Origin of the sequence: Agromyces sp. NPDC058064, assembly GCF_042885275.1 — a bacterium.
GTDB lineage: Bacteria > Actinomycetota > Actinomycetes > Actinomycetales > Microbacteriaceae > Agromyces.
Map to the genome: position 1 here is coordinate 291,300 of NZ_JBHVSE010000002.1, position 57,671 is coordinate 348,970.

Genomic DNA, 57,671 nt, shown 5'->3' on the forward strand with positions numbered 1-57,671 from the left:
ATGACGAGACAGCGAAGCAACAGGCGGACGGCGATCGCCGGGCCGGCGATCATCATCGTGTTCGCCCTGCACACCGTGATGGGAGTGCTGGCCGCCTCGCCGGTGCTGGGCGAGGCGTTGGCCGATGGGTGGTACGGGGCGATGACGAGCGGCCTCGAGGTGGCGCTCTGGTTCCTGATGACCGGATTCCTCGGATTGGCGACGGGCCTGGCGATGACCGCCCTCGAGCGCACCGGGCGAATGCCCTGGTCGGTCAGCATCGCGTTGCTGGTCATCGCGCTGATCGGGGTGGCCGCAGCGCCGGTGTCGGGGTTCCTGCTCGTGCTCGTCGCGGCCGTCATCGCGGTCGTCCAGTCGGTGCGCCTGCGCCGTCGGCGGCCGTCGGACGAGCCGGAGACGGGCGAACCTCCGGTCGAGGCGGTGAACCCGTCGGAGTCGGAGGGCGCGGTGCTCGGGCACGCTTCACGGACGGGAGAGGGTCGGGTGTGATCGTGCCTCGCATCGCCGCCGGTTCAGCTGAAGGCGACGGCGAGGCAGGCCCCGACGAACAGGATCTGCTCGATCGTGCGTGGCAGAAGCGGTGAGGCGGTGTGGTCCGTGCGCGCGGCGTGCACGTTCGCGGGGAACACCGCCACGAGCAGCAGCGTGAGGCAGAGTGCGGCGAGGTCGTGCGTCGCCGGGATCAGCAGGCCGATCGCCCCCGCGGTCTCGAGCACGCCGGTCGCCGCGACGATGAGCCCGGGGTGCGGCAGCCGCGGCGGGACCATGGCGATCAGCTCGGCACGCACGGCGGGAACGAGCCGCCCCATCGCGCCCATGAGGAACATCAGGACGAGGCCGCCGGTGAGCCATGCCGGCCACGAGGCGAGGGCGGGGACGCCGAGCAGGCCGAGGAGCGCGGTCGCGGTGATGCCGACGGCGAAGGCGATCGGCACGGGGGAGAGGAACGTCGTCGCCCACGGGTTGCGCGACGTCGATGCGGGACGGCCGGTGCGGTCGGCTCGGCCGCCGTCGGTCAGGAGTGCGCTGCTCGGAGTGCTGCGGTTCATCGGAGGCTCCCGTCGGTTGATCTTGTCAGTGACAAGATAGGCCGGTCGAGTGAACTTGTCAATGACTAGATCGTCGTTCTAGTCTTGGCGCATGGCGTACCACCACGGACGGCTCCGCGAGACGCTGATCGACGAGGCGGCGGCGGCGATCGACGAGCACGGCATCGACGCGCTGAGCCTCCGCGAGCTCGCCCGGCGCGCCGGCGTCTCGCACGCCGCGCCCGCCCACCACTTCGGCGACCGCTCCGGCCTGCTCACGGCGATCGCCGCCGACGGCTTCGAACGTCTCGCCGACGCACTCGGCGCCGCCGGCGACGACTTCGTCGAGACCGGGGTCGCATACGTGCGCTTCGCGAACGCGGAGCCGGGCCGGTTCGCGGTGATGTTCCGCACCGAGCTCCTGCGCCGGGGCGACCCCGCGCTCGAGGCGGCGCGCGACCGGGCCGGCGCCATCCTCGCGTCGGGCGCGGTCGGCGCCCTCGGCGGCGACCGCGCCGACCGCCTCGCCGCCTGGTCGATCGTGCACGGCTTCGCCACCCTGTGGAACTCGGGGGCGATCGAGGCCGATCCCGGCGATCGACCCGACGCGCTCGCCCGCGCCGTCGCCGCGCGACTCGTGCGCGCCCCTCGTCCGCCGGGCTGAGTCCCGCCATCGGGGGCTCGGGCGCCCCGCGGCACGACCGGTAGGCTGGGACGGTGAGCCAAGAGATCGAGATCGGCCGCTCCAAGCGGGGCCGGCGCGTATACGCATTCGACGACATCGCGATCGTGCCGAGCCGGCGCACCCGCGACCCCGAAGACGTCTCGGTCGGCTGGGCGATCGACGCCTACCAGTTCGACATCCCCTTCATCGCCGCGCCGATGGACTCGGTCGTCTCGCCGCAGACGGCGATCATGATGGGCAAGCTCGGCGGTCTCGGCGTGCTCGACCTCGAGGGCCTCTGGACCAGGTACGACGACCCGGCGCCCGTCCTCGCCGAGATCCGCAGCCTCCCGGCCGAGCGTGCCACCGAGCGCATGCAGCAGCTCTACTCCGAGCCGATCAAGCCCGAGCTCGTCACGGCCCGTCTCGCCGAGATCCGCGCAGAAGGCGTCACGGTCGCCGCGGCCCTCTCTCCGCAGCGCACCCAGGAGCTCTACGAGACCGTCGTCGCCGCGGGCGTCGACCTCTTCGTGATCCGCGGCACGACGGTGTCGGCCGAGCACGTCTCGAAGAACCAGGAGCCGCTGAACCTCAAGAAGTTCATCTACGAGCTCGACGTGCCGGTGATCGTCGGCGGTGCGGCGACCTACACGGCCGCGCTCCACCTCATGCGCACCGGTGCGGCCGGCGTCCTCGTCGGCTTCGGCGGCGGCGCCGCCTCGACGACCCGTGCGACCCTCGGCATCCACGCGCCCATGGCGACCGCGGTCGCCGATGTGGCGGGCGCCCGCCGCGACTACCTCGACGAGTCGGGCGGCCGGTACGTGCACGTCATCGCCGACGGCGGCGTCGGCACCGGCGGCGACATCGTGAAGGCGATCGCCTGCGGCGCCGACGCGGTCATGCTCGGTGCGGCGCTCGCGCGCGCGACGGATGCCCCGGGCGGCGGCTACCACTGGGGCGCCGAGGCGCACCACCCCAAGCTCCCGCGCGGCCGCCGCGTGCACGTCGGCCAGGTCGCGCCCCTCGAAGAGGTGCTCTACGGGCCCGCCCCGGCCGCCGACGGCACGGCCAACCTCGTCGGCGCACTCCGCCGCTCGATGGCGACGACGGGCTACTCCGACCTGAAGGAGTTCCAGCGCGTCGAGGTCATCGTGGAGCCGTACCTGGGTTCGTAGCCACCCCCTACTCGATCACCGAGGTCTCGGGTAGCGTGGAAACGGATCACGCGGCCCAGCCACGAGGCCGCGGGGATGGGGTGGCACGATGGCGAGCAACAAGTCGGTGACGCGGTCGCAGAAGCTCGGCCCTGAAGAGCGGGCGGCGGCGATCGCCCGACTGAAGGAGAAGGAGCTCGACATCCTCGTCGTCGGCGGCGGCATCGTCGGCACGGGGGCCGCGCTCGACGCCGTCACCCGCGGACTCTCGACGGGGCTGCTCGAGGCGCGCGACTGGGCCTCGGGCACGTCGAGCCGTTCGTCGAAGCTCGTGCACGGCGGCATCCGCTATCTCGAGCAGCTCGACTTCCGTCTCGTCCGCGAGGCGCTCATCGAGCGCGGGCTCCTCCTGCAGCGCATCGCGCCGCACCTCGTGAAGCCCGTCCGCTTCCTGTACCCGCTGCAGAAGCGCGTCATCGAGCGCTGCTACGTCGGCGCGGGCATGCTGCTCTACGACATCTTCAGCTACACGGGCGGCCGCCCGCCCGGGGTGCCGCACCACCGCCATCTCTCGAAGCGACAGGTGCAGAAGGCGATCCCCTCGCTCTCCCCGAACGCGCTCGTCGGCGGGCTCACGTACTACGACGCCCAGGTCGACGACGCCCGCTACGTGGCCTCACTCGCGCGGACGGCGAGCTTCTACGGCGCGCACGTCGCGAGCCGGGTGAAGGTCGACGGCTTCATCAAGGTGGGGGAGCGGGTCGTCGGCGTGACGGCGCACGACCTCGAGACCGACGAGCACTTCGAGGTGCGCGCGAAGCAGGTCGTGAACGCCACGGGCGTCTGGACCGACGACACCCAGCGGATGGTCGGGGAGCGCGGCACCTTCAAGGTGCGGGCGTCGAAGGGCATCCACCTCGTGGTGCCGCGCGACCGCATCCAGTCGGCGATGGGCATGATCTTCCGCACCGAGAAGAGCGTGCTGTTCGTGATCCCGTGGGGTCGGCACTGGCTCATCGGCACGACCGACACCGACTGGAACCTCGACAAGGCGCATCCGGCCGCGACCGCGGCCGACATCGACTACCTGCTCGAGCACGTCAACCGGGTGCTCTCCATCCCGCTCACGCGCGAAGACGTCGAGGGCGTGTACGCGGGGCTGCGCCCGCTGCTCGCGGGCGAGAGCGACCAGACCTCGAAGCTCTCGCGCGAGCACCTCGTCGCGCACACCGTGCCGGGGCTCGTCGTCATCGCGGGCGGCAAGTGGACCACGTACCGGGTGATGGCGAAGGACGCGATCGACGCGGCCGTCGACGCCCTCGACGGGCGCGTTCCGCCGTCGACGACGCAGGACATCCCGCTGCTCGGCGCCGAGGGGTACCAGGCCGCGTGGAACAAGCGGGGCAAGATCGCCCGGGCCTTCGACGTGCACAAGGTGCGCATCGAGCACCTCCTGAACCGCTACGGCACCATGACCGACGAGCTGCTCGACCTCATCCGCAGCGACCCGCGCCTCGGCGAGCCGCTGCCGGGCGCCGACGACTACCTCGCGGCCGAGGTCGTGTACGCCGCCTCGCACGAGGGCGCGCTGCACCTCGACGACGTGCTCGCGCGGCGCACCCGCATCTCGATCGAGGCGTGGGACCGCGGGGTCTCGGCCGCGCCGGTCGCGGCGAAGCTCATGGGCGAGGTCCTCGGCTGGGACGAGGCCCGCGAGACGCTCGAGGTCGAGCGCTACCTCCAGCGCGTCGCCGCCGAGCGCGCCTCGCAGGAGCAGCCCGACGACGAGTCGGCCGACCGGGTGCGGCTCGAGGCGCCCGACATCGTGAAGGTGGACTGAGGGCGGGCGCTCGGCGCTCGCCGCTCGCGGCTCGCCGAACGTCGCGCTGAGGCGCTTCGGCTGCCGGCGCCCGCAGCGTCGGCACAGGTGCGGCCGGGTAGGCTTGACCACCGTGTCAGCCGAGTCCCGACGCGCCACCGTGCGCATGATGGTGCGCCCCCGCTGGGTGCTCGCACTCCTCCTCGCACTCGGCATCGCGGCGGCGTTCGCGGTGCTCGGCCAGTGGCAGCTCGAGCGTGCCGTCGAGCAGGCCGTCGTCGTCGAGCGCCCGACCGAGGAGGTGCGCCCGTTCGACGGCGTCGCCGAGCCCGACGCCCCGACCGAACAGGCGATGACGGGGCAGATGGTCGAGGTCACGGGGGCATTCGTGCCGGGTGACACGGTGCTGATCGCCGATCGCCGCAACGACGGCGCCTCGGGCCACTGGGTCGTCGCGCACCTCGAGGTCGTGGATGCCCCGGCGGGCGGGCTCCCCGTCGCGATCGGATGGGCCGCCGACGAGCAGGCCGCACGGGCCGCGGCCGACCGCTTCGACGCCTCGGTCGACCCCGACGAGCAGGTGAGCATCGTCGGCCGGTTCCTGCCGAGCGAGGCCCCGGTGATCCCCGGCGACGACGAGGATCCGTTCCTCATGCGCTCGCTCGCGGTCGCCCAGCTCGTGAACGTCTGGGACGACTACGACGACCGGCCCGTCTACTTCGGCTACGTGACCGCCTCGGAGCCCGCCGCCGGGCTCGAGGTGATCTACTCGCCGGTCCCCGAGCAGGGAGCCGAGCTCAACTGGCTGAACGTGTTCTACGCCGTCGAGTGGGTCGTGTTCGCGGGCTTCGCGATCTACCTCTGGTACCGGCTCGTGCGCGACGCCGTCGAACGCGAGCGCGAGGAGGCCGCCGAGGCCGCGGCCGCCGCGGGTCGCACCCCCGTCGACGCCGGCTGAGCTGTCGCGCCGCTGCTCGCCGGTCAGCCGCCGAACGCGGCCGCGAACTCGGGGGCCGGCTCGATCTCGGTGATCACGTCGACGAGCACGCCGCCCGGGTCGCGCACGATCACGTGACGCTGCCCGAAGGCCTCGCTGCGGAGCGGCTGCACGATCGGCACTCCCGCCGCGGCGAGCCGTGCGGCGACCGCGTCGACGTCGTCGACCTCGAGGTTCACGAGCATGCCGCGGGCGACCTCGCCGTACCCGGCGGGGATCGACTCGTGGCCGGCGTCGAGCAGCGCGAGCTCGTGGCCGCGGTCGGGGTGGCGGAGGCTCACGTACCAGTCCGACTCGAACGCGGTCGCGAAGCCGAAGTGCTCGCGGTAGAACGCGGCGCTCGCCGCGACGTCGTCGATGCAGAGGACGGGGTAGCAACCGCTGAGCATGGACTTCTCCCTTCACAGATACATACAGTGTGTATGTATCGTCGTCCAGCGTGACGGACGTACAGTGTGTATGTCAAGTGGGAGGGTCGGTATGGCGTCGAAGGCCGAGCAGCGCGAACGCACGCGCGCCGAGATCGTGCGACTCGCGACGGCGCGTTTCGCCGAGCACGGGTACGCCGGCGTGGCGCTCGAGGAGCTGATGTCCGAGGCCGGCCTCACGCGCGGTGCGCTCTACCACCACTTCGGCAGCAAGCAGGGGCTGTTCCTCGCCGTGGTCGAGCACGCGCAGCGCGGGGTCGCCCAAGCGGTCGAGCGCGCGTCGACGGGGCACGACGACGTGCTCGACGGCTTCCTCGCGGGGTGTCGCGCGTTCCTCGATGCCAGCCTCGCCCCCGAGGTGCGGCGCATCCTGCTCATCGAGGGGCCGGCCGTGCTCGGCTGGGGCGACTGGCGCGAGGGCGACCTCGAGACGAGCGTGCGGCTGCTCGACGAGGGCGTGGCCGAGCTCGCCGCCGCCGGGGTGATCGCGACGCGCTCGCTCGACACCGTCTCGACGATGCTGTCGGGGGCGCTCAACGAGGTCGCGATCGCGAACGCCGCCTCGCCCGACCCCGCCCGCGGCATCGACGACGCCGTCGCGACGCTGCGCCGGTTCCTGCTGGGTCTGCGCCCAGCCGCGGCCACGTAGACTGTACCCATGCCCCTCGAGCCGAAATCCGCCGATCTGCCGCGCATTCGCGGGGCGCTGAAGTTCTACAAGGTCGCTTCGGTGATCACCGGCGTCATGCTGCTGCTGCTCTGCGCCGAGATGCTGCTGAAGTACGTGTGGCACCTCGAGCTCTACGCCTTCGGCCCGAACGGCCTCCTGAGCTTCGAGCCCGTCATCGAGACGGCCGCGGGCCTCGAGTCGACCGGCTCCGGCGTCAACCTCTCCACCGGCATCCTCATCGCCCACGGCTGGTTCTACGTCGTGTACCTGTTCAGCGACTTCCGGCTCTGGAGCCTCATGCGCTGGCACTTCGGCCGGTTCATCCTGATCGCCCTCGGCGGCATCATCCCCTTCCTCTCGTTCTTCCTCGAGGTCCGCGTCGCCCGTGAGGTGACCGCCTACCTCGACCGCCGCGAGGCCGCGGAGGCGGCCGCAGCGAGCGCCGCCCCCGAGGCGTCCGAAACCACCCCCGACTCCGTGGAGGCCCAGCAGTGACCGAGCAGCAGACCGAGCACCGGCCGGTACTCGTCGTCGACTTCGGCGCGCAGTACGCGCAGCTGATCGCACGACGCGTGCGCGAAGCATCCGTCTATTCCGAGATCGTGCCGCACACGATCACCGCCGACGAGGTGCGCGCGAAGAACCCGATCGGCATCGTGCTCTCGGGCGGGCCGTCGTCGGTCTACGAGCAGGGCGCGCCCGCGCTCGACCCGGCCGTGCTCGAGCTCGGCGTGCCGACGCTCGGCATCTGCTACGGCTTCCAGGTGATGGCCCAGCACTTCGGCGGCGAGGTCGCGCACACCGGCCAGCGCGAGTACGGCGCGACCGCCGCGAACGTCGTGGATGCCTCGGGCAACGCGCTGCTCGTCGAGCAGCCCGCCGCGCAGACGGTGTGGATGAGCCACGGCGACTCGGTCTCGCGCGCGCCCGAGGGGTTCGAGGTGCTCGCCTCCACCGAGTCGACCCCGGTCGCCGCCTTCGCGAACGACGAGCGCAAGCTCTACGGCGTGCAGTGGCACCCCGAGGTGAAGCACTCGCGGTTCGGCCAGGGCATCATCGAGAACTTCCTGCACCGCGCGGCCGGCATCCCCGCCGACTGGAACCCGGGCAACGTCATCGCCGAGCAGGTCGCGCGCATCCGCGAGCAGGTCGGCTCGGCCCGCGTCATCTCCGCGCTCTCGGGCGGCGTCGACTCGGCCGTCTCGACGGCGCTCGTGCAGCAGGCGGTCGGCGACCAGCTCACCGCGGTCTTCGTCGACCACGGCCTCCTCCGCAAGGGCGAGCGCGAGCAGGTGCAGAACGACTACGTCGCCGCGACCGGCGTCCGCCTCGTCACGATCGACGCGGAGGACACCTTCCTCGACGCGCTCGCCGGGGTCACCGACCCCGAGGAGAAGCGCAAGATCATCGGCCGCGAGTTCATCCGCGCGTTCGAGGCCGCCGAGCGCGACCTCATCGCGGAGGCCGCCGCCGACGGGCAGCCGATCAAGTTCCTCGTACAGGGCACGCTGTATCCCGACGTCGTCGAGTCGGGCGGCGGTTCGGGCACGGCGAACATCAAGAGCCACCACAACGTCGGCGGACTCCCGGAGGACCTGCAGTTCGAGCTCGTCGAGCCGCTGCGGACCCTCTTCAAGGACGAGGTGCGCGCCATCGGCCGCGAGCTCGGCCTCCCCGAGGCGATCGTCGGCCGCCAGCCGTTCCCCGGCCCCGGCCTCGGCATCCGCATCGTCGGCGAGGTCACGCGCGACCGGCTCGAACTGCTGCGCGACGCCGACGCGATCGCCCGCGAAGAGCTCAGCGCCGCCGGCCTCGACCAGGAGATCTGGCAGTGCCCGGTCGTGCTGCTCGCCGACGTGCGGTCGGTGGGCGTGCAGGGCGACGGCCGCACCTACGGCCACCCGATCGTGCTGCGCCCCGTCTCCTCCGAGGACGCGATGACCGCCGACTGGACCCGCCTGCCGTACGACGTGCTCGCGAAGATCTCGAACCGCATCACGAACGAGGTGCGGGAGGTCAACCGCGTCGTGCTCGACGTCACGTCGAAGCCGCCGGGGACCATCGAGTGGGAGTGACCCGCTCCTGAGGTGCGCGAAGGGCGCCGGCCGTGTGGCCGGCGCCCTTCGGCGTACCGGGCCGCCCGCCGGCATCGCCCGTTCCCTGCTCGTGGCGCGACTGCCAGACTGGCCGCATGGGAGTCGTCGAGAACAGCAAGCTGACCGTCGTCGGCGCGGGGGCAGTGGGGTCGAGCCTCGCCTACGCCGCGCTCATCAGGGACTCCGCCGCCGAGGTCGCGCTCTACGACATCGCGGCCGAGAAGGTCGAGGCAGAGGTGCTCGACCTCGCCCACGGCACGCAGTTCACCCGCTCGCGCGTCACAGGCGGGGCCGACCCAGCCGTCGTCGAGGGCTCGCACGTCATCGTCGTCACGGCCGGCGCGAAGCAACTGCCGGGGCAGAGCCGCATGGACCTCGCGGCGACGAACGTCGGGATCCTCGAGCAACTGCTGCCCACGCTTCTCGAGCGCGCGCCGGGCGCCGTGATCATCCTCGTGACGAACCCGGTCGACGTGCTCACCGTCGCTGCCCAGCGCATCACCGGGCTGCCGCCCGAGCGCGTCTTCGGCTCGGGCACCGTGCTCGACACCTCGCGGCTGCGCTGGCTCCTCGCCGAGCGCGCCGGCGTCTCGACCTCGAGCGTGCACGCGAACATCGTGGGGGAGCACGGCGACACCGAGTTCCCGCTGTGGTCGGAGGCCCGGATCGGCCCGGTGCCGATTCTCGACTGGGCGGGCGGCGAGCGCTTCACCGCCGACGAGCTCGACGGGATCGCGCGTGACGTGCGCGATGCGGCGTACACCGTGATCCGGGGCAAGGGAGCGACCAACTACGCGATCGGGCTCTCGGGCGCACGCATCGTCGAAGCCGTGCTGCACGACCAGCATGCGGTGCTGCCGGTGAGCACGGTGCACGGCCCCGAGATCCCCGAGCTCGAGGGCATAGCGCTGTCGCTGCCGAGCGTCGTCGACGGGGAGGGTGCACGGCCGATCCACGGCACCCCGCTCTCGGACCGGGAGCGGGCGCAGCTCGCGGCGTCCGCCGATGCGATCAGGGCCGCGGCGGCCGCGTTCGGGTACTGAGGCGGGTCGGCGACGGTCGACCTTGAGGTACGCGCCGGACCAGTTGTCGGACGGGACGGGCGACACGCCCGCTGGTGACCCTCTTCGGGCGGCGTGTCGGTGTGGCGTTCCGACGACCGGTACGCGCCTGGCCGTCGGGGTGCCCGGAAATGACGAACGGCCGCCCGAGGGCGGCCGTTCGAATGGGTGCGAGGATCGCTAGTCGCGCGCGATCGCGAGCATCCGCAGGATCTCGAGGTAGAGCCAGATGACGGTGACCATGATGCCGAAGACGCCGGTCCACTCGTACTTCTTCGGGGCGCGGTTGCGCACGCCCTGCTGGATGAAGTCGAAGTCGAGCACGAGCGAGTAGGCCGCCATGATCACGACGAGGACGCCGAGGACGAGGCCGAACGGGATGCCGGTGCCGAAGAAGTCGACGCCGCGGAGACCCCACGGGTTGCCGTCGGCGCCGCCGAAGATCATGATGCCGAAGTTGACGAGCGAGAAGACGAGGTAGCCGACCATCGCGATGAGGAAGACCTTGGTGGCCTTCTTCGACGCGCGGATCTTGCCCGAGGCGAAGAGCGCGAGCGTGACGCCCACGACGACGAGCGTCGCGATGACCGCCTGGGCGACGATGCCGCCGCCGTACATCATCTCGTACCAGGCTGAGATGCCGCCGACGAAGACGCCCTGCACGCCCGCGTAGGCGAGGATCAGCGCAGGCGACGGCTCGCGCTTGAACGTGTTGACGAGGGCGAGCACGAAGCCGACGATGCCGGCGCCGATCCAGAGGAACGGCAGGCTCTCGACCGTCAGCCAGCCGAGCGCGGCGCCGACGAGCAGCAGTCCGAAGCCGGCGACGGACTTGCCGATCGTCGACTCGACCGACATTGTCTCGCCCGCGGGCGGCGTCGAGGGCTGGTTGTACATCTCCTGCAGTTGCTGGGCCGAGATGTCTTGCGCTGCGGCCACGGCTCCCTGCTGCGAGAAGGCGGAGTTCCGCGAGAATGCGGGATTGTCGAGAGCCATGGGTTCCTCTGCTTTCGGCTGTCGTCGGATGCGGGGGATCGGCGACCGGATGCGGGATCCGTGCCGTGAACAAACCTACCTGAATACCCCGTGACAACGCCGTGAGTTCTCGCGGAATTCCGCGGCGGCGACGGCGACGCTGGCTACGCTGGGCCCATGCAGCCCGACCTGGCCCCGCGCCCGCTCGTCATCGGCCATCGCGGCGCACCGGGCTACCGTCCCGAGCACACCCGCTCGGCGTACGAGCTCGCGTTCGCGCTCGGCGCCGACGCGGTCGAGCCCGACCTCGTCGCGACGCGCGACGGCGTGCTCGTGCTGCGCCACGAGAACGAGATCTCGGGCACCACGGATGTCGCGTCGCGACCCGAGTTCGCCGGCCGTCGCACGACCCGAGAGATCGACGGCAAGCCGCTCACCGGCTGGTTCACCGAGGACTTCACGTGGGCAGAGCTCTCGACCCTGCGCTCCCGCGAACGGCTGGGCGCGATCAGGCACGCGAGCGCGAGCTTCGACGGGCGCTATCCGATCATCCGCCTCCGCGAGCTGTTCGCACTCATCGACCGGGCGGCCGACGAGCAGCGGCGCATGCTGCGGATGGTCGCCGAGTTCAAGCACGCCGCCCACTTCGCCGCGCTCGGGCTGCCGCTCGACGAGCTGTTCGCCGCCGAGCTCGCCGCGGCCGGCTGGGGCACGGGCGACGAGCGCCTGGTCATGGAGGCGTTCGAGCCGACGCTGCTCGACCGGCTCGGGGAACGCGGCATCCGGGGTCGACGGGTGTTCCTCATCGAGAACTCGGGATCGCCATGGGACCTCGTGCTGGCGGAGGGGCGCCACGCGCCGCGCTACGACGACTTCGTGACCGAGCGCGGGCTGCGCGACCTCGCCGGCCGCTTCGACGGCGTGAGCGTCGGCACCCCTCGGCTCGTCGGCCCGCCCGAGCGCTCGCCGGATGCCACGGGGTCGCCGCTGCGCGGCGCCGCCCTCGTCGCCACGGCGCACGCCGCCGGCCTCGAGGTCTACACGTGGACCCTGCGGCCCGAGAACCGGTTCCTCACGGCGGGGCGCCGTCGCGGCACCTCCCGGGCCGGTTACGGCGACTGGGCCGCCGAGTTCGGAGAGGTGCTCGCGACCGGGGTGGACGGCGTCTTCGTCGACCACCCCGACCTCGGCGTCGAGGCGCGCGGCGACTGGCTGGCCGCACGCGCCTGAGCTCCGGCGGTCGTCGAGGGGCGGGTGTCGGGGGCCGCGCCTAGACTTGAAGGCGACATGACGCTGATCCTCGACCCCGACGACCCGGCCGGCTGGCGCGAGGCGCCCCCGGCACGCTCCGACGACCCCTCGGCGGCAGGTTCGCCCCTCACCGACGGCCTCAACCCGCAGCAGAAGGAGGCGGTCGAGTACCGCGGCCCCGCACTGCTCATCGTCGCGGGTGCGGGCTCGGGCAAGACGCGGGTGCTCACGCACCGCATCGCGCACCTCATCGAGACGCGCGAGGCCTGGCCGAGCCAGATCCTCGCGATCACCTTCACGAACAAGGCCGCCGCCGAGATGCGCGAGCGCGTGCAGGCGCTCCTCGGCGACAGCGCCTCCGGCATGTGGATCTCGACGTTCCACTCCGCGTGCGTGCGCATCCTGCGCCGAGAGGCCGAGTCGCTCGGCCTCTCCTCGACGTTCACGATCTACGACTCGGCCGACCAGCGCACGATCCTGAAGCGCATCATCAAGGGCCTCGACGCCGACACGATGGGCTTCACGCCCGCGAGCGCGCAGGCGAAGATCTCGAAGCTCAAGAACGAGCTCGCCGACGTCGAGACCTACGCGCGCAATGCGAACATGAACGACCCGCAGGAGGTCATGTTCCTCGAGATCTTCCGGCAGTACACGCGGCGCCTGCGCGAGGCATCCGCCCTCGACTTCGACGACCTGATCGCCGAGACGGTCTACCTGTTCCGCGCCTTCCCGAAGGTCGCGGCGCTCTACCAGCGTCGGTTCCGGCACATCCTCGTCGACGAGTACCAAGACACGAACCACGCGCAGTACTCGCTCATCCGCGAGCTGACCCGCCCCGTCGAGCCGCCGATCGTCCGCGAGCTCGACGAGCACGGCATCCTCGTGCGCGGCATGACCGATGCGACGGGGGCGATCCCCGGCGCCTCGCTGACGGTGGTCGGCGACTCCGACCAGTCGATCTACGCGTTCCGCGGCGCCGACATCCGCAACATCGTCGAGTTCGAGCGCGACTTCCCCGGCGCGCGCGTCGTGCTCCTCGAGCAGAACTACCGCTCGACGCAGAACATCCTCTCGGCGGCCAACGCGGTCATCTCGAACAACTTCGACCGCAAAGACAAGAAACTCTGGACGGCCGACGGAGACGGCGAGCAGATCGTCGGCTACACCGGGTACACGGCGCACGACGAGGCGCAGTTCATCGCCGACGAGATCGAGTCGCTGCACCGCTCCGGCGTCGCGTACCGCGACATCGCCGTGTTCTACCGCACCAACGCGCAGACGCGAGCGCTCGAAGAGATCTTCGTACGCTCGGCCCTGCCCTACCGGGTCGTCGGCGGCACGAAGTTCTACGAGCGGGCCGAGATCAAGGACGCGATGGCCTACCTCATCGCCGTCGCGAACCCCCTCGACGAGCTGGCGCTCCGCCGCATCCTGAACACGCCGAAGCGCGGCATCGGCCCGGCCACCGAGACGACGATCGCGCAGTTCGCCGAGCAGAACGAGCTCACCTTCCGGCAGGCGATGCGCTCGGCCGGCGGGCTCGGGCTCGGGCCGAAGGTCACCTCGGCGATCTCGGCGCTCGCCGACGTGCTCGACGAGGCCGCCGCGATGCTGGTGCCCTCGCAGGCCGGCATCGACGCGGGCACGAACGAGGGCGCGTCGAAGATCTCCGAGGTGCTCGTCTTCCTGATGGAGCGCTCCGGGCTGCTCGACGCGCTGCGCAACAGCCGCGACCCCCAAGACGAGACCCGCGCCGAGAACGTCGAGGAGCTCGTCGCGCAGACGCGCGACTTCGATCGCGAGAACCCCGGGGCGACGCTCGTCGACTTCCTCACCCAGGTCTCGCTCGTCGCGGCCGCCGACGAGATCGACGACGAGTCGGGCACCGTCTCGCTGATGACCCTGCACACGGCGAAGGGGCTCGAGTACCACGCGGTCTTCCTCACCGGCATCGAGGAGGGGCTGCTGCCGCACCAGATGTCGGCCTCCGAGCCCGGCGGGCCTGCCGAAGAGCGGCGCCTGTTCTACGTCGGCATCACCCGAGCGCGCAAGCGCCTCTACCTCTCGCTCGCGATGAGCCGCGCCCAGTTCGGCGAGGTCGCCGTGGCGATGCCGTCGCGGTACCTCCAAGAGATCCCCGAGGGGCTCATCGACTGGCGGCAGTCGCCCGGCATGGCCACGAGCCGCGGCGGCTCGCAGCCGCGTGCGCTCAACGCCCGCCGCGGCTTCGGGCAGGGCGGCGGGGGCGGCGGCGCCTGGGGCACGCGCGACCGCGACCTCGAGCGCTTCAGCGTCACCCGCGCCGAGAAGCCGAAGACCGAGTGGGCCAACAAGGTCACCGGCACGGTGCGCGACAACGGCGACCTCACCCTCGAGGCCGGCGACCGGATCCGCCACACCGACTTCGGCGAGGGCAAGGTCACGCAGGTCACCGGCGAGGGCACGAAGAGGATCGCGCACGTCGCGTTCGACCGAGCCGGGCAGAAGAAGCTCCTCATCAAGATCGCGCCCATCGAGAAGCTGTGAGCGCGTCCCCCGGCCGGTTCGTCCGCTGGGCGGGCTCGCTGCGTGCGCTCGACGTCGAGGTCGCCCTGCGGGCGGCGATCGCGGCGGCGGTGCCGCTTGCGATCCTCGTCGCCGTCGGCCGGGTCGACTGGGCCTCGTACGCCGCCTTCGGCGGCATGGTCGCCATCTTCGGGCGCAGCGAGCCCTACCGCACCCGGCTGCGCACCGTGAGCACGGCCGCGGCGGCCCAGCTGGCGGCGACCGGAGCCGGCATCCTGCTGTCGATCGCCGACGCGCCGGTCGTCGTCGAGGCCGGTGCGCTCGCGCTCGTCATCACCGCCGTGATCGTCGCCTTCAACCTGCTCGGCGTGACGCCGTCGACGCCGTTGTTCGCCGTGTTCGGGCTGCTCGTCTGCGCTGCGCAGCCCGTCGACGACGGCACCGGCTGGCAGCGCTGGGGCGTCGCCTGGGCGGCGGCCGCGTTCGCCTGGCTGCTCGCGATGTCGGGCTGGCTGCTGCGCCGGCTCGCGGGTCGCCGTGCCGACCGCGCATTCAAGCCGTTGCCGCGACGCACGCCGAGCCGGCGTCGCGGCCACACCGATCCTCGGCTCTGGCTGAACGTCGCGCAGAACGTGCTCGCGGCGCTCGTCGCCGGTGCTGCCGCGCTCGCCCTCGGCATCGGGCATCCGTACTGGGCGGTGGTCAGCGCGATCGCCGTCATCCCGCCGGCGCGCGCCGCGCACACCGTCTCGCGCGCGGTGCACCGGGTGCTGGGCACGATCGCCGGGGTGATCGTGACCGCGCTCGTGCTGTGGCCCGAGCCGTCGGTCTGGGTGCTCGTCGCCGTCGTCGCCGTCTGCCAGTTCGGCGCCGAACTGCTCGTCACGAAGCACTACGGCACGGCGCTCGTGTTCGTGACCCCCCTCGCGCTCACCGTCGCCCATCTCGCCTCGCCGGCGCCGGTCGCGGGGCTCATCGGCGACCGCGTGCTCGAGACCGTGCTCGGCGCGGCGGTGGGCGTCGTCATGGTGCTCGCCGCGCGGCGATTCGTCGAGGTCGTGCCCATGCCGCCCCCGACGACGGCGACCCCGAGCGTCGGCCCGCGCAGCGAGTGACGTGCTGACCGGGGCTAGACCACCCCGCCGAGCGCCGCACCGATCGCCCAGGTGACGACGAGCGCGAGCGCCCCGCCGACGACGACGCGAAGCACCGCCCGGCCACGGGGGGCGCCGCCGATCCACGCCGACAGCCACCCGGTGATCGCGAGTGCCAGCACGACGGCGACGAAGGTCGTCGCGATGCGCCACTCGGGCGGCGGCAGCAGGATCGCGAGCATCGGCAGCACGGCACCGATGAGGAACGACAGGGCGGATGCGCCGGCCGCATGCCACGGGTTCACGACGTCGTCCTCGGAGATGTGGAGCTCGGCCTCGAGGTGCGCCGCGAGCGCGTCGTGCGCCGTGAGCTCGCGCGCGACCCGCTCGGCGGTCTCCTCGCTCAGGCCCTTCGCACGGTAGATGCCGGCGAGCTCGGCGAGCTCCTGGTCGGGCATCTCGGCGAGCTCGCGCGTCTCCTTCGCGATGAGCGCGCGCTCGGTGTCGCGCTGCGTCGAGACCGAGACGTACTCGCCGAGTCCCATGGAGATGGCGCCGGCGACGACCGAGGCGACGCCCGCCACGAGGATCGCCCCGAGGTCGGTGGTCGCGGCGGCGACGCCGACGACGAGGGCGGCGACCGAGATGATGCCGTCGTTCGCACCGAGCACCCCGGCGCGCAGCCAGTTCAGCTTCTCGTGCACCCTGGCGTCGTGGGGGTCTGCGCCGTGCACCGGTTCGGTCGTGGCATCCGTCATGTCGGCAGTCTCGCAGCCGTGCCCGCGGCGCGCCAGCATGGCGAGGCTCGCCTCATCGGCGGCACGGGGCGGGGGCGTCCGGGCGGCCGGACACGGCGGCATCCGCCCGATTCTCGGCGCTGCTGCGCGGGGAGTAGCATGGAGGGTGGCCCACTTATCTTGACGTCGAGATGTTTTTCGTCGCCCTCCGGGCCGAAACCCACCAGCCCCTGTGCGCGACCGCGCGTGCGGACCGATTGGAAGTAGAGCGTGGATCTTTACGAGTACCAGGCCAGAGACCTGTTCGAGCAGTACGGGGTCCCGGTGCTCCCGGGCATCGTCGCCGACACCCCCGACGAGGTACGTGCCGCGGCCGAGAAGCTCGGCGGCGTCGTCGTGGTCAAGGCCCAGGTGAAGACGGGCGGCCGCGGCAAGGCCGGCGGCGTCAAGGTCGCGAAGACCCCCGACGAGGCGTACGAGGCCGCGAAGGCGATCCTCGGCCTCGACATCAAGGGCCACGTCGTCAAGCGCGTCATGGTCGCCGGCGGCGCCCGCATCGCGCAGGAGTTCTACTTCTCGGTGCTGCTCGACCGCGCCAACCGCTCGTACCTCTCGCTCACGAGCGTCGAGGGCGGCATGGAGATCGAGCAGCTCGCCGTCGAGAAGCCCGAGGCGCTCGCGCGCATCGAGGTCGACCCCATCGCGGGCGTCGACGCGGCGAAGGCCCGTGAGATCGCGGTCGCCGCGAACTTCCCGGCCGAGCTCGTCGACAAGGTCGCCGACGTCTTCGTGAAGCTCTACGAGGTCTACAAGGGCGAGGACGCGACGCTCGTCGAGGTCAACCCGCTCATCCTCGACGAGGACGGCAACGTCATCGCCCTCGATGGCAAGGTCACGCTCGACGAGAACGCCGAGTTCCGTCACCAGAACCACGCCCTCCTCGAGGACAAGGACGCGGCCGACCCGCTCGAGGCCGCCGCGAAGGCCCTCGACCTCAACTACGTCAAGCTCGACGGCGAGGTCGGCATCATCGGCAACGGCGCGGGCCTGGTCATGTCGACCCTCGACGTCGTCGCCTACGCGGGCGAGAACCACGGCGACGTGAAGCCCGCGAACTTCCTCGACATCGGCGGCGGCGCCTCGGCGGAGGTCATGGCCAACGGCCTCGGCATCATCCTCGGCGACCCGCAGGTCAAGAGCGTGTTCGTCAACGTCTTCGGCGGCATCACCGCGTGCGACCAGGTCGCGAAGGGCATCGTGGGCGCGCTCGCCGAGCTCGGCTCGGCCGCGAACAAGCCCCTCGTCGTGCGCCTCGACGGCAACAACGTCGTCGAGGGCCGTCGCATCCTCGAAGAGGCCGCGCACCCCCTGGTGACGCTCGCCGAGAACATGGACCAGGGCGCCGACAAGGCCGCCGAGCTGGCGAACGCCGCGAAGTAAGGGATTCAGAAATGACGATCTTCCTCAACAAGGACTCCAAGGTCATCGTCCAGGGCATCACCGGCGGCGAGGGCTCGAAGCACACCGCGCGCATGCTCGCGGCCGGCACCCAGGTGGTCGGCGGCGTGAACGCCCGCAAGGCCGGCACCACGGTGCTGCACACGGATGCCTCGGGCAACCCCGTCGAGCTCCCCGTCTTCGCGTCCGTGGCCGAGGCCATGGCGCAGACCGGCGCCGACGTCTCGATCGCGTTCGTGCCCCCGGCCTTCACGAAGGACGCCGTCGTCGAGGCCATCGACGCCGAGATCCCCCTCCTCGTCATCATCACCGAGGGCGTGCCCGTGCAGGACTCCGCCGAGTTCTGGGCCTACGCCAAGGAGAAGGGCGCGAAGACCCGCATCATCGGCCCGAACTGCCCCGGCATCATCAGCCCCGGTGAGTCGCTCGTCGGCATCACCCCGGCGAACATCACCGGCAAGGGCCCGATCGGCCTCGTCTCGAAGTCGGGCACGCTGACCTACCAGATGATGTACGAGCTGCGCGACCTCGGCTTCTCGACCGCCATCGGCATCGGCGGCGACCCGATCATCGGCACCACGCACATCGATGCGCTCGCCGCGTTCGAGGCCGACCCCGAGACCAAGGCGATCGTCATGATCGGCGAGATCGGCGGCGACGCCGAGGAGCGCGCGGCCGACTTCATCAAGGCGAACGTGACGAAGCCGGTCGTCGGCTACGTCGCGGGCTTCACCGCCCCCGAGGGCAAGACGATGGGCCACGCCGGCGCGATCGTGTCCGGCTCCGCCGGCACCGCCCAGGCGAAGAAGGAGGCCCTCGAGGCCGCCGGCGTCAAGGTCGGCAAGACGCCGTCCGAGACGGCGCAGCTCCTCCGCGAGGTGTACGCGGCGCTCGGCGCGTAAGCACGAGACCGCGGCCGGGGCATCCCGGTCGGAACGACAGAACCCCGCAGACCAGTGGTCTGCGGGGTTCTGCGTACGACGGGCTGAATCGGGGGGCGCCCGTCGCGTCGGGATCAATTCAGTTCAGTCCTCCACTCAGGGATCGACGACGACCGTGCACACGTAGGTGCCGGGTTCGAGGTCTTCGACGGTGAGGCTCGGGTCGTCGATCGAGCCGGTGATGCCGTCCACCGAGCCGAGCTCGTTGGGCGGGTCATCCGAGTCGACGCACTGGATGCTCGAGAACGTGCCTCCCTCCACGAGCGAGTCGACGCTCACGGTGATGTCGGTCAGCGGGATGTTCTCGAACTCGAGCGACGCGGCGGCTCCGACATCGGAGCAGTCGTCTTCGCTCGTCGCGACCGCGGCGAGCTGCGAGACGCTGCCGTCGACCTTCTCGCCGGCCGGCACCGTCTCAGTGACGGTGTACGTGCCCGCGAAGGTGCTCACGAGCAGGCCGGGAACGCAGACGGTGCCATCGAGCCCCGTCTCCACGACGATCGGATCGGCGAGCCCGCCGCCGGTGACGGTGAACGTGACCCCGGACTCGGGGTGCAGCTCGCCGAGGCCGGAGGCCGCGTGCTTGCGCATCTTCTCGATCAGGATCGCACCGGTGTTGCGTTCGTTGTGGAAGGTGCAGACCACGTCCTCTCCGGGATCGAGCTCGATCGCCGCCGGATCGGTGCCGTCATCGTCACCCGAACAGGTCGCGCTGACGAGGTGCCAGTTGGCCGGAACGGTCTCGGCCACGTCGTACGACCCGGGAACGAGGTTCGCGAACTCCTCAGAGTCCTTGCCTCCCGCACCGGCCGCGGTCGTAGTCAGCGTGAACGGCGAATCGAGGGTGGTCGAGGTGAACTCGAACGCTCCCATGCCGCTGTCGGTGATCTTCTCGACCGTGATCGATCCGCGTGCCTTGTTGTGGTACGTGCAATCGACCGTGTCTTCCGCGGTGTCGAGGTTGAAGGTGATCTCAGCCCCGTTGATCGAGACGTTCGCCCCCTCCGAACTCAAGTCGCAGTCGACGAAGTCGAGATCCCAGCCGTCGGGCAGGTCGGACTCCGTGACATGGCCGGTCACACCGATCGGCACGTCGGCGAACTCCTGCGATTCACCGTCGCTCAGCGTGAAGCTGGCCGATGACGGGTCGCTCGAGAAGTCTCCCGTGTACGTGAAGTCCACGGTCGAGGCAGGGTCGGTGACCTTGCTGATCTTGACGCCGCCGCAGGTCGGGAATCCGGTGCCGATCGGAGCGATGAAGTCCTTCATCGCGGCCGAGAACGAGTCGGAGGACCGGCTCTTCAGGTACGCGCTGCCGAACGTCTCGCACTCGTCGAGCGTGCTCGCGAGGGCGGTGTAGTCGACGGTCGCCTCACCGAACGTCCGGGCCGAGATGGCCCCGAGTCCGTCGGACGCGCCCGCCGCGATCGCGGTCGTGTTGATCGAGCCAGTGGCGAGCCCGAGCACGCTGAAGTTGACCTTCTTGTCCCAGCATGGAGTCGAGTTGCTCGCCTGGCACAGTGACCCGGAGCCCGTGGTGATCCACCTCGAGACCGAGAGCACGGGATTCGTGCCGCCGTTCGAGAGGTCGTACTGGATCAGCATGTCGCCCGCCGACCGAACGGGTGTCACGCCGTTCGCACTGAGGGTCTTCGACTTGTTGAACTCGAAGTCCATGTTCGTCGTGCCGGTCGGATCCTGCACACGGTGCCAGTAGAGATTCAGGAACTGGTGCCCGGAGGCGTTCGTCTCGAGGTAGAGGCCGAACGTCTTGAGGTCGCTCTTGTTCGGCGGGATGCTGCCGTCGACGACGGAGGGAACCAGGGTGTCCTCCTTCGAGCCCTGCCCGAACGAGTCGTCGCCGGAGCCGGTCGGCTTGTCGGGCTTGCGTACTTCGTCGACGCCCGCCCAGTCGATCGACGGCGCTGGGTCGTTCACGACGAGGTTGGCATTGGTGTCGATCTCGAAGTCGCTCCCGGGCAGGCTCACCTCGGGGTGGTTCGCATAGGCCGGGGCCACTGCGAGGCCCGCGAGCACGAGTCCGACAGCGGCGGCGGTCGCGATGATCGGCGAGCGCCGTCGGTGGCGCCGGCGTTCCGTCGGGGTGGGACAGTATTCGGGTTGGGTGCGCATGGGCATCGTCGCCTCCAGGGATTGCGCAACGTCGTCCGGACCGGGCGGACCGGACGGTCCCCGGCGGGGCGATGTGTTGGGGGCGGCAGTGCGCGGGCGTGGCAGGGCGTGCGGGTGACGGTCGTCTCCCGCCGCCGTGGGTGAGGCGGGGCGGGATGCATCAGACCCGGGGGGAGTCTCAGGTTTTTCACCACGCACGCTACTCCGATGGATACCGCCCCGACAGAGAATGTGAGCATTTCTCATAACCCAGAACGGGGGTCACGGCGACCTCGTCGTGAGAGAGTGGCGACATGAGCGTCGAAGAATCGGATGCCCCGCGCGATCGGTCGGCCCGCAGGAACCCCGCCGAGCTGCGGGACCATCTCGTCAGGACCGCCTTCGTGACCGAGGAGTCGGTCTACGGCGTCGTGCTCGTCTCGGGCATGATCGTGGTCGCCGGCACCCACGGATCGAGCTCGTGGGAGGTCTTCTGGATCGTCGCGATCACCGTCGTGGTGTTCTGGGCCGCGCACGTCTACGCGGGCACGGTGGCCAGGCACGGCCTCGCCATCGACCACGTGATGCCGCTCAAGCAGGCGTTCCAGACGGCGTTCCGCCACTCGCTCGGGCTGCTCGCCTCGGCGCTGATGCCCTCGGTGATCCTCCTGCTCGGGGCGCTCAGGGTGGTGCCCGACGCGCTGACCATCTGGCTGGCGCTCTGGGCCGGCGTCGTCGTGCTCGCGGTGCTGGGATTCGTCGCCTACCGGCGGCGCGGGGCGCCGCTGCCGATGCAGCTGCTCGGCGCGCTCACCACCGCGGCGTTCGGCCTCGTCATGATCGTGCTGAAGGCCGTCATCCACTGATGCGCATGCGGCCCCCGAACCGCTATCGTCATGCCAAGGGGGGCCACGATGCCGAAGATGACGAATGCCGACCTCGAAGCGCGGATCGCCGAGCTCGAGGCCGAGAATGCGCGCCTGCGCACCGCCGAGACGACCGAGGTGCCCGGCACGCCGGCCGCCGTCGTCGTCGAGAAGCCGCGCGGGCGCGGGCGCGGCCGCACCGTGGCCGCCGTGCTGCTCGTCGTGATCGGGCTGCTGCTCGCCCCGGTCGCGGTCGTCGCCGGGTGGGCCCGGATCGAGCTCGTCGACACCGACCGGTTCGTGCAGACCTTCGCCCCGCTCGCCGAGGACCCCGAGGTGCAGGAGTTCGTCGCCGACCAGGTGACGGCGGCCATCGAACGCGAGGTCGACATCCCGCAGCTGACCGCGGACCTCTTCGACGGCATCCGAGCCCTCGACCTGCCGCCCCGCGCAGAGGCGGCGCTCGGCCTCCTCGAGGCACCCGCGACCCAGGGGCTCCAGTCGCTCGTCGCCGACGTGGTCAACCGGCTCGTCGCCTCCGACGCGTTCGCCGACATCTGGCGCACGGCGCTGCAGACGAGCCACACGCAGTTCGTCGCGGCGATGCAGGGCGACCCCGATGCGATGCTCGAGATCGGCGGCGACGGCACGCTGTCGGTGCAGATCGGCCCGATCATCGAGGCGGTGAAGCAGCGTCTCGCCGACCGCGGCGTCGGGTTCGCCGACGCGATCCCCGTGGTCGAGCAGAGCATCGTCATCGCCCAGGGCGACGCCCTCGCCCTGGTCACCACGATGTACGCGGTCGCGGTCGGCATCGGCACCTGGCTGCCGTGGGTCGCGCTCGCCTTCCTCGTCGCGGGCGTCCTCGTCGCCAAGCGTCGATCGAAGGCCTTCGTCTGGACGGCCGGCGGCTTCGCCTTCGTGATGGCCCTGCTCGCGGCGGGATTCGAGATCGGCAGGGTCATCTTCGTCGCGACCATCAGCCCGAGCCTCATCCCGAGCGACGCCGCGTCCGTCATCTACGCGCAGCTCACCGAGGCGATGCGTTCGACGACGGTCGCCCTGCTCGTGCTCGGCCTCTTCGCGGCGCTCATCGCGTGGGTCGCCGGGCCCTGGGCGCCTGCGCAGGCGCTCCGCGGCTTCGCCGGCAGCGGGTTCGCGGCGCTCCGTCGCGCCGGAGACCGCCACGGGCTCTCGACCGGCGCGTTCGGCCACGCGCTCGATCGTTCGCACGGCCTGATCGCCGGGGCGATCGCGGTCATCGCCGCCGGCGTGATCCTGCTCAACCGGCCGGTGACGACGGGCTCCGTCGTGACGACCGTGCTCCTCGCGCTCCTCGCCCTCCTCATCCTCGAGATCCTGCGTCGACCGGTCGACGAGCCCGAGGTGGCGGATGCGGCGGGGCCGCCGCCCGAGGCGGACGGGACCGTCGAGACCGTCGAGCCGGGTGACGGCGACGCGGACGCCGCGAGTGGTGCCGACGAGGAGTCGGACGAAGCGCTCATGACCGAGGGCCGCTCGTGACGGGCGAACGCGTGCCGGGTCGCGCGAACTGACCGCCCGCCGCCGTGGCGGGCGGCTTCGGCGCCGGGTTCCGCTAGGCTCGGCGAGGTCATGAGACGTACGACGATTGCCCTGCTGGCCGCCCTCGAAGCCGCCGTCTCCGCGCTCATCGGTCTCGGCGTCGTGCTCGTGCCGCTGCTCATCGTCTGGGCGGTGCACTTCGGCCTCGCGGTCGATGCCGCCGCGTTCTTCCGGGCCGCAGCCGACCTCTGGCTGCTCGGCCACGGCGTCGACCTCGTGCTCCAGCTCGACCCCGTCACCGCGGCCCGAATGGCGCTCCCGGGCGCGGGGGATCCGTTCCCGATCACGATCGCGCTGCTCGGCTTCGCCCTCGCCTCGGTCGCCGTCGGCCGCCGCATCGGCCGGCGCTCGGCCGCCGCCGGGCACTCGATCACCGGGTCGGTCTCGGCGATCGCGGTCTACGCGCTCATCGGCGCGGTGCTCGGGCTCGCCGCCGGATCCGACGCGGCGCGGGCCTCGTTCTGGCAGGCGATCGTGCTCCCCGCCTTCGTCATGGCCCTCGGCGTCGTCATCGGCGCGGTGCTCGAGACGCTGCGCGAGGCGAACCTCGGCGACCTCGCCGGCGGCTGGGTGCGCGAGCGCCTCGACGACCTCCCGCCGGCCGGGGTCGACGCCGTGCGACGGGCGGCGCGCATCGGCGGCGCGGCCGCCTTCGGCGTGCTCGGCGTCGCGGCGGTGCTCGTGGCCGCGCTCATCGCCGTCGACTACGCGACGATCGCGGGCCTCGGCCAGTCGCTCGGCGCCGGCGTCGACGGCGGCATCCTGCTCACCGTGGTCGAGCTCGCGTTCATCCCGAACTTCGTGATCTGGGCCGCGGCGTGGCTCCTCGGCCCCGGATTCGCGATCGGGGCGGGCACGACCGTCGCGCCGGGCGGCACCGTGCTCGGGCCCATACCCGGCATCCCGCTGCTCGGGGCCCTGCCGGCCGACGCACCCGTGCTCGGGGCGCTCTGGCTCCTCGTGCCCGTGGTGCTCGGCTTCGCGGGCGCGTGGTTCGTGCTCGGGCGCGATGCCGCGACCCTGGCGGGCACCGATGCCCGGGGCGACGTCGGTTCGGAGCCGTGGTGGTACCCCGTGGCCGTCGGCGTGGGGGCGGGCGCCGTCGCCGGCATCGTGATGGGACTCCTCGCCTGGTGGTCGGGCGGCGCGGCCGGTCCCGGCCGGCTGGCCGTCGTGGGCCCCGACCCGTGGTCCGTCGGCCTCGTCGCCGCCGTGACCGTCGGCATCGGCGCCGTCGCGGGCGGCGTGGCGGCATGGGTGCGCCTCCGTGAGCGCGCTCCCGAGTACTCGGGCAGCTAGGCGGCGACCGGCACCGTCGTGGCCGCCTCCGTCGGCCGGTAGGCTCGAGGGGTGCTGAAGCTCGTCGTCCTCATCTCCGGCGGAGGCTCGAACCTCCGGGCCCTGCTCGAAGCCGCCGAAGACGCCGAGTTCCCGGCGCGGGTCGTCGCGATCGGCGCCGACCGCGAGGCATCCGGTCTCGTGCTCGGCGAGGAGTTCGGCGTGCCGACCTTCACCGTGCCCTACACCGCCTACCCCGACCGCGACGCGTGGGGCACCGCCCTCATCGAGGCCGTACGTCGCTGGGAGCCCGACCTCATCGTGCTCTCGGGGCTCATGCGGCTCGTGCCGCCCGCGGTCGTCGACGCCTTCTCGCCGCAGCTCATCAACACGCACCCGGCGTACCTGCCCGAGTTCCCGGGCGCGCACGGTGTGCGCGACGCGCTCGCCGCGGGCGTCGCGCAGACGGGCGCGAGCCTGATCGTCGTCGACAACTCCGTCGACGGCGGCCCGATCATCGCGCAGGAGCGCATCCCGGTGCTGCCCGACGACACCGAGTCGACCCTGCACGACCGCATCAAGCCCGTCGAGCGGCGCCTGCTCATCCAGGCCGTGCTCGACATCGCCAATTCGCACCTCGACCTGAAGGACCTCGCACGATCATGAGCGGCCACGCCATCGACCCCAGCCTCTACCGCGAGCGCGACCTCGTGCCCGTGCGTCGCGCGCTCATCGCCGTGAGCGACAAGCGCGGCCTCGTCGAGCTCGCGACCGCGCTCGTCGGCGCCGGCATCGAGATCGTCTCGACCGGCGGCACCTCGAAGGCGATCGCCGACGCGGGCCTGCCGGTCACCCAGATCGCCGAGGTCACGGGCTACCCCGAGCACCTCGACGGCCGGGTGCGCACCCTGCACCCCGCCGTGCACTCGGGTCTCCTCGCCGACCTGCGCCTCGAGTCGCACGAGCAGGAGCTCGCCGGCCTCGGCATCGCGCCCTACGAGCTCGTCGTCGTGAACCTCTACCCCTTCGTCGAGACGGCCGCCTCGGGCGCCGCGCCCGACGCCGTGGTCGAGCAGATCGACATCGGCGGGCCCGCGATGGTGCGCGCCTCCGCGAAGAACCACGCGAACGTCGCGGTCGTGGTCTCGCCCGAGCGCTACGACGAGGTCGTGGCCGCGCTCGCCGCGGGCGGCACGACCCTCGCGCAGCGGCGCGAGCTCGCGCGCGAGGCGTTCCGGCACACCGCCTCGTACGACGTCGCGGTCGCGAGCTGGATCGGCAGCGTCGTCGCCCCCGACCAGCCCGCGGACGTCTCGCCGTTCCCGGCGTGGGTGGGCGGAACCTGGGTGAAGGACGCCGATCTGCGTTACGGCGAGAACTCGCACCAGAAGGCCGCGATCTACGCCTCGCAGGGCGGTCGCCCGGGCATCGCGCAGGCCGTGCAGCTGCACGGCAAGGAGATGAGCTACAACAACTACGTCGACGCGGATGCCGCGGTGCGGGCCGCCTACGACTTCGACGAGCCCGCCGTCGCGATCATCAAGCACGCGAACCCCTGCGGCATCGCCGTCGCCGCGCCCGGCGCGGCGGACGCCATCGCCGATGCGCACCGGCGCGCCCACGAGTGCGACCCCGTCTCGGCGTACGGCGGCGTGATCGCGGCGAACCGCACCGTTACGCTCGCCATGGCCGAGACGGTCGCCGGCATCTTCACCGAGGTGCTCGTCGCGCCCGCGTTCGAGGCCGAGGCGGTCGAGCTGCTCACGCAGAAGAAGAACATCCGCCTGCTCACCCTGCCCGAGGGCTTCGCGCCGACCGCGGTCGAGCTCAAGCAGGTCTCGGGCGGCGTGCTGCTGCAGCAGGCCGACCAGCACTTCGCGCCCGCCTCCGAGTGGACGCTCGCCGCGGGCGAAGCGGCCGACGAGGCAACCCTCGCCGATCTCGAGTTCGCCTGGCGCGCGTGCCGTGCGGTGAAGTCGAACGGCATCCTGCTCGCTGCGGGCGGCGCCTCGGTCGGCGTCGGCATGGGGCAGGTCAACCGCGTCGACTCGTGCAAGCTCGCGGTCGAGCGGGCCGGCGACCGCGCCGCCGGTTCGGTCGCGGCATCCGACGCGTTCTTCCCGTTCGCCGACGGTCTGCAGATCCTCCTCGACGGCGGTGTGACGGCGGTCGTGCAGCCCGGCGGTTCGGTGCGCGACGACGAGGTGATCGAGGCTGCGAAGGCGGCCGGCGTCACCATGTACTTCACGGGAGAGCGCCACTTCTTCCACTGATCGGCGCACGCCACGATTTCGGCGATCGCCGCGGAATCGGATGCCTTCGAGGCGCCGTGACCGCATCCGTGGTGATCGCCGAAGTCATGGCCGAAGGTCCGCCGACGCGAGCACGGGCGGACGCAGCGGGCATGCGCCCCGCGGCATCCGCCCGGCGGTACCCTTGAATCGACCCTGCGCACACCACGCGCGGGCCAGGTTCCGCCCACGAAGCGGATGATTCGAGGAGAACGATCGATGTCGATCACCCACGCCCCGGCGCGCGTCGCCGAGGTCAGCGCCACCCTGCCGAGCGACGCCCCCGACCACGAACGGGTGCTCATCACCCGCGGTCCCCGCTCCGGCCTCACCGTCATCGTCGCCGTGCACTCCACTCGGCTCGGCCAGGCGCTCGGCGGTGCCCGCGTCTGGAACTACGGGCACTGGACCGATGGCCTCGCCGACGCCCTGCGACTCTCGCAGGCGATGACCATGAAGAACGCGGCCGCCGGCCTCATGCGCGGCGGCGGCAAGTCGGTCGTCGTCGTTCCGTCGGGCGTCGTGCTCGACGAGGCGCAGCGCCGCGACGCGATGCTCGACCTCGGCGACGCCGTCGAGTCGCTCGGCGGTGCCTACATGACCGCCGAAGACGTCGGCACGAGCGCCGAGCTCATGGCCGTCGTGCACGAGCGCACCGAGCACGTCTGCGGCCTGCCGCCCGAGCAGGGCGGCGTCGGCGAGCCCGCCGACGCGACCGCGGCCGGCGTGCACGCCTCGATCCTCGCCACGCTCGGCCACGTGTTCGGCTCGAAGGACGCCGCCGGCCGCCACTTCGTCATCTCGGGTCTCGGCCAGGTGGGCGGCCGCCTCGCGCGCAGCCTCGCGGCCGCGGGCGCGCGCCTGACCGTGACGGATGTCGCGGAGTCGAAGCGTGCGCTCGCCGACGAGCTCGGCGCCGCATGGGTCGACCCCGCCGAGGCGCACCGCGTCGAGGCCGACGTCTTCGTGCCCTGCGGACTCGGCGGCGTGCTCACGCCCGAGGTCGTCGGCGAGCTGCGCGTCGCCGCCGTCGTCGGCGCCGCGAACAACCAGCTCGCCTCGCGCGACGTGGCCGGGCTGCTGCGCGACCGCGGCATCGTCTGGGCGCCCGACTTCGTCGTCAACGCCGGCGGCGTGATCTACCTCGACGTCGCCGGACAGCCCGGCGCCGACCAGGCCGCCCTCGACGCACGCATCGCCGGCATCGGCGACGTCGTCGCCGCGGTGCTGCAGGACGCCGTGTCGACCGGATCGACGACGCTCGACGCCGCCGAGCGCCTCGCCCGCGCCCGCCTCGACGCCGGTCGCTGATCGGCTCCGGTGGGCACGCCGCGGCGTGCCCACCGGACATCCGCGCCGCACGCGTTCCGCCCGCCGACGGAGCCGTCGACCGCGAGGCGGCGCCCGCCCGCGCCGCTAGGCTCGTGCCATGACCTCCCCCGTCCCGCCGGCTTCCCCCCTGCCCGCAGCCCGCCCCGCGGCCCGCTTCACGCCCGCCGCGACGCGCGGGCGCCGGACGGCGGCGGCCCTCGTCTCCGCCGCGGTCGTCGCGATCATCGCGATGAGCGTCGCGGTGCTCGCCTTCTTCATCGGCAACGGCCAGTCGCCGACCGTCTTCGCGCAGGTGTTCGGCCACTTCGCGCTCGCGGCGTTCTTCGCCTGGGCGCTGCTCTCGATCGCGAACGCGCTCGGCGCCACGCGCGCGTGGTTCCTCGCCCTGATCACGGGCATCACCTCGGCCTGTCTCGCGGCCCTCATCGCGACGACGATCATGGTCGCCCTGACCGCCCGTTCGCCGTTCGGGCCGCAGGCGTTCCTCTTCGTCATCGGCTCGCTCGTGAGCCTCAACCTGATCTTCGTGATCGCCGTCGTCCTCGGCCAGGTGCTGCTCGCGCCCCGCGTCGTCCACGGCGTGCTGAGCTACGCGCCGGTGCGCGAGCCGCGGCGGATCGCCCTGGTGCGCATCCCCGCCTCGAACCTCGACGAGGCCGAACTGACCCACGTCGAGCGCCGTCCCGTCGACCAGTCGCTCGCGGACGAGCAGTGGGACAACTACTGCGCCGCCCTCGTCGCCGAGGGATGGGAGACCGTCGAGGTCGACGCCGCGCCCGAGCTGGCCGACTCGGTGTTCGTCGAGGACACGGTCGTGATGTTCGACGACCTCGCCGTGATCACCCTGCCGGGCGCTGAGTCGCGCCGCCCCGAGGTCGAGGCCGTCGAGCGGGCGGTTCGCTCGATCTCGCGCGTGAGCGTCGCGCGCATCGAGGCCCCGGGCACCCTCGACGGCGGCGACGTGCTGAAGGTCGGCGACGTCGTCTACGTCGGCGCCTCCTCGCGCACGAACGCCGAGGGCATCCGCCAGCTCCGCGGGCTCCTCGCACCGCACGGCTACACCGTCGTCGGCGTGCCGATGTCGAAGGCCCTCCACCTCAAGAGCGCCGCGACCGCCCTGCCCGACGGCACCGTGATCGGCGACCCGGCGCTCCTCGACGTGACCGAGCTGTTCCCGCGGTTCCTGCCCGTGCCCGAGCCCGAGGGCGTCGCGGTCGTCGCGCTGTCGGCGACCTCGCTGCTCATGTCGGCGTCGGCGCCGCAGACCGCGGCGATGCTCGCCGGGCTCGGCTACCGGGTCGTGACCGTCGACATCAGCGAGTTCGAGAAGCTCGAGGGCTGCGTGACCTGCCTGTCGGTCCGGGTGCGCTGAGGCACGCCCTGGGCTGCGCGGCGCTGCGCGGCGTGGGGCCGGCGCTGTGCTGCTCGTGCAGGAGAAGGGGCCCGATCCCTGGCCCACAGCGAGGATGGCGTCAATTCTCCTGCACGAGCAGCAGGAAGGTCAGCCGATCGCGCGTCCGTCGTGCAGCTCGATCACGCGATCTGCTCGGCTGACGAGCGCCGCATCGTGCGTCGTGACGACGGCGGCGACGCCCTGCGCGTGCACGAGATCGCCGATGAGGTCCATGACGGTGCTCGCCGTGCCGCTGTCGAGCTGGCCGGTGGGCTCGTCGGCGAGGAGCAGCTGCGGACGCGCCGCGAGCGCACGGGCGATGCCGACGCGCTGCTGCTGGCCGCCGGACAACTCGTACGGCCGCTGGGCGGCGTGGCCGCCGAGCCCGACGAGCTCGAGCGCCCCGGCGACGCGCGCCGAGCGTTCGGCGGGCGGCGTGCGCTGGAGCCGGAGCGGCACCTCGACGTTCTCGGCCGCCGACAGCACGGGGATGAGCCCGAACGACTGGAACACGTAGCCGACCCGGTCGCGCCGCACGGCGGCGAGCGCCTCCTCGCCGAGCTTCGACAGGTCGTCGTCGCCGAGCCGCACCGTGCCCGAGGTCGGCCGGTCGAGCCCGCCGAGCAGGTTCAGCAGGGTCGTCTTGCCGGCGCCCGAGCGGCCCGTGACCACGACGAGCTCGCCGGGGTGCACCTCGAGCGACACGCCGTCGACCGCGTGCACGGCGCCGCCCCGGCCCTCGAAGACCCGGCTGACGGATTCTGCGCGCAGTGCGCTCATCGCTCCTCCTCGGTTCGATCGGATGCCGCGGACCCGGTCTCGGGCGCGGGCTCGGCGGCGGGCGTGGGCTCGGCGGCGTGCCGCGCCCGTCGCCCGCGCGCCCCGGCCGCGGGAGCCGCGGGTTCCTCGCCGGGCGTCGCTGTCGGCGCGGGCGCGGAGGCATCCGGCCGTCGCTCATGACCGGGCCAGACGCCGACGTGATCGCTCTCGAGCGCGAGTCGCACGCGATCGCGCAGCTCGAGGCTGTGCATGAAGTCCTGCGGCAGCTGGAGCCGCCCGACGCGGTCGAGCACCGCGAACTCCTCGGCGACGTGCTGCTCCTCGCCGTGCTCGTCGACGCGCGTCGAGCGCAGCACCTCGGTCGAGGTGCGGCCGTCGCGGATCTGCACGGTGCGGCGGACGTGACCGGACACGGTCGGGTCGTGCGTGACGATGAGCGTGGTGACGCCGAGCCCCTCGTTGACGCTCCGCATCGCCTCGAGCACGGCCGCGGACATGGCCTCGTCGAGCTCGCCGGTCGGCTCGTCGGCGAGCAGCACCAGGGGGTCGTTCGCGAGCGCCACGGCGATCGCGACCCGCTGCTGCTGACCGCCCGAGAGCTCGCCGGGCCGGCGGTCGCGTTCGGCGCCGACCTCGAGCAGCTCGAGCAGCTCGTCGACGCGGCGCGCGCGTTCGGCCCCGCGGCGCGTGCGGGCGACGTTCATCGCGAGCGCGATGTTCTCGGCCGCCGTGAGGTAGGGGAGGAGGTTGCGGGAGGTCTGCTGCCACACGAAGCCGACGGTGCGGCGACGATAGGCGACGCGCTCGCGCGAGCCCATCGTGAGCAGGTCGTGGCCCGCGACCCTGGCGACACCCGCCGTGGCGGTGTCGAGCCCCGAGAGGATCGTCAGCAGGGTCGACTTGCCCGAGCCCGAGGCCCCGACGACGGCGACCATCTCGCCCGGCTCGACCCGCAGGTTCAGCCCCTGCAGGGCCTGCACCTCGACGCCGTCGGCGGTGAAGATGCGCACGAGGTCGGTGCACAGGATGTGCGGTTCCTGGTCGATCGGCATGGTCAGCCCTCCTCTTCCTTGCGCATGGCCCGCGCCGCGCTCGCCTCGCCGCCGACGCGCGACGCCAGCAGCACCGCGAGACCGGTGACGACCACCGAGCCGACGAGCACCGCGCCGATCAGCCACGGGTCGAACACGACCCCTGGCTGCTGATCCGCCCCGGTGAAGGCGCGCAGGTCGATACCCTGCAGTACCACGAACGGCAGCACGACGCCGAGCAGCGCGCCCGCGACGAGGGCCACGACCACGACCGGGCCGACCTCCCACGCGACGAGCGCGCGCTCACCTCGACGACGCAGGCCGAGCGTCGTGAGCAGCGGAAGCAGCCGTTCCCGGGCGGGCCGCCCGACCACGAGCGTGAGCACGATCGCGAGGGCCGTGAGCAGGCTCGACAGCACGATGGCGCCGACGAGCGAGACCACGAGGCCCTGCGTCACCGAGGCCCCGGCGAGTTCGTCGCGGAGCATGGTCGGCGTCGTGACGGTGGCGCCCTCGCCCGCGATCTCGCCGAGCTCGGCGGTCACGGCAGCGGCATCGGCGCCGGGCTCGAACCGGACGAGCACGCGATCGGGCACGAAGGTCCCGACGAAGCCGTCGGCGTTGTCGCGGTCCATGAGCACCCAGCTGGTACGCGGCCAGTACGCGGTGCGCCCGTCGACGACGCCGACGACCTCGAACGCATCCCGGTCGAGCTCGACGTCCTCCGCGCCCTCGATGGAGTCGGCGATGACCTTCGAGATGACGACGGGGACGGCGTCGGCGCCCGTCTCCGACAGCTCGTCGGGCAGCGGGGTCGCGCCCGAGCGCCCGGCCTGCACGGCGCGCATCTCGTCGGCGTCGACGACGATCAGCGTCGTCGTGCGCAGGCGCCCGTCGATGCCGACCTGGATCGAGTCCGTCGCGTACACCGGGGCGATCGCCTCGACCCCGGGCACGTCGGCGAACGCCTCCTGCTGCTCGAGCGTGAAGGGGATGCCCGCCACGGCGGCGTCGGCGCCGACCCGCGCATCGGCGGCGTCGTCGACGCCCGCCTGCACGGTGCCGAGCAGCACGGCGGAGAACATCGCGATCGAGACGCCCACGACCACGGTGAGCACGGGCACGACGCCCGCGGAGGGGTCGCGGAGCGCCCGGGCCGAGCCGAGGAACGCCACGAGTCCCCGGCCGCGCGAGGCCGCGCGCACGATCGCGGCGAGCGGGATCGGGTAGAGCCGCAGCACGATGAGGCACGTGAGCACGGCGAGGAGCAGCGGCACCGCCGCGAGCAGCGGATCGACGCCGACGTCGGCCGCCGAGGTCGCGAGGCCGCGCCGGAGGAGGAGCACCACCGCCGCGACGGCGACGATCGCGACGAGGGCCTCGAGGATCCACCTGAGACGCCCGCCGCCGCGGGCGGCGAAGTCGGCGCGGGCGCGGCGGAGCGGGCTCAGGGCGGGTGCGGAGCTCACGAGGAGCGCGGCCGGGGTCAGGGCGAAGAGCGCGGCGATCACGAGCCCGGCCGAGCCGCCGTCGGCGGGCACGGCGAGGGTGCCGAGCACGGCGCCGATCGCGGCGGCGGGCACGCCGATGACGGCGCCCTCCACGGCGAGGATGCCACGGAGCTGGCCGGTCGACGCACCGCGGGCCGCGGCCAGCTCGAGCCCCTGCCTGCGCCGTTCGAACACGACCCGCGCGCCGAGCACGAGCACCGCCACCATCACGCCGATGGGGCCCGAGGCGACGGTCGCGAGCACCGTATCGCTCGCTCCGGCCGCCGTCGCGGCCGTCGCGAGGGCGTCGCCGAGTCCGCTCGAGAAGCCGACGACCCCGATCGTCGAGAAGTAGTACTCCCACTCGCCTGATCCGACCGGATACCCCACGCTCGTGAACTCGTCGAGGTCGCTGCGGAGCTCGGCCGAGCGATCGGCCCGGATGCGCTCGTCGGCGACCGGGAACCACATCTCGAGGGTGGTCGGCAGCTGCGAGCGCTCGAGCGCCGCCCACGAGTTCGGGTGCGCGAAGCCGAGCCCGGTGATGCGCAGGGTGCCGTCGGCGGTGAACGCGACCGAGGGTTCGAGCGGGACGGGCAGGTGGGTCCAGAACCCGTCGCCGGGGTCCTTCGCCGCGAAGGTCCCGACGAGGACGACGCGCTGCGAGTCGGCGCCGAGCGGGATGCCGCGCTCCTGGCCGATCTCCCAGTGCATCTCGCGCGCGAACGCCTCGGAGGCCACGAACTCGAGCGGCTCGGCGCTCGGGGCCGGCCCGGCCGGCTCCTCGTACGCGGCAGGTACGCCCGGGTCGCTCTCGGTCGGTTCGGTCGGCTCGGGCGCGTCGAGCGCAGTCGGCCAGGCGCCCGCCGTCAGCTCGATGTGCTCGTCGAGCCGAGGGTCGAAGCCCGCGTAGAGCACGTAGTCGGTCGAGCCGGGGCCCGCGCCGTCGGGCTTCGCGGAGTTCGGACCGGCGATGACCGCCTGCAGGGGGTCGTCGGTCACGCGGGCGAGCTCGGCGGGCATCTGGTCGCGGATCGCGAGGAGGCGCTCCTCCTGCCCGCCCCACACGGCGTCGACGTCGTCGGCGAGCGTCGTGGCGCCCGTCGACGGCCCGAGCTCGGGGAGGGCGGAACGGTTCGCCGACAGGAGGTCGAGCTCGCGGGCCGGGAACTCGGCGAGGTGCTCGGCGAGCGCCGCGGTGTGCATCGCCGCGACGGCCCGGGGGAGCGCGGTCGCGAGGAGCGCGCCCGCCGCGACGAGCAGGGCGAGCATGACGGAGGCGAACGGCGCCGCGAAGAACTGCCGGCGGAAGAGGCCGACGGAGGTCAGCGTCGAGTGGTGCCGCGCGGTCATCGTTCCTCCTCCCGGAGCCCGGGACGGCCCGCCGTCCGTCGGACCGCGCGCGCCGCCGACGCCGCGATGAGCGCTGCGACCAGCATGAACGCCGCGAGCACGGCGAGCCAGGGCCAGAGCTCGAACCCGAAGTCCGCCACGAGCGAGGCCGGGGCCTCGGCGATGGTCGCGCGGGCGAGCTCGCGTGCCGTCAGCCACGCCGTCGCCACCCCGATGACGGCGCCCATCGCGATCGCCGCGAGCACGGTCGCGGCGAGCTCGGCGAAACGTGCGCGCGCCTGCACGCCCGGGGCGACGCCGAGCACGCGCAGCACCACGATCTCGCCGAATCGGCTGCCGGCGAGCGCGCTCGCGAGCGCCGTGAGCGCGATCAGGGCGAACAGCAGGGCGCCGGCCGCACCGAGCCAGAAGGTCGCGATCGCCGGGGTGATGAGCTCGGCCGAGGAGGCGTCGGCCCGCGTCGTCGAGGTCGCGGCGGTGCGCTGCCCGCGATCGATCGACTCCGAGGTGGCCGACGGGTCGCTCGACGCGAGCCAGCGCTCGCCGAACTGAGGAACACCGGCCCCGGTGTCGAAGGCGGCGCGCTCGAGCGCGCCGAGATCGGCGAGGATCGCGTCGCCGCCGGCGGTGGGCACGGCGGGGACGACCCCGACGACGACGGCGTCGATCTCGGCGCCGCCCGTCACGATCCGGAAGTCCACCTCGTCGCCGGCCTCAGCCGATATCCGGTTCGCGAGCTCGGAGCCGAGCACGATCTGCAGCGGTTCGCCGCCGCCGGCGAGGGGCGCCCGCACCTCGGGGTCGCTCGCGGAGAGCTCGACCGTCTCGAACGCGCCGGCGAGCTCGCGCGACGGGGTCTCGCCGTCGACGCCGATGCCGCCGAACGAGGCCTGCACGCCGCGGGCGCCGGGCGAGTCGACCAGGCCTGCCGTGAGGCCGAGGAGGCGGAGGCCGGGGGCGTCGGGGAGCTCGAGTCGGGCGAGGCCGCCGCTCTCGGCGATGCCGACCGAGCCCGCGGGCAGGCGCGTCGCGGCGCCGTCGTCGGTGAGGAGCCACACCCAGACGCCGACCCGCCCCGGCGTGCCGCCGGGAGCGCGGACGCCGACCTCGATCTCGAGCGTGGCGGCCTCGTCGGGCAGCGGCACCGCCGCCGCCTCGGCGGACGGGGCGAGTTCGCCGGCGGCTCGTGCGAGGCCGGTGCCCGGGGCGATCGCCTCGAACCCGCTCGCGGGCGCGGCGACCAGGGTCGCGGCGTCGGAGCCGAGTCGCACCTCGCCGCGGAACACCGGGCCGTCGGCGACGACGCCGGGGACCTCGGCGAAGAGCTCGCCCGATGCGAGCGGGTCGACGCCGCGGACGACGTCGCGCCCGGGGAACGAGACGCGGACGTCGCCGCCGGTCGCGAGCGCCGAGGCCTGACGGTCGACGGATTGCCAGGCGCCCGCGAACACCGCCGCGAGGGTGAGGCCGGCGACGGCGAGCATCGTGACGAGGGAGGCGGAGGCGAAGAGGGAGCCGCGTCGCGCGAGCTGCCGCATCGGCAGGGCCGGGATCAGCGCGGGCCGGGCGGCGGCCAGCCGCTCGAAGAGCGCCCCGATCGGGCGGGAGAGGCCGAGTGCGAGGAGCGACAGCGCGAGCAGCACGAGCACGGGTGCGAGCACCGCGAGCGGATCGACCTCGACCGCGCCCGAGGCGCCGGCCACGAGGGGCGAGCCGTAGAGGCGGAACTGCCAGAGGGAGATCGCGGCGGCGACCGCGATCAGCACGACGCCGCCCGCGACGGCGGTCCGCGGCATCCGGCCCTGTTCGTCGCCCGAACCGCGCTGGACCGGTCGACGCGCGTCGCCGAACGCGCGGCCGGAGACGAGCAGCACCGCGATCACGACGCTCGCCGCCGCGACGAGCCAGCCGATGGCGGCGTCGCGGGCCTCGCCCGGGCGCAGCGTCGAGAGGACGATCGCCGCAGCGGCGGCGCCGATCGCCGCGGCCGGCACGCCCACCGCGAGCACCTCCACCGCCGTGTCGCGGGCGAGGCGCGTCGCCGAGGCCCCGCGCGCGCGGAGCAGGAGGGTCTCGCCGCGGCGCGCAGCCCCGAGGAGCGCGGCGAGGCGGGAGAGCGCCGCGATGCCGGCGATGGCGAGCAGCAGCACCGGCACCGGGGCGAGCGCGCGCACGGCGCCGAGCCCCGCGAGCAGGCGGCTCAGCGTGCCGTGGAGGCCGCCGGACGCGGCCAGCCCGCTCGTGCCGAGGTCGTCCTGGTTGCGGAGGGCCGGCTCGACGTCGGGCAGCGCCGCACGCAGGGCGGCCGCCTCGTCGGGCGACGTCGTCGCGGGGTCGACGATCGCGGTCCAGCGCACGATCGCGGCGGAGGGCGCCGCGACGACGGCGGCCTCGTCCACGAGGAACGGGCCGGCGCCCCCGTCGGCGACGCCGGTCGCCACGACCGCCTCGCCGAACCACAACGGGTCAGTCGGGTCGCGGGGCTCCCAGACGCCGACGACGAGCAGCGCCGGGCCGTCGTCGACCGTCACGAGCGAGCCCGGCTCGAGGCCGAGCGCCGTCGCGGCGGCCGCGTTGACCGCGGTCGGCACCGCACCCTGCGCGCTCGCGTCCTCGGTCGACGTGCCGGCGCCGGGCCACTCGCCCGCGAGGAGTTCCGCACGGTCCGCGAGGGCGGGGTCGGCGGTGAGCACGGCCTCGAAGTCCTCGTCGCCGGCGCTCGCCGGCGACGGCAGCGCCTGCGCGCTCCGCTGCCAGCTCGCGCCGTGCGGCACGATCATGCGGTCGAGCACCGCGGCGGCCGCCTCGGACTGGGCGGCCGCGTCGCTCGCGAGCCGGATCTGCCAGCGCGCCGCGCCGGCGACGCCGGTCGCGGACTCGAGGCCCGTGCGGAGCCCGCTCGTCGCGGCCCCGGCGAGGGTGTCGAGCGCCGCCGTGCCGAAGCCGGAGAGCAGCAGCACCACGGCCGCGATGCCGCCGAGCACCCCGAGACGGGCGTTCGCGCGGGCGAACGCCGTCCGTGCAGTTCCCACGCGGGCTCTCCTCATCGATCGGGACGACACGCGGGCGGTGCAGGGCCTGGCATGCGGTCGCCTCGATGCGGCGGCGGCACGCGGTCCCGCGTGGCGACGAATTCGGACACTCTACTCCCGAAGCCGGTCTTGCATACCAGCGCGAGATCCCCATATTCTGAAGGGCTGGCCGCCGCATCCCTACGCGGGCGGCCTCGAGGGTATCGAAGACGATGACGCAGGAGGACACCATGCAGACAGACATCAACGCCCGCCAGGTCGCGGTCGATGGCGCTGCCCGCCGTCCGTCCCCGGTCGTGCCGTCCGCGGGGTAGCGCCCCCGACAGCCCCGCAGGCGCTCAGCCTGCACGTTGCGCGGCCGTGCCGCGCCCGACGCGTGTCCCGCGTCCATGATCTCCGTTCACTCCACGCCGTGCCCGGTCGCGCCGCGACCCCATCGGCCACTCCTCCGAGAGGAACCCGGCTTTGTCCGACACCGTCCAGCCGCAGCAGCCCGCTGCGACCGAACCACCCGCGCACGAGCAGCTCGGGGCGCTCCGCGCGCTCTGGCGCCTTCGCGAATACGCGGGGCCCGCGATGCCGGCGTTCGGCGCGAGCATGGCCGCCGCGCTCGTCGCGCAGCTCATCGCGCTGACGATCCCGCAGGTCCTCCAGCAGATCGTCGACGGCCCGCTCGCCGACGGCGAGGCCGACGCCGTCATCCCGCTGGCGCTCCTCGTCTTCGGCCTCGGCGCCGCCGAGTCGCTGCTCTACGCGCTGCGCCGCTGGCTCGTCGTCGGGCCGGGCACCAAGGTCGAGGCGCGCATGCGCAACGCCCTCTACGCGAAGCTGCAGGACCTGCCCGTGAGCTTCCACGACCGCTGGCCGAGCGGCCAGCTGCTCTCGCGCGCGGTGAGCGACCTCGGCCTCATCCGGCGTTGGTTGAGCTTCGGCCTCGTGCTGACCGGTGCGAACCTCGTGATCATCGTGGTCGGCGTCGGCATCCTCATGTCGATGAACTGGATGCTGGGCCTCATCTTCCTCGTGTGCACGACGCCGCTCTGGTGGGCCGGATGGAAGTTCGAGGGCCGATACTCCGAGCAGTCGCGCCTCAGCCAGGACCAGCAGGGCGACCTCGCGACCGCGGTCGAGGAGTCGGTGCACGGCATCCGCGTGCTCAAGGCGTTCGGGCGCGGCAAGCACGCCTTGACGAGCTTCCGGGCGCGGGCCGAGTCGCTGCGCTCGACCGAGATCGAGAAGGCCCGACTCGACGCGAACATCTGGGTGTGGATCATCGTCGTGCCGACGGTCGCGCTCGCGATCTGCCTCGTGCTCGGCATCTGGCTCGCGGCCAACGGCCAGCTCACGGTCGGTGAGCTCGTCGCGTTCTTCGCCACCGCGACGGTGCTCGCGTGGCCGATCGAGTCGATCGGGTTCATGCTCGCGTTCGCGCTCGACGCCCGTACGGCGACCGACCGCTTCTTCGACATCCTCGACAGCGAGAACACGATCGTCGACCCCGCCGAGCCGAAGCACGACGAGCGGCCGCGCGGCGAGCTCGCCTTCACGGGCGTGCACTTCCGCTACCAGGACTCGCCCGAGCGCTTCGGCGACCTGCTCGACGGCGTCGACCTCGTCGTCGAGCCGGGGGAGACGATGGCGCTCGTCGGCCTCACCGGCTCGGGCAAGACGACGATGACCGCGCTCACCACTCGGCTCTACGACGTCACCGGCGGCTCGGTCGAGCTCGACGGCGTCGACGTGCGCGCGTTCACCCGCGAAGAGCTGCGCAGCCACATCGCGATGGCGTTCGAGGATGCGACGCTCTTCAGCGCCTCCGTCCGCGAGAACGTGCTGCTCGGCCGGCCCGAGCTCGCGGTCGACGAGCCCGGCGTGACGGCCGAGGCCGAGCGGGTGCTCGACGAGGCGCTGCGCATCGCGCAGGCCGGCTTCGCCTACGACCTCCCCGAGGGCGTCGACACGAAGGTCGGAGAAGAGGGCATGAGCCTCTCGGGCGGGCAGCGGCAGCGGCTCGCGCTCGCCCGTGCGGTCGCGGCGAAGCCCGCCGTGCTGGTGCTCGACGACCCGCTCTCGGCGCTCGACGTCGCGACCGAGGCGAAGGTCGAGGCCGAACTGCGCTCGGTGCTCGCCGACACGACCGCGCTGATCGTGGCGCACCGCCCGTCGACGGTCATGATGGCCGACCGGGTGGCGCTCCTCGAAGACGGCCGGGTCACGGCCGTCGGCACCCATTCCGAACTGCTCCGCGAGAGCGAGCACTACCGCTTCGTCATCTCGAGCCTCGAGGAGGACGAGCGTCGTCACGGCGTGGGCGATGCGGACGAAGCATCCGTACCGATGCGAGAGGAGGCGGCATCATGAGCGTCACCGGAGTACAGGGTGAAGAGCGCGACGAGTACTCGAAGGCCGAGTCGCGTCACATCCGCCTGCGGTCGCGGCGTCTGCTGGGATCGCTGCTCAAGCCCCTCACGGGCAAGCTCTGGCTGACCGCGGCCGCGGTCGTCGTCTCGTCGGCGGCGCAGGTCGCGGGCCCCGCGATCATCGCCTACGGCATCGATCAGGGCATCCCGGCGCTCGTCGAGCAGAACTGGTGGCCCGCCGCCTTCGCCGGCGTCGCGTACCTCGTCACCGGCGTGGTGGGCGCGTTCCTCATCGCGGTCTACATCCGGCTGTCGGCGCGCGTCTCGCAGGCCGTGCTGATCGACCTCCGCACGCGGGTGTTCCTGCACACGCAGAAGCTCTCGCTCGAGTTCCACGAGTCGTACACCTCGGGCCGCATCATCTCGCGGCAGACGAGCGACCTCGACGCGATCCGCGAGCTCATGGACGAGGGGCTCACGCTGCTCGTCCGCGGGCTCATGTACATGGTGTTCACCGCGATCATGCTGTTCATCATCGACGCGCCGTCGGGGTTCGTGCTGCTCGTCGCACTCATCCCGCTCGGCGTGCTCACCCGGTGGTTCCAGGTTCGGTCGCAGACGCTGTTCCGGCGCTCGCGGGTCGCGTCGGCGAAGCTCATCGTGCAGTTCGTCGAGACGATGACGGGCATCCGCGCGGTGCAGGCGTTCCGCAAGGAGCGCCGCAACGAGCAGGAGTTCGGCGGCCTCGTCGAGGACTACCGCGACGTCAACGCCAAGGTGCTCGGCCTCTTCGTCGTGTTCAACCCGGGCCTCGCGCTCATCGGCAACACGGCGGTCGCGGTGGCGATCGTGCTCGGCGGGTTCCGCGTCATCGACGGCTCGCTCGGGGTCGGGGTGCTCCTCGCGGCGGTGCTCTACACGAAGCGGTTCTTCGACCCGATGGAGGACCTGGCCATGTTCTACAACGGGTACCAGTCGGCCTCGTCCGCGCTCGAGAAGATCTCGGGCGTGCTCGAGGAGGAGCCGAGCGTGCCCGACCCCGCGAAGCCGGTCGACCTCTGGAACGCGGAGGGCCGCGTGCGCTTCGACGGCGTCGAGTTCGCGTACACGCAGGGCCGGGTCATCCTGCCCCGCTTCGACCTCGACGTGCCGGCCGGCCAGACGATCGCCCTCGTCGGGTCGACGGGTGCGGGCAAGTCGACGCTCGCGAAGCTCATCGCGCGCTTCTACGACCCGAGCGACGGCGTCGTCTCGCTCGACGGGGTCTCGCTCAGCGACCTCCACCCGAAGGACCTCCGCCGCGCGATCGTCATGGTCACGCAGGAGGCGTACCTCTTCTCGGGCTCGGTCGCCGACAACATCGCGCTCGGCAAGCCCGACGCGACGTTCGACGAGATCGTGCGCGCGGCGCAGGCGGTCGGCGCCCACGAGTTCATCGAGGGGCTGCCGAACGGCTACGACACCGACGTGAACAAGCGCGGCGGCCGGGTGAGCGCCGGCCAGCGCCAGCTGATCTCGTTCGCCCGCGCGTTCCTCGCGAACCCCGCGGTGCTCATCCTCGACGAGGCGACGAGCTCGCTCGACATCCCGAGCGAGCGGCTCGTGCAGGAGGGGCTGACGAAGCTCCTCGCCGACCGCACGGCCGTCATCATCGCGCACCGGCTCTCGACCGTCTCGATCGCCGACCGCGTGCTCGTGATGGAGCACGGGCGCATCGTCGAGGACGGCGCGCCCGCCGAGCTCATCGGCGGCACCGGCCGCTTCGCCGCGCTGCACGCGGCCTGGCGGGACTCGCTGGTCTGAGCGCTCGCGCGGTGCTCCGCGAGCTCACGGCATGACGGATGCCTCGCGCCCCACCCGGGGCGCGAGGCATCCGTCGTCGTGCGCCGACCGCCTCACCGCGGGACGACCACCACGGGCGCCGCCGCGCTGCCGTCGAAGCCGATCGCGGGCCGGAGCGCGTAGGCGCCGACCGAGGGGATCACGACGAGGTCCCCGACCTCCATCGGCGGCAGCGGGCGACGCGGGGCGATGACCTCGCGACGGTCGTCCACCGGGCCCGCGAGGGTCGTCGGCACCCGGTCGCGCGTGAGCAGCCGGCGGGTGGCGCGCTCGGCCGCGCCGTCGACGACCTGCTGGCCGCCGAGCTCCTCGGCGGCGAAGACGAGCGGGCCGTCGGCGTCGTGGCGCAGCGCCCCGCCGAGGCCGTGCGGGCCGCCGTCGAGGGCGAGCCATCGTCCGTCGGCGCGGTCGGCGCGATCGACGACGCGCGCGACGAGGGTCATGGCCGGCTCGGCGATGAACCGCCCCGGCGCGATGACGAGCCGCAGGTGCGCGGGCGCCGCCGCGATCGCCGCACGGATGCGTGCGGTGACGGCGCCGAGGGCGGCCCGGTCGGCGGCGGAGGGCAGCCCGCCGCCGAAGTCGAGCATCTCGAACCGGGTGCCGTGCCGGCGCTCGAGCGAGCGGACCAGCGCGAGCGAGCCGCGGATCGCGCGCTCCCACACGGCGGGGTCGACCTGACGGTCGCCCAGGTGGAAGGCGAACCCCGCGACCCGGAGCCCGACCCGTCGGCAGTGGGCGACGAGCGCGGGCGCGTCCTCGACGGAGATGCCGGACCCGGCGGACGCCCCGGCCTCGGAGCCGGGGAACGCGAGCCGCACGAGCACGGCGACGTCGCGGGGGAGCCCCGCGAACTTGGCGACCTCCGAGGCGGCGTCGACGACGAAGGTGCGGATGCCTCGGAGGTAGGCGCTCGTGAGGTCGTCGACGCGCCTGACGGGGTTGGTGTGCACGACGTGCCGCAGGGGGACGCCCTCGCGCTCGAGCAGCGTGACCTCGCCGCGCGAGGCGACGTCGAAGCCGGCGCCGAAGGCGTGCGCCGCCCGGATCGCGGCCGGGTGCGGGAGCGCGGCGAGCGCGAAGTGGAGGTGCACGCCAGGCAGCTCCCGCCGCAGTGCGAGCAGCTGGGTCGTGACGCGATCGGTGTCGAGCACCAGCAGGGGGCTGCCGTGCGCCGCGACGAGCTCGGCGAGCCTGATGCGGGAGGCGTGACCGGCGAGTCCGCGGCGCACCAGCTCGCGATGCGGCGGGAGCTCGGGGGCCGGCAGCGGGCGGGGGCCGCGCGGCCGGGAACGGGCGGTGCGCTCCTGGGCGGAGGCGATGGGGGTGAGGGTTGCGCCGAACATGGGACCGATGCTGGCCGAGCGAGGGGCCGGCCGGATCAGGACCGTCCACGATTCGGGCTGGGTGTTCACCCTGAGCCGTCGGCGGCACGCACGTCGCACGGGCAGCCTGCCACGTCGCGAGGCCGAGGGGATCCGGGTACCCCCTGAAGCGGGGGAGCGGCGCAGCGGTCGAACGCGGTACAGTCACGAAAGGCGGGGGCGACCGGTTCGGTCGCCCGTGCCCGTTTCACGGCTCGGATCCAATCGGTTCGGCGCCCCGGGTCGACGGTGTGGAGGTGCCCATGGACGAGACGTCCCGACCGCTTCGCGTCGCCATCGCCGACGATGCACTGCTCCTCCGCGAGGGCATCGCGAAGGTGCTCGAGGGCGGGGGCCTCGAGGTCGTCGCCTCGGTCGGCACGGGCGAGGAGCTCGTCGAGGTCGTGCGCGCCGGCGGGGTCGACGCGGCCGTGCTCGACATCCGCATGCCGCCGAGCTACCGCGACGAGGGCATCCTCGCACTCGAGTCGCTGCGCGCGAGCGGGTCGACGATCGGGGTCCTGCTGCTCTCGATGTACGCGACGCCCGAGTACGCCCTGCGCGTGATGGGCGCCGGCAGCGGCACCGGCTACCTCCTGAAGGAGCGGGTCTCCGAGCCGCAGACCCTCGTGCGGGCCGTCGAGACGGTCGCCTCGGGCGGTTCGGTCGTCGACCCCGAGGTCGTCGAGCAGCTCGTGCAGCGCACCCGCGCCGACGACCCGCTCTCGCGACTCACCGAGCGCGAGCGATCGGTGCTCGAGCTGATGGCCCAGGGGTACTCGAACGGCGGCATCGCCCAGACCCTCTTCCTCGGCCTGAAGACCGTCGAGACGCACGTGCGCTCGATCCTGCAGAAGCTCGACCTCGAGGAGTCGCCCGAACACCACCGGCGGGTGCTCGCGGTGCTGACGCTCCTCGGCGCGAGGTGATGGCCCCCGGCCGACGCGGCCGGATCATCAAACGCACGATCGCGATCGCGTCGGTCGTCGCACTGAGCCTCACGATGGAGATCACGGGGTTCATCGCGTCCACGGAGGCGGAGCGCCCCGAGGTGAGCTACGTCACGCTGCACGCGATCGTCCCGCTCGTGTTCGCCGCGTGCGCGGGCGTCGCGTGGTCGATCGGGCCCTCGCGGGTGCCGGCGCGCCTCATGGTGCTCTTCCCGGTCGTGTGGATCCCGCTCACCTTCCTCCGCGTCATCGAGGACCTGGGCTGGCTCTGGCCGCTGCTGTACGGCGTGCACCTCTGGTGGGGCCTGCTCACCGGCATCCTCGTGCTGCTCTACCCGCGCGGCGACTTCGGCGACCGCTTCGCCCGCGTGATCGGCGCCATCGCGCTCGTCGCCTCGGTCACCTACCTGCTCGGCACCGTGCTCCTCGCCGAGCCGCCCGCCGCGCTCTGCGACTGCGCGCCGAACCCGTACCGCATCATGGACGCGCCCGTCGTGGCCGGCGTCATCGACATCGGCTACCGCCTCATCGGCGTGCTGCTCGCGCTCGTCATCGCCGGTCGCTTCCTCGTCCGCTGGATCCGCGGCAGCGTGCCCGCGCGGACGGTCGCCTTCCTCATGCCGCTGGCGCTGCTCGCCTGGGCGACGACGCTCGCCGCGCAGGCCGTGACCTACGCGGCCAACGCGACCGCCCCGCAGGTGCTCGCGACCGTGTCGCTCGTCGCGATCGCCTCGATCCCCGTGAGCTTCGTGGCCGGCATCTCGCACACGCGCAACATGCGCGCCCGCGTCGCCGACCTCATGCGCATCACGCGCGAGGGCGCCGATCGCGGACTCTGGGCCGAGTCGCTCGCGCGGACCCTCCGCGACGCCTCCGTGCGGGTCTACTGGTGGGACGAGGAGCGGGGGCGGTACGCGGATGCCGCGGGCGACCCCATCGAGCACGACCCCGCCGACCGGAACGGCGACCACAGCCTGCTCCCGGTCGCCTCGCCGACGGGCATGCCGATCGCGCTCATCCGCCACGACCGGGTGCTCACCGACAACATGCGCCTGCTCGACGGGGTGTCGAGCGCGCTCCGGCTCTCGGTCGACAACGGGCGCCTGCGCTCCGAGATCGAGCGCACCCTCGAGCAGGTGCGCCAGTCCCGTGCGCGCATCGTCGAGGCCGGCGACGAGGCGCGTCGCCGCATCGAGCGCGACCTCCACGACGGGGCGCAGCAGCACCTCGTCTCGCTCGGCATGCGGCTGCGGCTCGCCGCGAACCAGGCGCGCGACCGGGGGGTCGAGCCGCTCGGCGTCGAGCTCGACGGCAACATCGCGATGCTGAACGACGCGCTGAAGGAGCTGCGCGAGCTCGCCCACGGCATCCACCCGTCGCTGCTCTCCTCCGGCGGGCTCGCGCTCGCCGTGCCCGAGCTCGCCGGTCGCTGCCCGGTGCCCTTCGAGATCGACGTGCAGGCCGAGGGGCGGCTGCCCGAGGTCATCGAGTCGACCGCCTACTTCGTCGTGGCCGAGGCGCTCGCGAACGTCGCGAAGCACGCGCAGGCGACGCGCGGCTGGGTGCGAGCCCATCTCGTCGACGGCGTGCTCGAGCTCGTCGTGCGCGACAACGGCGTCGGCGGCGCCTCGCCCGACGGCAGCGGCATGCTCGGCATCGCCGACCGCGTCGACGCCGTCGGCGGCCAGCTGACGGTGGAGAGCCCCGCCGGGGCGGGCACCACCATCACCGTGCGGATCCCGACGGCCTCGGCGGGGTGAGCCGGGCGCCGCGTCCGGCGGCGGGAGCCGGCCGACGCGGTCAGGGCCGCCAGCGCGCCGCGGACAGGTCGATGCGGTAGCCGTCGTCGTCGGACGAGGGGCGGAGCGGGGTGCCCTCGAGCTCGTAGTGCGTTCGGGCCCGCTCGGCGTGGCCCGCCGGCGGTCGTCCGCCTGCGCGGATGACGCGCCACCACGGGACATCCGCGCCGTACCTCGCCATCACCTGGCCGACGGCGCGCGCGCCGCGCGACCCGAGCATCGCCGCGACGTCGCCGTAGGTGGCGACGCAGCCCGGCGGGATGTCGTCGACGACGGCGAGCACCGCATCGACGAACCCAGGCGGATGCTCGGGGAGTGCGCGGGCCACCGGGTCAGAGCTCGAGCGCGCCGATCACGTCGCCGTAGGCGGTCTCGCCGATGTCGGCGAAGCCCACGCGGTGGAAGAACGCCTCGGGGCCCTCGTCGCCGGGCTCCCACAGCACGGTGATGCGGTCGAAGCCGCGTCGCTTGGCCTCCTCGGCGAGCGCGGTCGCGAGGAAGCGGCCGACGCCCTTGCCCTGCACGTCGGCGTCGACGTTGATGCGCCAGATGCAGGCGCGGAACTCCTCGTGCGGGTTCTCGGGGTCGAAGTTGCCGTGGATGAAGCCGACGACGCGGTCGCCCTGCAGGGCGACGCGCTGCCAGGCGGTCTCGGGATTCACGACCGAGGCCTCCGCCGAGTAGGTGACCGGCGCGATGAACTGCTCCTGGCCGGGCTTCAGCGACAATGTGTTCGCGGCCACGATGTTCGACGCGGACAGGTCTTCCAGTCTCAGCTCAGCCATAGCGCCAAGGCTAACCCGTGATCCCCGAGGTCGGTAGCCGGGATGTCCCTGAGTCGACCCCGAGCCGGCCGCGTCGGGGCCGCCCGCCCGCTCCATTCCGCGGTCCATTGTCTCGATGTCGAGATATTCTGCCGACGCGGTAAGCTGGCAGACGGCGTGTCCGCCCACGAGACTTCCTCAAATTCCCCGAGAGATCCAAGGAGAACTCAACTTGTCCAAGATCAAGGTTGAAGGCACGGTCGTCGAGCTCGACGGCGACGAGATGACCCGCATCATCTGGCAGGCCATCAAGGACCAGCTCATCCACCCGTATCTCGACGTGAACCTCGAGTACTACGACCTCTCGATCCAGAAGCGCGACGAGACCGACGACCAGATCACGGTCGACGCGGCGCACGCCATCCAGAAGCACGGCGTCGGCGTCAAGTGCGCGACGATCACCCCCGACGAGGCGCGCGTCGAGGAGTTCGGCCTCAAGAAGATGTGGCGCTCGCCCAACGGCACCATCCGCAACATCCTCGGCGGCGTCATCTTCCGCGAGCCGATCATCATCTCGAACATCCCCCGCCTCGTGCCCGGCTGGAACAAGCCGATCATCGTCGGCCGCCACGCCTTCGGCGACCAGTACCGCGCCACCGACTTCCGCTTCGAGGGCGAGGGCACCCTCACGATGACCTTCACCCCGAAGGACGGCTCGGAGCCCCAGCAGTTCGAGGTCTTCCAGTCGCCGGGCTCGGGCGTCGCGATGGGCATGTACAACCTCGACGAGTCCATCAAGGACTTCGCGCGCGCCTCGCTCAACTACGGCCTCTCGCGCAACTACCCGGTCTACCTCTCGACGAAGAACACGATCCTGAAGGCCTACGACGGTCGCTTCAAGGACCTGTTCCAGGAGGTCTTCGACACCGAGTTCAAGGCGAAGTTCGACGAGGCCGGCCTCACCTACGAGCACCGCCTCATCGACGACATGGTCGCGGCCAGCCTCAAGTGGGAGGGCGGCTACGTCTGGGCCTGCAAGAACTACGACGGCGACGTGCAGTCCGACACCGTCGCACAGGGCTTCGGCTCGCTCGGCCTCATGACCTCGGTGCTCGCGACGCCCGACGGCAAGGTCGTCGAGGCCGAGGCGGCCCACGGCACGGTCACGCGCCACTACCGCCAGCACCAGCAGGGCAAGCCCACCTCGACGAACCCGATCGCCTCGATCTACGCCTGGACGCGCGGTCTCGCGCACCGCGGCAAGCTCGACGGCAACCAGGAGCTCATCGACTTCGCCGCGACCCTCGAGGACGTCGTCATCAAGACGGTCGAGTCGGGCGCAATGACGAAGGACCTCGCGCTGCTCGTCGGCCCCGAGCAGGGCTACCAGACGACCGAGGAGTTCCTGAACTCGATCGACGCGAACCTCAAGGCGCGCCTCGGCGCGTAGTCGGGTGCCGCGCACGCGGCGACCGATCCCGAAGGGCGGGTGCTCCGGCACCCGCCCTTCGTCGTCCTCCCGGCGATCGCGCACCGCCGGGGGCAGGATGGGAGGCATGGCTCGCATCCTGCACCTCGCCCGCCGCTACTGGGTCGTCACGCTGACGCTCGCGATCGGGGTGCTCGGCATCGTGCTCGCCCTCGCCGGGGCGGGAGCCGCGGTGCCGTGGATCTTCAGCGGGTACGCGCTCGTCGTCGCCGCGTGGGAGGCCGTCGGGATGGTCCGCGACCTCCTCCGCGGGCACTGGGGCCTCGACATCCTGGCGATCACCGCGATCGTCGCGACCGTGCTCGTCGGCGAGTACGTCGCGGCGCTCCTCGTCGTGCTGATGCTCACGGGCGGCGCCGCGCTCGAGGACTACGCGAACCGCCGGGCGAAGCGCGAGCTCGACGCGCTGCTCACGCGCTCGCCGCAGCTCGCGCACCGCATCGACGGCGACGACCTGGTCGACGTGCACGTCGACCGGGTGCGGCCCGGCGACCGGCTGCTCGTGCGGCCGAGCGAGATCGTGCCCGTCGACGGCGAGCTGCACTCGGCCGAGGCCGCCTTCGACGAGTCGTCCCTCACGGGCGAGAGCGTGCCGGTCGAGAAGAAGCGCGGCGACGCCGTGCTGAGCGGCTCGGTGAACGGCCAGGCGGCGATCGAGATCGTCGCCACGGCGACGGCCGGCGACAGCCAGTACCAGCAGATCGTCTCGCTCGTCGCGCAGGCCGCAGAGTCGAAGGCGCCCGTCGTGCGGCTCGCCGACCGCTACGCCGTGCCCTTCACGGTGTTCTCGCTCGGCCTCGCCGGCGTCGCATGGTGGGCCTCGGGCGACCCGGTGCGCTTCGCCGAGGTGCTCGTGCTCGCGACGCCCTGCCCGCTGCTCATCGCCGCGCCCGTCGCCTTCATCGGCGGCATGAGCCGCGCCGCGCGCAACGGGGTCATCGTCAAGGGCGGGGGAGTGCTGGAGCTGCTCGCCCGGGCGAAGACCGCGGTGTTCGACAAGACCGGCACCCTCACCCACGGCGAGCCGAAGCTCGTGGCCGTCAGGCCCGAGGCCGGCCTGTCGGGCGATGAGCTGCTCGGCCTCGTCGCCTCGGCCGAGCAGTACTCCTCGCACGTGCTCGCGGCGTCGATGATCGAGGCGGCGAAGCAGCGGGGCCTGGCCCTCACCGAGGCCGAGTGGGCGCGCGAGGCCGCCACGAACGGCGTGACCGCGAGGCTCGGCGACCGGGAGGTCGTCGTCGGCAAGTTCGCCTTCGTCGCCGAGCGCGCGCCGGAGGCTCGCCGGACCGAGATCGCGCCCGGCGAGCTCGCCGTCTACGTCGCCGTCGACGGCCGGTACGCCGGCGCGCTGCTCGCGAGCGACCGCCTCAGGTCGAACGCGAGGGCGACGCTCGCCCGGCTCGACGAGCTCGGCGTGCACGACACGATGATGCTCACCGGCGATGCGAAGGCGACGGCCGACCACATCGCCGCGGAGCTCGGCATCACGCGGGTGCGGGCCGACTGCCTTCCCGGCGACAAGGTGCGCGAGGTCGCGGCGGTCGCCGCGCGGCCCGTGATCATGGTCGGCGACGGCGTCAACGACGCCCCCGTGCTCGCCGCCGCCGACGTGGGCATCGCGATGGGGGCGAAGGGGGCGACGGCCGCGAGCGAATCCGCCTCGGCGGTGATCCTCGTCGACGACGTCTCGCGCACGGCGAAGGCCGTCGAGATCGGCCGCGACACCGTGCGCATCGCGCTGCAGAGCATCTGGATCGGGATCGTGGTGAGCGTGGGCCTCATGGTCGTCGCGGCGTTCGGCGTGATCCCGGCCACGATCGGGGCGCTCCTCCAGGAGGTCGTCGACCTCATCGCGATCCTCGCGGCGCTGCGCGCCGTCGGCGGGCGGCTCGACGCCAAGCGCGAGGTCGCGGCCGAGGCATCCGAATCGCGCCTCACCGTCGCATAGGTCACGAATCGGTAACGCGGGCACGAAGTCGTGTCGAACACTTGCGCATGGTTTGTTCGTAAGGTTTACTAACAAACGTGACTGCAACGGATGCGCAGCGAGGCCCGGTCACCACGGAGCCGACGCCCCCCACCTCGGTGGCGCATTCCGACCTGCTCACGGTGCCCTTCGCCGGCGCCCCGATCTTCACCCGCTCGCGTGCGCTCCGACCCACCGGCAAGGTGCTGCCCGAGCACGCGAGAAGCCACAACCGCGCGCTCGTGCTGCAGACCCTGTACAGCTCCGGCGCCCAGAGCCGCGCCGACATCGCCCGCGAGACGGGGCTCACGCGCGTCACCGTCTCCGACCTCGTGGCCGAGCTCATCGCCGAGGGGCTCGTCGTCGAACTCGGCCAGCGCGAGGACGCGCGGCCCGGCAAGCCAGCCACCCTCATCGACGTCGCCCGCGACGCGTTCCAGATCATCGGCCTCGACCTCTCCGAGCACGAGGTCTTCCGGGGCGCCGTGACCGCGCTCGACGGCACGATCGCCGAGCGGGCAGAGCTCGCGCTGGGCGGCGCGACCGGCGAGGCGGCGGCGCAGCTCGTCGAGCAGCTCGTCGACCGGCTGCTCGCACTCGCCACCATCCCCGTGCTCGGCATCGGCGTCGGCTCGCCCGGTGTCGTCGACCCGCACGGCGTCGTGCGTTCGGCCCCGAACCTCGGCTGGGTCGACCTGCCGCTGCAGGAGCGGCTCGCCGCGCGCACCGAGCTCCCCGTGCACGTGGCGAACGACGCGAACGTCGCCATCCTCGCCGAGCACGGCGAGACCCTGCTCGACGACCTCCTGCTCGTCAAGGTCGGGCACGGCGTCGGCGCCGGCCTCATCGTCGGCGGCCGCCCCGTCATCGGCGGCGGGTTCGCCGCGGGCGAGATCGGCCACGTCGTCGTCGGCACCGACGGCGGCCCGCGCTGCGCGTGCGGCAAGGACGGATGCCTCGAGGCCTGGGTCGCCGAGCCCCGCCTCACGGCGCAGCTCGAGGCCATCGGTGCCGTCGACGACGCCGACGACGCGCGCGACGAGATCCTGCGCGAGGCCGGCCGCCGGCTCGGCATCGTGCTCGCGCCGGTCGTCGGCGCCCTCAATCTGACGGAGGTCGTGCTCAGCGGCCCCGCCGAACTGCTCGACGGCGCCTTCCACGAGGCGACCGTCGACACGCTCCGGAAGCGGACGATGGCGGAACTGAACCGTGATCTGAGGCTCCGGATGTCCGAGCAGGCGGAGGACATCGTCCTCCGCGGCGCGGCCGTCATGGTCCTCTCCGGACAACTCGGAGTCTCGTGAGGGACTCCAGGCACCAAGGGTGACAGCGAACCCCCGCTGTTTCCCCACCCCATGAAAGGAAACGACAAATGAGGAAACTCGGCATTGTGGCGCTCGGCGCCGCTGCTGCCCTGACCCTCGCCGGTTGCAGCACCGGTGGTGGGAACGAGTCGGCCGACGGTGGCGACATCACGGTCTGGGTCGTCGGCAGCGACACCCCTGAGGACGCGCGCGCCTACCTCAAGGAGACCTTCGAGTCGGAGAACGACGGTTGGACCCTCACGGTCGAGGAGAAGACCTGGGCCGACGTGAGCGACACCTACGCAGCTGCGCTCCAGTCGAACGACTCGCCCGACGTGGTCGAGGTCGGCAACACCCAGACGGCGAGCTTCGCCGACCAGGGCCTGTTCCTCCCGCTCGACGACTTCGCGACCGACGACTACCTCCCGGGTCTCGTCGAGTCGGCGACCTACGACGAGGAGCTCTACGCCGCGCCGTACTACGCCGGTGGCCGCATCGTGTTCTACAGCCAGCAGATCCTCGGCGACACCCCCGTGCCGACGACGCTCGACGAGTACGTCGCCACGGGCAAGGAGCGCCGCACCGACACGGTCTCGGGCATCTGGGCTCCGGGTCGCGACTGGTACAACGCCCTTCCCTACGTCTGGTCGCACGGCGGGTTCATCGCCGAGAAGGACGGCGAGGAGTGGAAGGCCGGCTTCTCGAGCGAGGGCGGCGTCGAGGGCCTGACCCAGCTCCAGGACGTCTACCTCAACGCCTCGAACGCCCCGAAGGACGGCGACGAGACCGACCCGCAGGTGCCGTTCTGCGCCGGTGAGGACGTCTTCCTCTCCGCTCCCGCGTGGGTGCAGTGGTCGATCACCGCTCCGGCCGACGCCGAGGCGCCCGGCTGCGCCGACACCTACGGCTCGGACCTGAAGGCGTTCGCGCTGCCGGGCCTCGAGGCCGGCGAGACCGCTCCGATCTTCGCGGGCGGCTCGAACATCGCCGTCGCGACCAAGAGCGCGAACCCCGAGCAGGCTCGCGCCGCGCTCGACATCATGGCGAGCGCCGGCTACCAGGACCTCCTGGCCGCCGGTGGCCTCACCCCGGGCCTCACCGCCTCGGCGGCGAACCTGCCCGACACCGAGATCGCGAAGGCCCAGGCCGTCGCGCTCGAGAACTCGAAGGTGACCCCGACCACCCCGAAGTGGGCCGAGGTCGAGGCTGCGCAGATCATCCAGGAGGCGCTCGTGAAGATCGCCCAGGGTGGCGACGTGGCGGCCATCGCGGCCGACCTCGACGCGCAGATCGAGGAGATCCTCAACAGCTAGCCTGTTGAGCCCCGCGGGGGCGGAGTCCCACACAGCTCCGCCCCCGTTCCCCTGCAACGAACTCGACCGGCGCCGGTGCCGCGAGACGTACCATCAGTCATACCCGCGTCCCCCCGCGGACACCCGGAGGAAGAGCCATGAGCGCAACCCTCGCCGAGCCTGACGCAACGCCGCGCACGCCGAAGACCAAACCACCCCGTCGACCCCTGAACTCGTCCGCCGGCTCCCGCAAGAAGAAGCGGCTGCCGTGGGCCCCCTGGCTGCTGCTCGCCCCCAGCATCGTCCTGCTCGCGGTGATGGTCGTCTACCCGACCATCGTCATGTTCATCACCTCGTTCACCGATCTCGAGATCAAGAACAAGATGCTGGGCACCTCGCCGAACTTCATCGGCTTCGACAACTACATCGAGGTGTTCACGAAGTCCGACTTCCCGGCGGTGCTCGTGCGAAGCCTCGGGCTCATGGTCGTGCTGACCGTGCTCATCGTCGTCGGCGGCATGCTCATCGCCCTGCTCATGCTGCGGCTCTCCAAGGGCATGCGCCTGCTCGTCTCGATCGGCCTGCTCTTCGCCTGGGCCATGCCCCCGCTGTCCGCGACCGTCGTCTGGGGCTGGATCTTCGACACCGACTACGGTCTCGTCAACTACGTCCTCAACACCATCACCGGCACGCAGGACTGGCGCGGGCACGGCTGGCTCGCCGACCCGTGGTCCTTCATGATGGTGCTCACGATCATCATCGTCTGGCAGGGCATCCCGTTCGCGGTCTTCACCTTCTACGCCGGCCTCGGCCAGGTGCCCGACGAGGTGCTCGAGGCCTCGCAGCTCGACGGCGCGCATTCGGTGCAGCGCTTCCGGTTCATCGTCCTGCCCTACCTCCGCAACGTGATCACCGCCGTGATCGTGCTCGAGACCATCTGGAACCTCCGCATCTTCACGCAGGTCTACGCGCTGCAGCAGCAGGGCGGCATCGTCTCCGAGACGAACGTGCTCGGCACCTACCTCTTCCGCCAGGGCCTCGGAGAGTTCGGCGTGACCGCCGCGATCGGCGTGTTCATGGTCATCCTGCTCATGGGCATCTCCTACTACAACGTCCGCTCCAGCCTGAAGGAGGAGGAAGCGTGACCACGCAGATCTCTCCCGCCGTCCAGCTCGCCGAGACCCCCGCGTCGGTGACGCCGCACACCCAGAAGTCCCGCCGCACCCACCGCTTCGGCGCCCCCAAGATCGTGATCAACGTGGTCGCCGTCCTGGTCTTCCTGTGCTCGGTGTTCCCGGTCTACTGGATGGTGAACATGTCGTTCACCCCGTCGAACCAGATCATCAGCCGCACTCCGAGCTTCTTCCCGCTCGAGTTCACCTTCAAGAACTACGTCACCGCGTGGACGCGCGAGGCCGCCCCCGGCCAGACCGACTTCCCGCACGCGCTCGCCTCGAGCATCGGCGTCGCGATCGCCGTCGTCGTGGTCTGCGCGGTCTTCGCCTTCCTCGCCTCGATCGCGATCGCCCGCTTCGCCTTCCGCGGCCGCTACGTGTTCATCGTGAGCGTGCTCGTCGTGCAGATGGTGCCCGGCGAGGCCATGATGTTCACGATCTACAACATGATCGACGACTGGCGCCTCATGAACACCCTCGTCGGCCTGTTCATCGTGCACCTCGCCTCGGTCGTGCCGTTCACCATCTGGACCCTCCGCGGCTTCGTGGCGGGCGTGCCCGCCGACCTCGAGGAGGCGGCGATGATCGACGGCTGCACGAAGGCGCAGGCGTTCTGGAAGGTCACCTTCCCGCTGCTCGCCCCCGGGCTCGTCTCCACCGGCATCTTCGCCTTCATCCAGAGCTGGAACGAGTTCACGATGGCCCTGCTCCTCATGAAGGGCTACAACCTCACCCTCCCGCCGTGGCTGAACTCCTTCCAGTCGGCGACCGAGGCGACGAACTGGGGCGCCGTGATGGCGGGCTCGACCCTCATCGCCCTGCCCGTCGTGATCTTCTTCCTCTTCGTGCAGGGTCGGATGACCGGCGGCCTCGTGAGCGGAGCCGTCAAGGGATGAGCACCGAGAACCCCACCGGTGCGGCCGCCCAGCTGCACCGGGACATCCTGACGACCCTGCTGCCGGGCTTCGACGGCCCGGTCGCCCCCGAGTGGGTGCTCGCCCGGCTGCGCGACGGCCTCGGCGGCGTGTGCCTCTTCGGCGAGAACGTCGTCGAGCCCGAGCAGCTGCGGGCCCTCAACGAGAGCCTCCGCGCGGCGAACCCCGAGGCCGTCATCGCGATCGACGAGGAGGGCGGCGACGTCACCCGGTTGTTCTACGACCGCGGCGCCCCGTTCCCCGGCAACGCCGTGCTCGGCCGCATCGACGAGCTCGAGCTCACCCGCCGCGTCGCGGCGGAGGTGGGGCGCGCTCTCGCGGCGACCGGCTGCACCGTGACGTTCGGCCCCGACGTCGACGTCAACGCCAACCCCGACAACCCCGTCATCGGCGTGCGCAGCTTCGGCGACGACCCGGTGCTCGTCGCCCGGCACTCGGCCGCCTGGGTCGAGGGCCTGCAGCAGACGGGCATCGCCGCGAGCGCGAAGCACTTCCCGGGGCACGGCGACACGGCGACCGACTCGCACCTCGCCCTGCCGGTCGTCGACGTCCCGCTCGAGACGCTGCGCGAGCGCGAGCTCGTGCCGTTCCGCGCGGCGATCGAGGCGGGCACCCGCACGATCATGACGTCCCACATCCTGATCCCTCAGCTCGACGCTGAGGCTCCGGCCACCCTCTCCCCGCACATCCTGCACAGCCTGCTCCGCGGGGAGCTGGGTTTCGAGGGCGTCATCGTGACCGACGCCCTCGACATGAAGGGGGCGAGCGGCGCGCACGGCATACCCGAAGCCGCAGTGCGCGCCCTCGCCGCCGGGTGCGACCTCCTTTGCATCGGGGCGAACAACTCCGACGAGCAGCTCGGCGAGATCGTCGCGGCGGTCGCCGACGCGATCGAGGCGGGCCGCCTTCCGGCCGACCGCGTCCGCGACGCGGCGGCCCGGGTGCGCGCGCTCGCGGCGACGGCACCGGCCGTGCCGGCCGGCCCGGCCGCCCCGAGCGTGATCGAACCGGCCCACGACGACGAGGAGATCGCACGCGTGGTCGCCTCCTTCGAGGTCGCGTCCGCCGTGCCCGCGCGCCTGCACGGGGCATCCGGCATCGGCACGGTCGTGCGCGTCGACACGGTGGCGAACATCGCCATCGGCGTGTCGCCGTGGGGCCCGTTCGCCGCCGAGGCGGTCGCCGAGCGGCCGTCGTGGCTCAGCCGCGCCGAACTCGTCGCGGTCGCCCACGGCCAGGCGCTCGACGACCCAGCGGGCCTCCCGGGGCCGGTGCTCGTCATCGGCAAGGACCTCCACCGCCACGCCTTCGCCCGCCGCACGATCGACGCGCTGCGCGCCGTGCGCGACGACGTGGTGACGATCGACATGGGCTGGCCGTCGCACGACCGCGGCTACGCCGACGTCGCGACCTACGGCGCCTCGCGCCTCCTCGGCGACGCGGTGCTCGCGTTCGTCGACGGCGTGCTCGCGCCTGTGGCAGCGCGGTGAGACTCGGCATCGACATCGGCGGCACGAAGACCGCGGCCGTCGCGCTCGCCGACAGCGGCGAGCTGAGCGACCAGGTGCGCATGCCGACCGGATTCGGCGCGGAGGCGGTCGTCGAGACGGCGCTGCGCACGGTCGAGCGGATGGCCGAGGTGTCGGGCGTCGGCGCGAGCGCGTTCTCGTCGATCGGCATCGGGATCCCCGGCGCGGTCGACACGGCGACGGGCCGGGTGGCGCACGCCGTGAACCTCGGCCTCGAGGGGCTCGACCTGGGCCCGCGGCTGGCCGACCGGCTCGGCGTCGAGGTGCGCATCGAGAACGATGTGAAGGCGGCGGCGCTCGGCGCGCACCACCTGCTCGGCGCGGCGAAGGGCGCCGTCGAGGCATCCGCGCCCTCGGCCGGGCGGTCGATGGCCTACCTGAACCTCGGCACCGGCCTCGCCGCCGGGATCGTGCAGGGCGGCCGCCTCCTCAGGGGCGGTCACGGCGTCGCGGGCGAGATCGGGCACATCCCGATCGACCCGGCGGGGGAGCCGTGCGGCTGCGGCCAGCGCGGCTGCCTCGAGACCGTGGCCTCCGGCTCGGCGATCGCGCGCATGTGGCCGTCCGAGGCCGAGCTGCCCGCCCGGGAGCTCTTCGACCGGGCAGCGGCCGGCGACGCCGAGGCGATCGCGGTCCGCGAGCGATTCCTCTCGGGGGTGGCGGCGGCGGTCCGGCTGCTCGTGCTCACCACCGACGTCGACGAGGTCGTGATCGGCGGCGGGCTCGCCGCCCTCGGCGCACCGCTCGTCGACGGAACTCGCCGTATCCTGAACGGGTGGGCCGCCGACTCGGCGTTCCTCGCCTCTCTCGGGCTCGCGGAGCGGGTCCGGGTCATTCCCCTCGGATTTCCGGCAGCCGCCGTGGGTGCTGCCCTGGTAGGAGTTGCGCAATGGCAGAAGTCGTAGTCGTCGAGAACGAGCAGGCCGCGGGCGAGCTCGTCGCCGGGTCGATCGTCGCGCTGATCAGGCAGAAGCCCGACGCCGTGCTCGGCCTCGCGACCGGGTCGACCCCGCTCGCGAGCTACCGGGCCCTCGCGGGGCGGATCGCCGCGGAGTCGATCGACGTGCGCGGCGTGCGCGGCTTCGCGCTCGACGAGTACGTGGGCCTGCCGGCCGGGCATCCCGAGAGCTACCGGGCGGTCATCACCCGCGAGGTCGTCGAGCCGCTCGGACTCACCCCCGAGCTCGTCCGGGTGCCGAACGGCGATCCGTCGACCATCGAGCACGCGGGCGCCGACTACGAGGCCGCCATCACGGCGGCGGGCGGGGTCGACCTGCAGATCCTCGGCATCGGGCGCACCGGCCACATCGGCTTCAACGAGCCCGGCTCGTCGCTGGCCTCGCTCACGCGAGTCAAGACGCTCACCGAGCCCACTCGCGTCGACAACGCGCGCTTCTTCGACTCGCCCGAGGAGGTGCCCATGCACTGCATCACCCAGGGCATCGGCACGATCCTCCGGGCCCGTCACCTCGTGCTGCT

Annotated in this window: 46 protein-coding genes (1 of these 46 only partly in view); 34 read left to right on the forward strand and 12 right to left on the reverse strand. The window is 72.4% G+C overall.

Annotated elements, in window-relative coordinates; genetic code table 11:
- Positions 1-489, forward strand: coding sequence for a DUF6463 family protein (locus ACFVSL_RS07205; RefSeq protein ID WP_386939750.1), 489 nt, complete (start codon positions 1-3; stop codon positions 487-489).
- A gap of 23 nt (positions 490-512) precedes the next feature.
- Here ACFVSL_RS07205 and ACFVSL_RS07210 read toward each other — a convergent pair whose 3' ends face one another.
- Positions 513-1,049: a DoxX family protein gene (locus ACFVSL_RS07210; protein WP_386939752.1), complete on the reverse strand. Its 537-nt coding sequence runs from the start codon at positions 1,047-1,049 to the stop codon at positions 513-515.
- 91 nt (positions 1,050-1,140) lie between these two features.
- On the opposite strand from ACFVSL_RS07210, the gene ACFVSL_RS07215 reads away from it, so the two are divergent.
- The 4 genes from ACFVSL_RS07215 to ACFVSL_RS07230 all read left to right on the forward strand — a co-directional run bounded on the left by ACFVSL_RS07215 (position 1,141) and on the right by ACFVSL_RS07230 (position 5,626).
- Positions 1,141-1,692, forward strand: a complete 552-nt coding sequence (locus ACFVSL_RS07215) for a TetR/AcrR family transcriptional regulator (protein ID WP_386939754.1) — start codon at positions 1,141-1,143, stop codon at positions 1,690-1,692.
- A gap of 53 nt (positions 1,693-1,745) precedes the next feature.
- The gene (locus tag ACFVSL_RS07220; protein WP_386939755.1) at positions 1,746-2,870 is read left to right on the forward strand and encodes a GuaB3 family IMP dehydrogenase-related protein; all 1,125 of its coding nucleotides are present in this window, start codon (positions 1,746-1,748) and stop codon (positions 2,868-2,870) included.
- 88 nt (positions 2,871-2,958) lie between these two features.
- Entirely contained in the window at positions 2,959-4,689 is a 1,731-nt protein-coding gene (locus ACFVSL_RS07225; protein WP_386939757.1) for a glycerol-3-phosphate dehydrogenase/oxidase, read from the forward strand.
- 112 nt (positions 4,690-4,801) lie between these two features.
- Positions 4,802-5,626, forward strand: coding sequence for an SURF1 family protein (locus ACFVSL_RS07230; RefSeq protein WP_386939759.1), 825 nt, complete (start codon positions 4,802-4,804; stop codon positions 5,624-5,626).
- A gap of 23 nt (positions 5,627-5,649) precedes the next feature.
- Here ACFVSL_RS07230 and ACFVSL_RS07235 read toward each other — a convergent pair whose 3' ends face one another.
- Entirely contained in the window at positions 5,650-6,054 is a 405-nt protein-coding gene (locus ACFVSL_RS07235) for a VOC family protein (protein WP_386939761.1), read from the reverse strand.
- A 91-nt stretch (positions 6,055-6,145) separates the two neighbouring features.
- Here ACFVSL_RS07235 and ACFVSL_RS07240 point away from each other — a divergent pair, with 91 nt between their 5' ends.
- The 4 genes from ACFVSL_RS07240 to ACFVSL_RS07255 all read left to right on the forward strand — a co-directional run bounded on the left by ACFVSL_RS07240 (position 6,146) and on the right by ACFVSL_RS07255 (position 9,902).
- Complete coding sequence (locus tag ACFVSL_RS07240) at positions 6,146-6,742, forward strand: TetR/AcrR family transcriptional regulator (RefSeq protein WP_386939763.1); 597 nt, start codon at positions 6,146-6,148, stop codon at positions 6,740-6,742.
- Positions 6,743-6,751: 9 nt separating this feature from the next.
- Positions 6,752-7,258, forward strand: coding sequence for a DUF3817 domain-containing protein (locus ACFVSL_RS07245; RefSeq protein WP_386939765.1), 507 nt, complete (start codon positions 6,752-6,754; stop codon positions 7,256-7,258).
- A complete protein-coding gene (gene guaA / locus ACFVSL_RS07250; protein ID WP_386939767.1) occupies positions 7,255-8,838 on the forward strand; it encodes a glutamine-hydrolyzing GMP synthase in 1,584 nt (527 codons plus the stop codon). The genes ACFVSL_RS07245 and guaA overlap by 4 nt, the downstream gene beginning before the upstream one ends.
- A 116-nt stretch (positions 8,839-8,954) precedes the next feature.
- Complete coding sequence (locus ACFVSL_RS07255) at positions 8,955-9,902, forward strand: L-lactate dehydrogenase (protein WP_386939769.1); 948 nt, start codon at positions 8,955-8,957, stop codon at positions 9,900-9,902.
- A 198-nt stretch (positions 9,903-10,100) separates the two neighbouring features.
- Here the strand turns inward: ACFVSL_RS07255 and ACFVSL_RS07260 are convergent, their stop codons facing one another.
- Positions 10,101-10,916: a Bax inhibitor-1/YccA family protein gene (locus ACFVSL_RS07260; RefSeq protein ID WP_386939771.1), complete on the reverse strand. Its 816-nt coding sequence runs from the start codon at positions 10,914-10,916 to the stop codon at positions 10,101-10,103.
- A gap of 156 nt (positions 10,917-11,072) precedes the next feature.
- Here ACFVSL_RS07260 and ACFVSL_RS07265 point away from each other — a divergent pair, with 156 nt between their 5' ends.
- From ACFVSL_RS07265 to ACFVSL_RS07275, 3 genes are read left to right on the forward strand one after another with little or no spacing between them, the layout of a single operon-like run.
- On the forward strand, positions 11,073-12,125 hold the full coding sequence (locus ACFVSL_RS07265) for a glycerophosphodiester phosphodiesterase family protein (RefSeq protein WP_386939773.1): 1,053 nt from the start codon (positions 11,073-11,075) through the stop codon (positions 12,123-12,125).
- A gap of 57 nt (positions 12,126-12,182) precedes the next feature.
- On the forward strand, positions 12,183-14,672 hold the full coding sequence (locus tag ACFVSL_RS07270) for an ATP-dependent helicase (RefSeq protein WP_386939775.1): 2,490 nt from the start codon (positions 12,183-12,185) through the stop codon (positions 14,670-14,672).
- Positions 14,669-15,766: an FUSC family protein gene (locus ACFVSL_RS07275; RefSeq protein ID WP_386939777.1), complete on the forward strand. Its 1,098-nt coding sequence runs from the start codon at positions 14,669-14,671 to the stop codon at positions 15,764-15,766. The genes ACFVSL_RS07270 and ACFVSL_RS07275 overlap by 4 nt, the downstream gene beginning before the upstream one ends.
- Positions 15,767-15,780: 14 nt before the next feature.
- On the opposite strand, the gene ACFVSL_RS07280 is transcribed toward ACFVSL_RS07275, so the two are convergent.
- Positions 15,781-16,503, reverse strand: coding sequence for a VIT family protein (locus ACFVSL_RS07280; protein WP_386939778.1), 723 nt, complete (start codon positions 16,501-16,503; stop codon positions 15,781-15,783).
- 249 nt (positions 16,504-16,752) lie between these two features.
- On the opposite strand from ACFVSL_RS07280, the gene sucC reads away from it, so the two are divergent.
- Both sucC and sucD read left to right on the forward strand, forming a co-directional pair.
- A complete protein-coding gene (gene sucC / locus ACFVSL_RS07285; RefSeq protein ID WP_386939780.1) occupies positions 16,753-17,922 on the forward strand; it encodes an ADP-forming succinate--CoA ligase subunit beta in 1,170 nt (389 codons plus the stop codon).
- Positions 17,923-17,933: 11 nt separating this feature from the next.
- On the forward strand, positions 17,934-18,842 hold the full coding sequence (gene sucD / locus ACFVSL_RS07290) for a succinate--CoA ligase subunit alpha (RefSeq protein WP_386939781.1): 909 nt from the start codon (positions 17,934-17,936) through the stop codon (positions 18,840-18,842).
- A gap of 135 nt (positions 18,843-18,977) precedes the next feature.
- Here sucD and ACFVSL_RS07295 read toward each other — a convergent pair whose 3' ends face one another.
- Positions 18,978-21,014, reverse strand: a complete 2,037-nt coding sequence (locus ACFVSL_RS07295; RefSeq protein WP_386939782.1) for a collagen binding domain-containing protein — start codon at positions 21,012-21,014, stop codon at positions 18,978-18,980.
- 293 nt (positions 21,015-21,307) lie between these two features.
- Between ACFVSL_RS07295 and ACFVSL_RS07300 the strand changes: the two genes are divergently transcribed.
- The 7 genes from ACFVSL_RS07300 (at position 21,308) to ddaH (ending at position 29,716) form a co-directional block, all read left to right on the forward strand.
- Complete coding sequence (locus ACFVSL_RS07300; RefSeq protein ID WP_386939783.1) at positions 21,308-21,859, forward strand: hypothetical protein; 552 nt, start codon at positions 21,308-21,310, stop codon at positions 21,857-21,859.
- 57 nt (positions 21,860-21,916) lie between these two features.
- Complete coding sequence (locus tag ACFVSL_RS07305; RefSeq protein ID WP_386939784.1) at positions 21,917-23,383, forward strand: hypothetical protein; 1,467 nt, start codon at positions 21,917-21,919, stop codon at positions 23,381-23,383.
- A 90-nt stretch (positions 23,384-23,473) separates the two neighbouring features.
- A complete protein-coding gene (locus ACFVSL_RS07310; RefSeq protein ID WP_386939786.1) occupies positions 23,474-24,742 on the forward strand; it encodes a DUF6350 family protein in 1,269 nt (422 codons plus the stop codon).
- Between the two features lie 51 nt (positions 24,743-24,793).
- Positions 24,794-25,387: a phosphoribosylglycinamide formyltransferase gene (gene purN / locus ACFVSL_RS07315; protein ID WP_386939788.1), complete on the forward strand. Its 594-nt coding sequence runs from the start codon at positions 24,794-24,796 to the stop codon at positions 25,385-25,387.
- Positions 25,384-26,994: a bifunctional phosphoribosylaminoimidazolecarboxamide formyltransferase/IMP cyclohydrolase gene (gene purH / locus ACFVSL_RS07320; protein WP_386939790.1), complete on the forward strand. Its 1,611-nt coding sequence runs from the start codon at positions 25,384-25,386 to the stop codon at positions 26,992-26,994. Before purN ends, purH begins: the two co-directional genes overlap by 4 nt.
- A gap of 237 nt (positions 26,995-27,231) precedes the next feature.
- A complete protein-coding gene (locus ACFVSL_RS07325) occupies positions 27,232-28,323 on the forward strand; it encodes a Glu/Leu/Phe/Val dehydrogenase dimerization domain-containing protein (protein WP_386939791.1) in 1,092 nt (363 codons plus the stop codon).
- 118 nt (positions 28,324-28,441) lie between these two features.
- Positions 28,442-29,716 carry a dimethylargininase gene (ddaH, locus tag ACFVSL_RS07330; RefSeq protein ID WP_386939793.1) on the forward strand — a complete coding sequence of 425 codons (1,275 nt, stop codon included), beginning with the start codon at positions 28,442-28,444 and terminating at the stop codon, positions 29,714-29,716.
- A gap of 129 nt (positions 29,717-29,845) precedes the next feature.
- On the opposite strand, the gene ACFVSL_RS07335 is transcribed toward ddaH, so the two are convergent.
- Genes ACFVSL_RS07335 through ACFVSL_RS07350 form a run of 4 tightly spaced genes read right to left on the reverse strand, consistent with a single transcriptional unit; the run spans position 29,846 to position 37,423 of the window.
- A complete protein-coding gene (locus ACFVSL_RS07335; protein ID WP_386939794.1) occupies positions 29,846-30,517 on the reverse strand; it encodes an ABC transporter ATP-binding protein in 672 nt (223 codons plus the stop codon).
- Positions 30,514-31,569 (reverse strand): ABC transporter ATP-binding protein, encoded by a 1,056-nt coding sequence (locus tag ACFVSL_RS07340; RefSeq protein WP_386939795.1) that lies wholly within the window; start codon positions 31,567-31,569, stop codon positions 30,514-30,516. Before ACFVSL_RS07340 ends, ACFVSL_RS07335 begins: the two co-directional genes overlap by 4 nt.
- 2 nt (positions 31,570-31,571) lie before the next feature.
- On the reverse strand, positions 31,572-34,391 hold the full coding sequence (locus tag ACFVSL_RS07345) for an ABC transporter permease (protein WP_386939796.1): 2,820 nt from the start codon (positions 34,389-34,391) through the stop codon (positions 31,572-31,574).
- Complete coding sequence (locus ACFVSL_RS07350) at positions 34,388-37,423, reverse strand: hypothetical protein (RefSeq protein ID WP_386939798.1); 3,036 nt, start codon at positions 37,421-37,423, stop codon at positions 34,388-34,390. The genes ACFVSL_RS07345 and ACFVSL_RS07350 overlap by 4 nt, the downstream gene beginning before the upstream one ends.
- Before the next feature lie 576 nt (positions 37,424-37,999).
- Here ACFVSL_RS07350 and ACFVSL_RS07355 point away from each other — a divergent pair.
- Both ACFVSL_RS07355 and ACFVSL_RS07360 read left to right on the forward strand, forming a co-directional pair.
- Positions 38,000-39,784 (forward strand): ABC transporter ATP-binding protein, encoded by a 1,785-nt coding sequence (locus tag ACFVSL_RS07355; RefSeq protein WP_386941121.1) that lies wholly within the window; start codon positions 38,000-38,002, stop codon positions 39,782-39,784.
- The gene (locus tag ACFVSL_RS07360; protein WP_386939799.1) at positions 39,781-41,586 is read left to right on the forward strand and encodes an ABC transporter ATP-binding protein; all 1,806 of its coding nucleotides are present in this window, start codon (positions 39,781-39,783) and stop codon (positions 41,584-41,586) included. The genes ACFVSL_RS07355 and ACFVSL_RS07360 overlap by 4 nt, the downstream gene beginning before the upstream one ends.
- A 92-nt stretch (positions 41,587-41,678) precedes the next feature.
- On the opposite strand, the gene ACFVSL_RS07365 is transcribed toward ACFVSL_RS07360, so the two are convergent.
- Positions 41,679-42,971 (reverse strand): hypothetical protein, encoded by a 1,293-nt coding sequence (locus tag ACFVSL_RS07365; RefSeq protein ID WP_386939801.1) that lies wholly within the window; start codon positions 42,969-42,971, stop codon positions 41,679-41,681.
- Between the two features lie 281 nt (positions 42,972-43,252).
- Between ACFVSL_RS07365 and ACFVSL_RS07370 the strand changes: the two genes are divergently transcribed.
- Together ACFVSL_RS07370 and ACFVSL_RS07375 are read left to right on the forward strand one after the other, a co-directional pair.
- Complete coding sequence (locus ACFVSL_RS07370; RefSeq protein WP_022889806.1) at positions 43,253-43,918, forward strand: response regulator transcription factor; 666 nt, start codon at positions 43,253-43,255, stop codon at positions 43,916-43,918.
- Complete coding sequence (locus ACFVSL_RS07375) at positions 43,918-45,699, forward strand: histidine kinase (protein ID WP_386939803.1); 1,782 nt, start codon at positions 43,918-43,920, stop codon at positions 45,697-45,699. Before ACFVSL_RS07370 ends, ACFVSL_RS07375 begins: the two co-directional genes overlap by 1 nt.
- A 40-nt stretch (positions 45,700-45,739) precedes the next feature.
- On the opposite strand, the gene ACFVSL_RS07380 is transcribed toward ACFVSL_RS07375, so the two are convergent.
- A complete protein-coding gene (locus ACFVSL_RS07380; RefSeq protein ID WP_386939805.1) occupies positions 45,740-46,066 on the reverse strand; it encodes an MGMT family protein in 327 nt (108 codons plus the stop codon).
- A gap of 4 nt (positions 46,067-46,070) precedes the next feature.
- The gene (locus tag ACFVSL_RS07385; RefSeq protein ID WP_386939806.1) at positions 46,071-46,523 is read right to left on the reverse strand and encodes a GNAT family N-acetyltransferase; all 453 of its coding nucleotides are present in this window, start codon (positions 46,521-46,523) and stop codon (positions 46,071-46,073) included.
- A 211-nt stretch (positions 46,524-46,734) separates the two neighbouring features.
- On the opposite strand from ACFVSL_RS07385, the gene ACFVSL_RS07390 reads away from it, so the two are divergent.
- The 9 genes from ACFVSL_RS07390 to nagB form a co-directional block, all read left to right on the forward strand.
- Positions 46,735-47,952, forward strand: coding sequence for an NADP-dependent isocitrate dehydrogenase (locus ACFVSL_RS07390; protein ID WP_376944409.1), 1,218 nt, complete (start codon positions 46,735-46,737; stop codon positions 47,950-47,952).
- A gap of 106 nt (positions 47,953-48,058) precedes the next feature.
- Positions 48,059-49,939 carry a heavy metal translocating P-type ATPase gene (locus ACFVSL_RS07395; RefSeq protein WP_386939809.1) on the forward strand — a complete coding sequence of 627 codons (1,881 nt, stop codon included), beginning with the start codon at positions 48,059-48,061 and terminating at the stop codon, positions 49,937-49,939.
- 152 nt (positions 49,940-50,091) lie between these two features.
- A complete protein-coding gene (locus ACFVSL_RS07400; RefSeq protein ID WP_386941122.1) occupies positions 50,092-51,261 on the forward strand; it encodes an ROK family protein in 1,170 nt (389 codons plus the stop codon).
- A gap of 68 nt (positions 51,262-51,329) precedes the next feature.
- Positions 51,330-52,574 carry an extracellular solute-binding protein gene (locus ACFVSL_RS07405; protein ID WP_386939811.1) on the forward strand — a complete coding sequence of 415 codons (1,245 nt, stop codon included), beginning with the start codon at positions 51,330-51,332 and terminating at the stop codon, positions 52,572-52,574.
- A 137-nt stretch (positions 52,575-52,711) separates the two neighbouring features.
- Positions 52,712-53,698 (forward strand): carbohydrate ABC transporter permease, encoded by a 987-nt coding sequence (locus tag ACFVSL_RS07410; protein ID WP_386939812.1) that lies wholly within the window; start codon positions 52,712-52,714, stop codon positions 53,696-53,698.
- Between the two features lie 47 nt (positions 53,699-53,745).
- Positions 53,746-54,624: a carbohydrate ABC transporter permease gene (locus tag ACFVSL_RS07415; RefSeq protein WP_386941123.1), complete on the forward strand. Its 879-nt coding sequence runs from the start codon at positions 53,746-53,748 to the stop codon at positions 54,622-54,624.
- Positions 54,621-56,153: a glycoside hydrolase family 3 protein gene (locus tag ACFVSL_RS07420; RefSeq protein WP_386939814.1), complete on the forward strand. Its 1,533-nt coding sequence runs from the start codon at positions 54,621-54,623 to the stop codon at positions 56,151-56,153. The genes ACFVSL_RS07415 and ACFVSL_RS07420 overlap by 4 nt, the downstream gene beginning before the upstream one ends.
- Positions 56,150-57,097 carry an ROK family protein gene (locus tag ACFVSL_RS07425; RefSeq protein ID WP_386939816.1) on the forward strand — a complete coding sequence of 316 codons (948 nt, stop codon included), beginning with the start codon at positions 56,150-56,152 and terminating at the stop codon, positions 57,095-57,097. The genes ACFVSL_RS07420 and ACFVSL_RS07425 overlap by 4 nt, the downstream gene beginning before the upstream one ends.
- Positions 57,082-57,671 carry the 5' portion of a glucosamine-6-phosphate deaminase gene (gene nagB / locus ACFVSL_RS07430; RefSeq protein ID WP_386939817.1) on the forward strand. It continues 196 nt past the right edge of the window, so the window shows 590 of its 786 coding nt (coding positions 1-590); it begins with the start codon at positions 57,082-57,084; its stop codon lies beyond the right edge, outside the window. The genes ACFVSL_RS07425 and nagB overlap by 16 nt, the downstream gene beginning before the upstream one ends.

Bases quoted from the DNA above. Each gene is read 5' to 3' on its own strand.
- ACFVSL_RS07205 (WP_386939750.1), top strand. From the start codon at position 1: ATGACGAGACAGCGAAGCAACAGGCGGACGGCGATCGCCGGGCCGGCG.
- ACFVSL_RS07210 (WP_386939752.1), bottom strand. From the start codon at position 1,049: ATGAACCGCAGCACTCCGAGCAGCGCACTCCTGACCGACGGCGGCCGA.
- ACFVSL_RS07215 (WP_386939754.1), top strand. From the start codon at position 1,141: ATGGCGTACCACCACGGACGGCTCCGCGAGACGCTGATCGACGAGGCG.
- ACFVSL_RS07225 (WP_386939757.1), top strand. From the start codon at position 2,959: ATGGCGAGCAACAAGTCGGTGACGCGGTCGCAGAAGCTCGGCCCTGAA.
- ACFVSL_RS07235 (WP_386939761.1), bottom strand. From the start codon at position 6,054: ATGCTCAGCGGTTGCTACCCCGTCCTCTGCATCGACGACGTCGCGGCG.
- ACFVSL_RS07240 (WP_386939763.1), top strand. From the start codon at position 6,146: ATGGCGTCGAAGGCCGAGCAGCGCGAACGCACGCGCGCCGAGATCGTG.
- ACFVSL_RS07245 (WP_386939765.1), top strand. From the start codon at position 6,752: ATGCCCCTCGAGCCGAAATCCGCCGATCTGCCGCGCATTCGCGGGGCG.
- ACFVSL_RS07255 (WP_386939769.1), top strand. From the start codon at position 8,955: ATGGGAGTCGTCGAGAACAGCAAGCTGACCGTCGTCGGCGCGGGGGCA.
- ACFVSL_RS07260 (WP_386939771.1), bottom strand. From the start codon at position 10,916: ATGGCTCTCGACAATCCCGCATTCTCGCGGAACTCCGCCTTCTCGCAG.
- ACFVSL_RS07265 (WP_386939773.1), top strand. From the start codon at position 11,073: ATGCAGCCCGACCTGGCCCCGCGCCCGCTCGTCATCGGCCATCGCGGC.
- ACFVSL_RS07270 (WP_386939775.1), top strand. From the start codon at position 12,183: ATGACGCTGATCCTCGACCCCGACGACCCGGCCGGCTGGCGCGAGGCG.
- ACFVSL_RS07280 (WP_386939778.1), bottom strand. From the start codon at position 16,503: ATGACGGATGCCACGACCGAACCGGTGCACGGCGCAGACCCCCACGAC.
- sucD (WP_386939781.1), top strand. From the start codon at position 17,934: ATGACGATCTTCCTCAACAAGGACTCCAAGGTCATCGTCCAGGGCATC.
- ACFVSL_RS07295 (WP_386939782.1), bottom strand. From the start codon at position 21,014: ATGCGCACCCAACCCGAATACTGTCCCACCCCGACGGAACGCCGGCGC.
- ACFVSL_RS07300 (WP_386939783.1), top strand. From the start codon at position 21,308: ATGAGCGTCGAAGAATCGGATGCCCCGCGCGATCGGTCGGCCCGCAGG.
- ACFVSL_RS07305 (WP_386939784.1), top strand. From the start codon at position 21,917: ATGACGAATGCCGACCTCGAAGCGCGGATCGCCGAGCTCGAGGCCGAG.
- ACFVSL_RS07310 (WP_386939786.1), top strand. From the start codon at position 23,474: ATGAGACGTACGACGATTGCCCTGCTGGCCGCCCTCGAAGCCGCCGTC.
- purH (WP_386939790.1), top strand. From the start codon at position 25,384: ATGAGCGGCCACGCCATCGACCCCAGCCTCTACCGCGAGCGCGACCTC.
- ACFVSL_RS07325 (WP_386939791.1), top strand. From the start codon at position 27,232: ATGTCGATCACCCACGCCCCGGCGCGCGTCGCCGAGGTCAGCGCCACC.
- ddaH (WP_386939793.1), top strand. From the start codon at position 28,442: ATGACCTCCCCCGTCCCGCCGGCTTCCCCCCTGCCCGCAGCCCGCCCC.
- ACFVSL_RS07335 (WP_386939794.1), bottom strand. From the start codon at position 30,517: ATGAGCGCACTGCGCGCAGAATCCGTCAGCCGGGTCTTCGAGGGCCGG.
- ACFVSL_RS07340 (WP_386939795.1), bottom strand. From the start codon at position 31,569: ATGCCGATCGACCAGGAACCGCACATCCTGTGCACCGACCTCGTGCGC.
- ACFVSL_RS07345 (WP_386939796.1), bottom strand. From the start codon at position 34,391: ATGACCGCGCGGCACCACTCGACGCTGACCTCCGTCGGCCTCTTCCGC.
- ACFVSL_RS07355 (WP_386941121.1), top strand. From the start codon at position 38,000: ATGCCGGCGTTCGGCGCGAGCATGGCCGCCGCGCTCGTCGCGCAGCTC.
- ACFVSL_RS07360 (WP_386939799.1), top strand. From the start codon at position 39,781: ATGAGCGTCACCGGAGTACAGGGTGAAGAGCGCGACGAGTACTCGAAG.
- ACFVSL_RS07365 (WP_386939801.1), bottom strand. From the start codon at position 42,971: ATGTTCGGCGCAACCCTCACCCCCATCGCCTCCGCCCAGGAGCGCACC.
- ACFVSL_RS07370 (WP_022889806.1), top strand. From the start codon at position 43,253: ATGGACGAGACGTCCCGACCGCTTCGCGTCGCCATCGCCGACGATGCA.
- ACFVSL_RS07375 (WP_386939803.1), top strand. From the start codon at position 43,918: ATGGCCCCCGGCCGACGCGGCCGGATCATCAAACGCACGATCGCGATC.
- ACFVSL_RS07385 (WP_386939806.1), bottom strand. From the start codon at position 46,523: ATGGCTGAGCTGAGACTGGAAGACCTGTCCGCGTCGAACATCGTGGCC.
- ACFVSL_RS07395 (WP_386939809.1), top strand. From the start codon at position 48,059: ATGGCTCGCATCCTGCACCTCGCCCGCCGCTACTGGGTCGTCACGCTG.
- ACFVSL_RS07405 (WP_386939811.1), top strand. From the start codon at position 51,330: ATGAGGAAACTCGGCATTGTGGCGCTCGGCGCCGCTGCTGCCCTGACC.
- ACFVSL_RS07410 (WP_386939812.1), top strand. From the start codon at position 52,712: ATGAGCGCAACCCTCGCCGAGCCTGACGCAACGCCGCGCACGCCGAAG.
- ACFVSL_RS07420 (WP_386939814.1), top strand. From the start codon at position 54,621: ATGAGCACCGAGAACCCCACCGGTGCGGCCGCCCAGCTGCACCGGGAC.